The organism is Rhizobium sp. C104 (genome assembly GCF_022354505.1).
Taxonomy (GTDB): domain Bacteria; phylum Pseudomonadota; class Alphaproteobacteria; order Rhizobiales; family Rhizobiaceae; genus Rhizobium; species Rhizobium redzepovicii.
Genome location: NZ_CP092348.1, coordinates 230,605 through 288,275, shown reverse-complemented (window position 1 = coordinate 288,275; position 57,671 = coordinate 230,605). Strand labels below are relative to the sequence as shown.

45 protein-coding genes, 1 tRNA gene and 7 pseudogenes (1 of these 53 running past the window's edge) are annotated in these 57,671 nt (G+C 60.9%); 33 read left to right on the top strand and 20 right to left on the bottom strand.

Features of this window, described 5'->3' with window-relative positions:
* The 3 genes from puuE to MF410_RS02440 all read right to left on the bottom strand — a co-directional run.
* A protein-coding gene (gene puuE, locus MF410_RS02450) for an allantoinase PuuE (protein WP_097626526.1) crosses the window boundary here: on the bottom strand, nt 1–286 show its 5' end (the start). It extends 638 nt beyond the left edge of the window; the window shows 286 of its 924 coding nt (coding positions 1–286); its start codon is at nt 284–286; its stop codon lies beyond the left edge, outside the window.
* Nucleotides 287–399: 113 nt separating this feature from the next.
* The gene (locus tag MF410_RS02445; RefSeq protein ID WP_097626524.1) at nt 400–1,107 is read right to left on the bottom strand and encodes a DUF1045 domain-containing protein; all 708 of its coding nucleotides are present in this window, start codon (nt 1,105–1,107) and stop codon (nt 400–402) included.
* Nucleotides 1,108–1,221: 114 nt separating this feature from the next.
* Nucleotides 1,222–2,400, bottom strand: a complete 1,179-nt coding sequence (locus tag MF410_RS02440) for an FAD-dependent oxidoreductase (protein WP_097626522.1) — start codon at nt 2,398–2,400, stop codon at nt 1,222–1,224.
* On the opposite strand from MF410_RS02440, the gene mnmD reads away from it, so the two are divergent.
* A complete protein-coding gene (gene mnmD, locus MF410_RS02435) occupies nt 2,399–3,127 on the top strand; it encodes a tRNA (5-methylaminomethyl-2-thiouridine)(34)-methyltransferase MnmD (RefSeq protein ID WP_097626520.1) in 729 nt (242 codons plus the stop codon). The genes MF410_RS02440 and mnmD overlap by 2 nt on opposite strands.
* A 5-nt stretch (nt 3,128–3,132) precedes the next feature.
* On the opposite strand, the gene MF410_RS02430 is transcribed toward mnmD, so the two are convergent.
* On the bottom strand, nt 3,133–6,516 hold the full coding sequence (locus MF410_RS02430; protein ID WP_131711388.1) for a response regulator: 3,384 nt from the start codon (nt 6,514–6,516) through the stop codon (nt 3,133–3,135).
* Between the two features lie 309 nt (nt 6,517–6,825).
* On the opposite strand from MF410_RS02430, the gene MF410_RS02425 reads away from it, so the two are divergent.
* Complete coding sequence (locus MF410_RS02425) at nt 6,826–7,125, top strand: hypothetical protein (protein ID WP_097626516.1); 300 nt, start codon at nt 6,826–6,828, stop codon at nt 7,123–7,125.
* A gap of 64 nt (nt 7,126–7,189) precedes the next feature.
* Here the strand turns inward: MF410_RS02425 and MF410_RS02420 are convergent, their stop codons facing one another.
* The gene (locus MF410_RS02420; RefSeq protein WP_097626514.1) at nt 7,190–8,575 is read right to left on the bottom strand and encodes an MFS transporter; all 1,386 of its coding nucleotides are present in this window, start codon (nt 8,573–8,575) and stop codon (nt 7,190–7,192) included.
* A 202-nt stretch (nt 8,576–8,777) separates the two neighbouring features.
* Nucleotides 8,778–9,724: pseudogene (locus MF410_RS02415) on the bottom strand (dihydrodipicolinate synthase family protein).
* Between the two features lie 162 nt (nt 9,725–9,886).
* Here MF410_RS02415 and MF410_RS02410 point away from each other — a divergent pair.
* The 6 genes and pseudogenes from MF410_RS02410 (at nt 9,887) to MF410_RS02385 (ending at nt 16,445) form a co-directional block, all read left to right on the top strand.
* Nucleotides 9,887–10,615 carry a LacI family DNA-binding transcriptional regulator gene (locus MF410_RS02410; RefSeq protein ID WP_239620147.1) on the top strand — a complete coding sequence of 243 codons (729 nt, stop codon included), beginning with the start codon at nt 9,887–9,889 and terminating at the stop codon, nt 10,613–10,615.
* Nucleotides 10,615–10,917: a substrate-binding domain-containing protein gene (locus tag MF410_RS02405; RefSeq protein ID WP_239620145.1), complete on the top strand. Its 303-nt coding sequence runs from the start codon at nt 10,615–10,617 to the stop codon at nt 10,915–10,917. The genes MF410_RS02410 and MF410_RS02405 overlap by 1 nt, the downstream gene beginning before the upstream one ends.
* Nucleotides 10,918–10,937: 20 nt before the next feature.
* A pseudogene (locus tag MF410_RS02400) lies at nt 10,938–12,041 on the top strand (DNA alkylation repair protein).
* A 257-nt stretch (nt 12,042–12,298) separates the two neighbouring features.
* On the top strand, nt 12,299–13,987 hold the full coding sequence (locus MF410_RS02395) for a DEAD/DEAH box helicase (protein WP_097626508.1): 1,689 nt from the start codon (nt 12,299–12,301) through the stop codon (nt 13,985–13,987).
* A 200-nt stretch (nt 13,988–14,187) separates the two neighbouring features.
* A pseudogene (locus MF410_RS02390) lies at nt 14,188–15,178 on the top strand (AraC family transcriptional regulator).
* Between the two features lie 58 nt (nt 15,179–15,236).
* On the top strand, nt 15,237–16,445 hold the full coding sequence (locus MF410_RS02385) for an MFS transporter (protein ID WP_097626506.1): 1,209 nt from the start codon (nt 15,237–15,239) through the stop codon (nt 16,443–16,445).
* A 346-nt stretch (nt 16,446–16,791) separates the two neighbouring features.
* On the opposite strand, the gene MF410_RS02380 is transcribed toward MF410_RS02385, so the two are convergent.
* A complete protein-coding gene (locus tag MF410_RS02380) occupies nt 16,792–17,691 on the bottom strand; it encodes a DMT family transporter (protein WP_131711389.1) in 900 nt (299 codons plus the stop codon).
* Nucleotides 17,692–18,250: 559 nt separating this feature from the next.
* On the opposite strand from MF410_RS02380, the gene MF410_RS02375 reads away from it, so the two are divergent.
* The 4 genes from MF410_RS02375 to MF410_RS02360 all read left to right on the top strand — a co-directional run bounded on the left by MF410_RS02375 (nt 18,251) and on the right by MF410_RS02360 (nt 23,188).
* On the top strand, nt 18,251–19,660 hold the full coding sequence (locus MF410_RS02375; RefSeq protein ID WP_097626502.1) for a circularly permuted type 2 ATP-grasp protein: 1,410 nt from the start codon (nt 18,251–18,253) through the stop codon (nt 19,658–19,660).
* Nucleotides 19,660–20,601, top strand: coding sequence for an alpha-E domain-containing protein (locus MF410_RS02370; RefSeq protein WP_097626500.1), 942 nt, complete (start codon nt 19,660–19,662; stop codon nt 20,599–20,601). Before MF410_RS02375 ends, MF410_RS02370 begins: the two co-directional genes overlap by 1 nt.
* Before the next feature lie 12 nt (nt 20,602–20,613).
* Nucleotides 20,614–21,438, top strand: coding sequence for a transglutaminase family protein (locus MF410_RS02365; RefSeq protein ID WP_097626498.1), 825 nt, complete (start codon nt 20,614–20,616; stop codon nt 21,436–21,438).
* A 487-nt stretch (nt 21,439–21,925) separates the two neighbouring features.
* On the top strand, nt 21,926–23,188 hold the full coding sequence (locus MF410_RS02360; protein ID WP_097626496.1) for a DUF4010 domain-containing protein: 1,263 nt from the start codon (nt 21,926–21,928) through the stop codon (nt 23,186–23,188).
* A 124-nt stretch (nt 23,189–23,312) separates the two neighbouring features.
* Here the strand turns inward: MF410_RS02360 and MF410_RS02355 are convergent, their stop codons facing one another.
* On the bottom strand, nt 23,313–24,062 hold the full coding sequence (locus tag MF410_RS02355; RefSeq protein ID WP_097626494.1) for an SDR family oxidoreductase: 750 nt from the start codon (nt 24,060–24,062) through the stop codon (nt 23,313–23,315).
* Between the two features lie 96 nt (nt 24,063–24,158).
* Here MF410_RS02355 and MF410_RS02350 point away from each other — a divergent pair, with 96 nt between their 5' ends.
* On the top strand, nt 24,159–24,776 hold the full coding sequence (locus tag MF410_RS02350) for a TetR/AcrR family transcriptional regulator (RefSeq protein ID WP_097626492.1): 618 nt from the start codon (nt 24,159–24,161) through the stop codon (nt 24,774–24,776).
* 19 nt (nt 24,777–24,795) lie between these two features.
* On the opposite strand, the gene MF410_RS02345 is transcribed toward MF410_RS02350, so the two are convergent.
* The gene (locus tag MF410_RS02345) at nt 24,796–25,665 is read right to left on the bottom strand and encodes an AraC family transcriptional regulator (protein WP_097626490.1); all 870 of its coding nucleotides are present in this window, start codon (nt 25,663–25,665) and stop codon (nt 24,796–24,798) included.
* A 167-nt stretch (nt 25,666–25,832) separates the two neighbouring features.
* On the opposite strand from MF410_RS02345, the gene MF410_RS02340 reads away from it, so the two are divergent.
* Together MF410_RS02340 and MF410_RS02335 are read left to right on the top strand one after the other, a co-directional pair.
* A complete protein-coding gene (locus MF410_RS02340) occupies nt 25,833–26,735 on the top strand; it encodes a DMT family transporter (RefSeq protein WP_097626488.1) in 903 nt (300 codons plus the stop codon).
* Nucleotides 26,736–26,890: 155 nt separating this feature from the next.
* A pseudogene (locus MF410_RS02335) lies at nt 26,891–27,115 on the top strand (HD domain-containing phosphohydrolase); the annotation flags it as partial.
* Nucleotides 27,116–27,197: 82 nt separating this feature from the next.
* Here the strand turns inward: MF410_RS02335 and araD are convergent.
* The 6 genes and pseudogenes from araD to chvE form a co-directional block, all read right to left on the bottom strand.
* A complete protein-coding gene (gene araD, locus MF410_RS02330) occupies nt 27,198–28,937 on the bottom strand; it encodes an L-arabinonate dehydratase (RefSeq protein ID WP_097626486.1) in 1,740 nt (579 codons plus the stop codon).
* Between the two features lie 62 nt (nt 28,938–28,999).
* Entirely contained in the window at nt 29,000–30,433 is a 1,434-nt protein-coding gene (locus tag MF410_RS02325) for an aldehyde dehydrogenase family protein (RefSeq protein ID WP_097626484.1), read from the bottom strand.
* Nucleotides 30,434–30,468: 35 nt separating this feature from the next.
* Complete coding sequence (gene araD1, locus MF410_RS02320) at nt 30,469–31,464, bottom strand: AraD1 family protein (RefSeq protein ID WP_097626482.1); 996 nt, start codon at nt 31,462–31,464, stop codon at nt 30,469–30,471.
* A gap of 115 nt (nt 31,465–31,579) precedes the next feature.
* A pseudogene (gene mmsB, locus MF410_RS02315) lies at nt 31,580–32,792 on the bottom strand (multiple monosaccharide ABC transporter permease).
* Nucleotides 32,789–34,327 (bottom strand): multiple monosaccharide ABC transporter ATP-binding protein, encoded by a 1,539-nt coding sequence (gene mmsA / locus MF410_RS02310; protein ID WP_064840274.1) that lies wholly within the window; start codon nt 34,325–34,327, stop codon nt 32,789–32,791. Before mmsA ends, mmsB begins: the two are co-directional and overlap by 4 nt.
* Before the next feature lie 99 nt (nt 34,328–34,426).
* Nucleotides 34,427–35,491, bottom strand: coding sequence for a multiple monosaccharide ABC transporter substrate-binding protein (gene chvE, locus MF410_RS02305; protein WP_003565744.1), 1,065 nt, complete (start codon nt 35,489–35,491; stop codon nt 34,427–34,429).
* 271 nt (nt 35,492–35,762) lie between these two features.
* Between chvE and MF410_RS02300 the strand changes: the two are divergent.
* Together MF410_RS02300 and MF410_RS02295 are read left to right on the top strand one after the other, a co-directional pair.
* Nucleotides 35,763–36,771 (top strand): annotated as a pseudogene (locus tag MF410_RS02300) (LysR family transcriptional regulator).
* 155 nt (nt 36,772–36,926) lie between these two features.
* Nucleotides 36,927–37,397: a hypothetical protein gene (locus MF410_RS02295; protein ID WP_097626479.1), complete on the top strand. Its 471-nt coding sequence runs from the start codon at nt 36,927–36,929 to the stop codon at nt 37,395–37,397.
* 6 nt (nt 37,398–37,403) lie between these two features.
* Here MF410_RS02295 and MF410_RS02290 read toward each other — a convergent pair whose 3' ends face one another.
* Nucleotides 37,404–37,694, bottom strand: a complete 291-nt coding sequence (locus tag MF410_RS02290; RefSeq protein ID WP_097626477.1) for a hypothetical protein — start codon at nt 37,692–37,694, stop codon at nt 37,404–37,406.
* Nucleotides 37,695–37,891: 197 nt separating this feature from the next.
* Here MF410_RS02290 and iolG point away from each other — a divergent pair, with 197 nt between their 5' ends.
* Together iolG and aac(6') are read left to right on the top strand one after the other, a co-directional pair.
* Complete coding sequence (gene iolG / locus MF410_RS02285; RefSeq protein WP_097626475.1) at nt 37,892–38,884, top strand: inositol 2-dehydrogenase; 993 nt, start codon at nt 37,892–37,894, stop codon at nt 38,882–38,884.
* 900 nt (nt 38,885–39,784) lie between these two features.
* On the top strand, nt 39,785–40,237 hold the full coding sequence (gene aac(6') / locus MF410_RS02280; protein WP_097626473.1) for an aminoglycoside 6'-N-acetyltransferase: 453 nt from the start codon (nt 39,785–39,787) through the stop codon (nt 40,235–40,237).
* Nucleotides 40,238–40,253: 16 nt separating this feature from the next.
* Here the strand turns inward: aac(6') and MF410_RS02275 are convergent, their stop codons facing one another.
* Nucleotides 40,254–41,477: an ROK family protein gene (locus tag MF410_RS02275; protein ID WP_097626470.1), complete on the bottom strand. Its 1,224-nt coding sequence runs from the start codon at nt 41,475–41,477 to the stop codon at nt 40,254–40,256.
* 291 nt (nt 41,478–41,768) lie between these two features.
* Here MF410_RS02275 and xylF point away from each other — a divergent pair, with 291 nt between their 5' ends.
* The 13 genes and pseudogenes from xylF (at nt 41,769) to MF410_RS02210 (ending at nt 54,497) form a co-directional block, all read left to right on the top strand.
* Nucleotides 41,769–42,809, top strand: a complete 1,041-nt coding sequence (gene xylF, locus MF410_RS02270) for a D-xylose ABC transporter substrate-binding protein (RefSeq protein WP_097626468.1) — start codon at nt 41,769–41,771, stop codon at nt 42,807–42,809.
* Nucleotides 42,810–43,069: 260 nt separating this feature from the next.
* The gene (locus MF410_RS02265; protein ID WP_097626466.1) at nt 43,070–44,383 is read left to right on the top strand and encodes a sugar ABC transporter permease; all 1,314 of its coding nucleotides are present in this window, start codon (nt 43,070–43,072) and stop codon (nt 44,381–44,383) included.
* Nucleotides 44,384–44,397: 14 nt separating this feature from the next.
* Entirely contained in the window at nt 44,398–45,180 is a 783-nt protein-coding gene (locus MF410_RS02260) for an ATP-binding cassette domain-containing protein (RefSeq protein WP_007630865.1), read from the top strand.
* 204 nt (nt 45,181–45,384) lie between these two features.
* Nucleotides 45,385–45,458: transfer RNA gene (locus MF410_RS02255), tRNA-Arg, on the top strand.
* A gap of 229 nt (nt 45,459–45,687) precedes the next feature.
* Nucleotides 45,688–46,608 (top strand): winged helix-turn-helix domain-containing protein, encoded by a 921-nt coding sequence (locus tag MF410_RS02250; protein ID WP_097626463.1) that lies wholly within the window; start codon nt 45,688–45,690, stop codon nt 46,606–46,608.
* Between the two features lie 8 nt (nt 46,609–46,616).
* Nucleotides 46,617–47,432, top strand: coding sequence for a hypothetical protein (locus MF410_RS02245; protein WP_239620142.1), 816 nt, complete (start codon nt 46,617–46,619; stop codon nt 47,430–47,432).
* Between the two features lie 22 nt (nt 47,433–47,454).
* Nucleotides 47,455–48,294: a CHAT domain-containing protein gene (locus MF410_RS02240; protein WP_239620139.1), complete on the top strand. Its 840-nt coding sequence runs from the start codon at nt 47,455–47,457 to the stop codon at nt 48,292–48,294.
* Nucleotides 48,295–48,526: 232 nt separating this feature from the next.
* Complete coding sequence (locus MF410_RS02235; protein ID WP_239620137.1) at nt 48,527–50,320, top strand: P-loop NTPase fold protein; 1,794 nt, start codon at nt 48,527–48,529, stop codon at nt 50,318–50,320.
* Nucleotides 50,321–50,456: 136 nt separating this feature from the next.
* A complete protein-coding gene (locus MF410_RS02230) occupies nt 50,457–50,729 on the top strand; it encodes a hypothetical protein (RefSeq protein WP_239620135.1) in 273 nt (90 codons plus the stop codon).
* A 179-nt stretch (nt 50,730–50,908) separates the two neighbouring features.
* Nucleotides 50,909–51,625 (top strand): hypothetical protein, encoded by a 717-nt coding sequence (locus tag MF410_RS02225; protein WP_239620134.1) that lies wholly within the window; start codon nt 50,909–50,911, stop codon nt 51,623–51,625.
* Nucleotides 51,622–52,041, top strand: a complete 420-nt coding sequence (locus MF410_RS02220) for a hypothetical protein (RefSeq protein ID WP_097626457.1) — start codon at nt 51,622–51,624, stop codon at nt 52,039–52,041. The genes MF410_RS02225 and MF410_RS02220 overlap by 4 nt, the downstream gene beginning before the upstream one ends.
* A 127-nt stretch (nt 52,042–52,168) precedes the next feature.
* A complete protein-coding gene (locus MF410_RS02215) occupies nt 52,169–52,840 on the top strand; it encodes a hypothetical protein (protein ID WP_143541926.1) in 672 nt (223 codons plus the stop codon).
* Nucleotides 52,841–53,121: 281 nt separating this feature from the next.
* A pseudogene (locus MF410_RS02210) lies at nt 53,122–54,497 on the top strand (DUF882 domain-containing protein).
* 38 nt (nt 54,498–54,535) lie between these two features.
* Here MF410_RS02210 and MF410_RS02205 read toward each other — a convergent pair.
* On the bottom strand, nt 54,536–55,060 hold the full coding sequence (locus tag MF410_RS02205; protein WP_239620131.1) for a DUF2314 domain-containing protein: 525 nt from the start codon (nt 55,058–55,060) through the stop codon (nt 54,536–54,538).
* A gap of 229 nt (nt 55,061–55,289) precedes the next feature.
* Here MF410_RS02205 and MF410_RS02200 point away from each other — a divergent pair, with 229 nt between their 5' ends.
* Nucleotides 55,290–55,613, top strand: coding sequence for a hypothetical protein (locus MF410_RS02200; protein WP_097626449.1), 324 nt, complete (start codon nt 55,290–55,292; stop codon nt 55,611–55,613).
* Between the two features lie 66 nt (nt 55,614–55,679).
* On the opposite strand, the gene MF410_RS02195 is transcribed toward MF410_RS02200, so the two are convergent.
* Together MF410_RS02195 and MF410_RS02190 are read right to left on the bottom strand one after the other, a co-directional pair.
* A complete protein-coding gene (locus MF410_RS02195; RefSeq protein WP_097626447.1) occupies nt 55,680–56,678 on the bottom strand; it encodes an ABC transporter permease in 999 nt (332 codons plus the stop codon).
* 69 nt (nt 56,679–56,747) lie between these two features.
* Nucleotides 56,748–57,425 carry an ATP-binding cassette domain-containing protein gene (locus MF410_RS02190; RefSeq protein WP_239620129.1) on the bottom strand — a complete coding sequence of 226 codons (678 nt, stop codon included), beginning with the start codon at nt 57,423–57,425 and terminating at the stop codon, nt 56,748–56,750.
* Nucleotides 57,426–57,671: the final 246 nt, after the last annotated feature.

The window sequence follows — 57,671 nt, the reverse complement described above, 5'->3', positions numbered from 1 at the left end:
CCTTGAGATCGGTGAACATCCGCCAGAGCCGCCAGAAACCGGCGCGCGAACCATATTCGTAGATCGATTCCATGTTGAGATTGCGCTGCCCAGGCCAGGCCGCCGCGCCGACGATCTCCGACAGCAGGTTTTCGGACGCCGGATCCCCGTCGAGGATCGAGCTTTCGCCGCCCTCCTCGTAATTGATGACGAACTGCACGGCGACGTGTGCCTCTTCAGGCCATTTCGGATCGGGCGTCTGACGCCCGTAGCCGACGAGATTGCGCGGATAAGTCTCGGATACCATCAAATCACCTTCTGAAAAGACGAAGAACGGTAGCATCCGCAGCCGGAATGTCGAGACGGAAACTGCGCAGCGGATTTTTATCCTTTCTGCGCAATACGTTAGCTTATCTCTTGTCAGGCGATCTTGCGCGCGCTGACCTTGCCCATCGGGTGCAGAGAATGAACGCGGAAAGGACCGCCGGTGCCCTCTTCGATCATCAGCGCCACGTTCGAAACCAGGACTGGTTCGCTGAGCACAGGCTCGAAAATCATCCGCAGCGCTGGCTCGATGCGCGGCATGTCGATCGCGTTGACCGGGCCTGTCACCGGCATATGGAAGCGGAATTCCTCCATCACGTAAGGATTGCCCCAGCGATGCAGGTTTGAGAACTGCGCGGCCGACAAGCCATCCGGATCGCTGCGTTCGATGTCGGCCTCGCTCAGCGGCGCGCGGAAACGGTCGAATTCCTGCACGATCGCCGAAGCGAGATATTGAATCCGCTCGCAGGGAACACTCGGCAGCAGGCTGTAGAAATTGCCGAGCCGGGCGACTTCGAGGCGCGGAATCTGGAAGGGAAGGACAGTCCCGGAAAAACGCATGAGGTCGCGCAGGAGTTGCGATTCGGACAGTTCCGGACACAGGTGGAACGGCGCTTTCAAAAGGCCATGAAAACCATAGCGCCGCGGCACGGCCGTATGGAAGGCAATCTCATGAATGCCGAGGCCGCGCACCGCCGGAGGCTCCAGCATCTCACCTGAAAACACGTTTCGGCCAAGCCAATGGGCGGCCATAAGCGATAGCGGGTCGCTCGCCGGGGGCGTGAAGCAAATGGCATAGCGCATGCGATTTCCTCCATCAGGAAAAGGAGCGCCGGTGATCTCAGGCGCTGTCGATGCGCAAGCAGATAGGTGATTTGCATGACAGAATAACGAAACGAAGCGGCGCCGAATTCACGTTTAACGTGAAGCCACCGCGATATGACTTGAAATATCGAAGCTTTCCGGAAGTGCAAACCCGCAGTCTCTATCGCCTGCGATACATATCGCCGCTTCCGCCAGCCGGTGGGCCAGGCCGAAGCTGACCTTGAAACCGCCGGTCAGCGCGATGAGGCGCGAGTGCTCGGGATGGCGGCCGATCATCGGATCGCGGTCGACCGCCTTCGGGCGAAGCCCGGCCCAGCGTTCGACGACGGCAGCGTCGTGGAGTGCCGGCACAATCTCCCGCGCCGCGCCGATCAGCGCGTCGAGTTGGCCATCGGTCGAAGTGGGATCGTCGAAACGATTCTCGCTGGTACTGCCGATCGCCGCATAACCGCCCTCATGCGCTACGACATAGAGCCCGTCGAGAAAGATCGTCGGCAGCGCCGGGTCGAGATCGGCTTTCAGCAGCGCCGCCTGCCCCTTGACCGGCTGGCCGAGCGGCTGTTTCAACCCCGGCGTGAGGCCCTGCAGCAACGGAAAGGATTGATGGCCAGCGGCCAGGATGCAGTGACGGAAAGCGATAGTTTCGCCGCCTATCTCAGCCACGCCGCGATCCGGATCAAGGCCGGCAACGGCTGCATGCTCCAGAATGCGTACACGTTTGGCCTGCCGCAGCAAGGTGACGAGTGCCGCGATCAGCGAACGTGGCGCGACGCGGGCGGCGAGCGTGTCATGTATGAAGCCGCTCTCGCCGGCCGACGCCTCGATCCAGCCGCCGACCGGCGGAGTGTCGAACACATGCCAGTGGAACCGGCGCGCGTCGGCCTGCCAATGGCGTTCGGCGTCCTCGCAGTGGCGGCGCGCGATTATCTCGAGATGCGGCTTCGGCAGCGGGATCAGCCGTCCCGAACGGCGATAGCCCGCCGAAAGCCCCGTCATCGCTTCGAGCGTCGCGATCTCGGCCTCGAGCGAGACCAGCGCATCGAATTGGAACTGCTTCTTCTCAGACCACCGATCCGGCATATGCGGCATCAGCGCGCCGAGCAGGCCACCGCTTGCGCCCCCGCCCAACCTGCCGGCGTCGGCTACGATCGTATCGATGCCGCGGCGTTCGGCATGAACGGCTGCCCAGAGACCCATGATGCCGCCGCCGACGATCAGCAATTCGCAGGATGATTGACCTGAGACCGGCCGAGGATTATCGGCTTTTTCCATGACAGACGTGAACCCCGATCAGATTGGCGCGGGCGCGCCGCAGCCGCTCGAATGGCGCGACGGCGATATGCCTTATTCCACCGCCTTTGGCGATCATTTTTATTGCCAGACGGACGGTCGGCTGGAATGCGGCCATGTCTTCCTCGCCGGCAACGGGCTGCCGGAGCGCTGGAACGGGCGACGGACGTTCGTGATCGGCGAACTCGGCTTCGGCACCGGCCTGAACTTCGCCGAGACCTGGCGGCAATGGACGCAGCATCGCGCAGCCGGCCAGCATCTGCATTTCATCTCCTTCGAACTCCACCCGATGCGCGGCGAGGAGATCGGCCGGGCGCTGTCGCACTGGCCGGAGATCGATGCCGAACGCCAGGCGCTGACGGCGTCCTGGCCGGAAACGCCTGCCGATACGGTCTCGCTCGACCTCGACGAGCAGACGAGGCTCAGCGTCGTCTGCGGCGCAGCACTCGAAGGCGTCGCGGCCGCAAAGCCCGGCTTCGACGCCTGGTATCTCGACGGCTTCGCCCCGTCGCGCAACGGCGACATGTGGTCGGAGGAACTGATGCGGCTGGTCTGTGAGAAAGCGGCACCCGGCGGCACCTTCGCCACTTATGCGGCCGCCGGTTTCGTGCGCCGAAATCTCATCGCCGCAGGTTTTTCCGTCGAGCGCCGCCAAGGCTTCGCCGGCAAACGCGAAATGCTTTGTGGCATCAAGGCATCCGGCAAGTAAGCAGATCAGTAGCTGGTACGCCCCGGCTGCTCCTCGTCCTTGCCGAGCCATTGCCGGATCTTCTCTTCCAGCAGTTCGGGGCTGATCGGCTTCGACATATAGTCGTCCATGCCGGCATCGAGGCAGAGCTCGCGATCGCTTTCGAGTGCATGGGCAGTGACGCCGATGATCGGCACCCGGTGGCCCTGCCCCTTTTCCCTTTCGCGGATCGTCTGGGTCGCCTGATGGCCGTTCATGACCGGCATCGACACGTCCATCATGATGATCCGCGGCGTATGCCGCTCCCAGGCGGCGACCGCTTCCTCGCCATTGTCGACGACGAGGAAGGAAAGGCCGGTTCCCTGCAGGATCTGCGTGAAGACGATCTGGTTGACTTCGTTGTCCTCGGCGACGAGCACGTCGACGAATTCGGCGGCCCGCTGCTGCGGCACCGGCGCAGGCGGCGGGACAGGCGCGTCCGCCTGCGCCTGCAGCCGGGCGATCTCGGCCTCTGAAGCCTGCTTGACGCGGCTGGCGCGCACCACTTCGACGACGGTGTTGCGCAGCACGTTGGCGCGCGCCGGCTTCATCAGATGCGCGTGGCCGTTCAGCGCCGCGAATTCCTTTTCCGTGCCTGAAATATCCATCGATGTGAGGAAGATGATCGGCAGCTCGACGAAGCGGCGATCGGCGCGCAGCCGGCGCGCAACATCGGCGCCGTTCATATCGGGCATGTGATAGTCGAGCACAACGGCATCGACGGTGATGCCGAGATCGGCAGCCGCCTCCAGGATCGCCAGACCGGTGCCGCCGCCTTCGGCCGCCACGCCGTCGAAGCCCCAAAGCGACAGCTGCTCGGTCAGGATCCGCCGGTTGACGTCATTGTCGTCGACAACAAGGATGCGCGCACCCTGCACGTTGATCGGCAGCGGTTTCGGCTCGAGCCGGGCGGCCGCCACCGCAAACGGCAGGTTGACGGTGAAGACCGAGCCCTTGCCCCATTCGCTCTCGACATTGAGATAACCGCCGAAGAGATCGACGAGGCCGGCGGTGATCGCAAGCCCGAGACCCGTTCCCTCATGCCGCCGGGTCGAGGAAGCGTCAACCTGCGAGAATTTGTCGAAGACCGATTCGAGCTTTTCGGCCGGGATGCCGATACCCGTATCCTCGATGCGGATGCTCGCCATGATCTCGCCGCCCCCGGCCGCCTGGAACCCGACATCGACGAAGACATGGCCGCGCTCGGTGAATTTGACCGCGTTGCCGACGAGATTGGTGACGATCTGGCGGAAACGGCCGGCATCGCCGATCACGGCGGCGGGCAGATCGGGAGACGCCCGCACCAGCAGTTCGATGTTCTTCTCGGCGGCATGCGAGGAGAGGAGCGTGGCCACATCCTCCACCGCTTCGGTGATGTCGAAGGCGGCTCTGCGCAGTTTCATCTGCCCGGCGTCGATTTTCGAGAAGTCGAGGATGTCGTTGATGATCGTCAGCAGCGCATTGCCTGACTTGACGATGATGTCGACGAAGGTCTTCTGGCGTGTATCGAGATTGGTCTTGGCCAGCAGCTCCGCCATCCCCAGCACGCCGTTCATCGGCGTGCGGATCTCATGACTCATATTGGCGAGGAATTCGGATTTGGCGCGGTCGGCGGCTTCGGCGCGCGACAAGAGCTGGCGCAGTTCCTCCTCACGGCTCTTCAGATCGGTGACATCGGTGAACAGCGCTACCCAATGCTGTCCCTCGCTGACCATCGCATCCATGTTCACCCAGCGCTCGCTGCCGACATGGAAAACGGTGGAGATCGGCTGCCTCGCGGCGATATTGGCGCGCCACTCCTGCAGGATCTCGTCCGCCGCATCGTGGAAATCGCCGCGCACCGCGCAGAATTCGAACATGCCGAGCCAGCCTTGCCCGGCCTCGATGTAGGAAGCCGGAATCCGCAAGATATCGGCCATTGCCTCGTTGGACATTTTGATGATGCCGTCCTGGACGATGGCAAGCCCCTGCGACATCGCATGCGTGGCATCACGCATCATTTCGCCGACCCGCTCCAACGCAGCGCGCGTCTCGTGAATTTCCTTTTCCCGCTCGCGCACAGCCGAAATATCGGCGTAGGTTAGCAGGATCCGGTCGTTGGAGATGCGCCGGCTGTCGAAGATGACGGATTTTCCGCCCGCCCAACCGAGCTCGATCGGTTCCGGTTCATCGGTCTCGAACAGGTGCTTGCGGAAGGCGTAGATCTCTTCCGCCGTCTGCGTGCCGTCGTAGCGGCCGAGCTCGTTATTGCGGCGGATGACATCGACGAAATGACGGCCGTCGAAGGGATCGTCGAGCGGCAGCTCCCAGATGCTGTAAAATTCGTCGTTGGCGGAGAGAATCCGGTGGTCGTTATCGAGGATAAGCACGCCGATCGGCAGCGAGCGCAGGATGTTCTCGATATCCCGATGCAGCGCCTCCTCCTGCTTCTTCGCCTCGATCAGCGCCGTCTCTCGCTCCTTAAGCGGCGCGATATTGGAAAAGGAGCCGACGACATAGGTGCGCCCATCCGCCGTCACGACGCGGTTGACCCGCGAGATGAGCGGATGAATGCGGCCATCCCTACCCGGCATCTGGCTTTCGATCTCCTTCGACAGCCCATCTTCCAGCGCCAGCCGGTTTTCCTGGTAGATCGCCTCTCCACCCTCCGGCCCGAACATCTCGTGCTCGGTCATCCCCAACACCTGAGAGCGTTCGTAGCCGCTGAAGCTCTCGTAATATTGATTGGCATAGACGAGGCGATGTTTGTCGTCGCGCACGAAAACCGCGACCGGCAGGTCCTCCATGATGGTGCGCAGCAGATCGCGTTCGTTGACGCTCTCGTGCCAGCCCGTATCGCCGGCAGCAGCCGGCTTTGCGCCGTTGCGGTAGGCGGCGTTGACGACCAGCGGGCGTCCGTCCTCGGCAAAGATGCCGATCGGATGGTCGAGCTTTTCCAGCGCCTCGCACACACGGGCAAAATCCGCTGCAGCGCCGGGGTTGCCGGCAGCCCCTCTATCGTTCACCGCGCGCCGCGGCGCTTCGCGCCCTTCGAAAATGCCGAGCACATAGGCCCGCTCCGGCGACGGCGAAAAACTTTCGATCTGGACGCGCTCGTGGCCGAGACCCGCGGCATCGAAACAGATGGCGTTTTCCTCGGTGCCGAACACCAGCGCGCGGCGCTCCCTATCCTCGCGCTCCTCTTCCTCGGGACGGTCGAACAGCTCGCGGCTGCGCCTGCCGATGAAATCGGAAATTTCACGGCCGAGGAAATCGGCATAGGCCTCGTTGACGGCGACATAGCGCAGTTCGCTGTTCTTGACATAGGCCGGGGTGTCCAGATCGGCGATCCGGCGGCAAGCCAATTCCAGTATGTCCCCGGCTGATTTCAAGAAATTGTCGCTCCCGCAATGAATGAAATATCAACTACAAAGATTATAACGCCAAGGCTTTTAACAAGGTTTTAACCATAAATTTCAGCAGAGTGTTTTTACAAGTCGGCTCATCAAGCTAAGCCGCCGTACATGTGCACCCGGACTTGCAATCCTTACCGTCCGCACATTCCCTTTTCGCGCCGACTTTCGTTGAAATCATGACGAAAATTTAATGCGGGAGCCGCTTGCACGGCCATCGCGCCGCCGCGATCCGGGCGGAGTCTGAACACGGCTTTATGGAAGCCAGTCTAGATCAAGGAAAATAGCATGTCCGTTCTTCATAAGAGCATGGCGACGGGCCTGATCGCGCTGACCCTTGCCGGCGCCTCACTCGCCACCGCCACCACCGCCGATGCCCGTCCACGCGATGCCTTCTGGGGCGGCCTTGCCGCCGGCGTCGTCGGCGGCGCCCTGTTGTCCGAGGCCGCCCGCCCGGCCTATCCCGCCTACCCCTATTACCGCCCCTACCCTGTCTATCGGACCTATTACCGGCCGTCCTATTGCCACCTCGAATGGCGCTACGACCGTTGGGGCGAAGCCTACCGCGTCAAAGTCTGCCCGGAGTAAATGAAAGCTCGTTCTGGCGGGTTCTCACCCGCCAGAACGAATTGCTGACATCGCATTTGCATCGTTACGGAGAAAGCTCCTCCAGCACGCGATCCTTGGTTTCGACCGCAAACAACACCGTGATGATCGCACCGACGATCAGAATGGCTGCGAAGCTCGCAAAGACATACTGGATGCCCATGGAAGACATCACCGTGCCGACGAGGATCGGACCGGCCGATGATCCCAAGCGAAGCCAGGCGCTGCCGGTTCCTGTTCCCAGTGCCCTGAGGCGCGTTGGGTAGATCTCTGCCGAGTATAGGTACAGGGAGAATGTAACGGTCTGGACAATCGCATAAGCGAGACCGGCAAGAACCAAAACCTGAATGGGAGACGTCGCGCCGAGCCATGCGAGAGCGAGCAGCGGCACGGGAGCGAGAAGCAGTGCACCGGTGTACCAGCGCTTGCGTCCCACTTTGTCGATGAGCAGCGCGCAGATGACGGCGGCAATCACGCCGCCGACCGACGTCAGGAAACCATAGAAGATGCTGGTTTGAAGCGGCAGATTGAAGACCTGTCGATACAGGGTCGGCAACCAGGTGATCGTACCGTTGGCCACCGTATAGGCGGTAAACCACATTGCCCAGATGGAAAGCGTCCGCTTCAGGTAAATGCCCTGGAAGAGCTCGCGCCAGTCCGACTTGCGGCGGACCGGCGCCTGGATGAGCTTCGGCTCGGGCAGTTCCTTGCCGGCTGCGCGGGCACTCTCTTCCATGCGGGTGACGATAGCGTTTGCTGCGCCATAGCGGCCGTTGGCAGCCAGCCAACGCGGTGATTCCTTCAGGAACCAGCGCAGAGGAATCATGATGATTGCGGGAACGAGACCGACGATGAACATCGCCTTCCAGCCGTAAACCGGTACCATGAAGTAGCCGATCAGCCCGGCGCCGACGAGGCCCAGCAGGAACATGACCTCATATAGGAGGAAGAACTTGCCGCGCCCCTTCGACCCGATCAACTCGTTGATATAGGCGCTGGCGACCGGAACCTCGCCGCCGGTGCCGATCCCCTGGACGAAACGAAAGGCCATCATCATGCCGGCCCCGGCAGCGAACAGGCATGCGACATCCATGCTGACAAAGAGCAGGATCGTGAACAGAAGAACTTTCAGCCGGCCGACCTTCTCGGCAAGCCAGCCAAACAGGATCGCACCGATCAACTGCCCCAGATAGCCCATCGACAGGATCATGCCTGTCTGTGAGGGTGTCAGGCCCCACTCGCGGACGAGGACGGGCATGGCATAAGCGATGGCGATGACCGTGTAGCCGTCGAAGAATGTTGCCGCGCCGACGATATTGCGCGCCCAGAATACCTCGCGGGTGATGGGAAGGCGCTCCAGACGAGCGCTGATTTCGGCCTGAGGATCAGCGGCATTCGCCGTCTCAGCCGGCATAGGCTGCATGACATTCATTGGTTCCTCCTTCTCGCCCCGTGGCCTACCACTCTCCCGGCCAGGGGCGCTCCTGCTTGATGGTTATTTTTGCGTGCCGGTTTGTCCTGTTGATGCGCTGCGCTTTGAACGGCGAGCCACCTTTGGCCAAGGCTGTGCTCCCACGCTGCCTCCTGCCCATCGAAGCGACGCCCCTGCGCAATGCACAGGAGCGTCGAATGAATCACTCGGCGGCCAGGAGCTGGTCGACGCGGCCGATACCGGCGGCATCGAAGGCGGCAAAGATTTCCGCTTCGGCTTTTGCGCCAAGATTCTTCAGCGGTTCGCGGATTGTCGCATGCTCAAGGATGCCGCGATGGACGAGACCGAGTTTGAGCGCGACGGTCCCCTCCATATGGGAGCCGCGATGATAGACGGCTCGCGTCACCGGAAGAAGGCGTTCGAAAATCTTACGGGCTTCAGGGTAGTTCTGCGCCCTGCCTGATTTGATCAGCTCGATCAGCAGTTCCGGCGCGATATTGCCGTAACCGACGAGCAGGCCATCGACTCGAACATGGTCGGCAACAGCCATTCGTCGTGGCAGCTCAGAACTTGCAGATCAGGATTGGCTCTCTTCAGTTCCGGAATCTCGACATACCAGCGCTTCATGTTGCGCACGCCATTCTTGGTGGCGACGACGCCTTCCTGGGTGGCGATCGCCAGCTGCGTGTCGAGATCATAGGATGCTTTGGTGGCATCGGGATATTGGAACAGGATGCACTGCAGGCCGGATTCCTGCCAGACCGCCTTGTAGCGATCCTGGGGCGCACCCTTCTGAAAGCCGAAGCGCAGCCAACCGTGGTTCGGATAGACGAGCGCGCCGGTGGCCCCAGCCGCCTTGCACTTCCTGGCTTCTTCGGCGGCGACCTTCGTGCCTTCACCGGTAATCCCGGCAATGATCGGAACGGCGCCGTCAACCGCTTCGACATAGGTGCGGACGAGCGCCAGCCGCTCGTCTTCCGTGAGGAAAGTACCCTCGCCGGCATGGCCGAGAATGACGAGGCTTTTGACCCCTTCCATCGAAACCAGCCATTTGGCGATTTTTGCGTTGGCTTTGTGATCGACTTCGCCGTCGCGGGTGAAAGCGGTTACGGGGGCCGGGCTCAGCCCGCGCATGTCCATGGGTTGCATCTTGATCTCCTCCTCTATGCGATCGCGTACATCAGCGACCGGCAATAGGATCGTTAGCGGGAACGTTCCCAATATCGTTCTCGAAACTGCTGGAGTCAATGTCTTTTTTAGTGCATCTTCGGAAACGGGGGCGGATTGCCCGACTCTAGTGGAAAAGGCTCAATGAATTCAAAGGCAGACGAAATTCCCGGCCAGATCCGCGTCAACATTCACGACGTGGCTGCCGCAGCCGGCGTCTCCAAGTCGACCGTATCGCGCCTACTTGACGAACGGCTTCCACGCTCAGACAGCGAGACCGCGCGTCGGGTGCGCAGGGTGGCCGAAGAGCTTGGGTATGTCAGGGACGTTTCTGCAGCAAGCCTCAGGCGCGGCAACACCATGACGGTCGGGGTGATCGTGCCCAGGCTGACGGACACGGTCATGGCCATGCTTTACGAAGCCCTGGCCAAAGCCTGTAGTCGTACCGGCCGCTTCGCGATCGTCGCCACCACCGACGACAAGCCGAAGGCAGATCGGCTGGCCGCCGAGTCTCTTCTGAAACGCGGTGTCGATGGACTGATTCTTTCAACGGCCCGGGAGGACGACGACTTTCCGGACGAGTTGGCAAAACGCGGCGTCCCGTATGTCCTTGCTCTTCGAACCGATGGTCACAGCCTCTCTTCGGTTGGCGACGACAGGCTTGGCGGTTATCTCGCGGCCCGCCATCTGCTCGATCTAGGCCATCGCAGAATTGGGATCATCGCCGGCCCATCCTATGCTTCCAGCGCTCGGGGCCGAGTTCGAAGGGTTCAAGCAGGCTCTGGAAGAAGCTGGATTGAATACAGATCCCTCCTACATCGTTCCCTCGACATTCGGCATCGAATTCGGGCGCTCTCGCTGTCGAGACACTGATGACTCTCACTCCTCGCCCGACCGCTGTTTTCGCCGTCAACGACAATACCGCCATCGGAGCCTTGTCGGGACTGACGAAACTCGGCCTTTCCGTGCCCCAGGACATCTCGGTCGTCGGTTACAACGACATTCCGATCGTCTGCCACCTCCCCACGCCGCTCACGACGTTGCGGGTGCCGCTCGACCAAATTGCCTCAAACGCCCTCGATCTTCTTGCGGGTACTGACCGTCTCGCTGACGACCGTATTCGGATCTCGGCTCCAACACTCATTCCCAGGAAATCGACAGCGCCGATACGCTAGGAGTCGTGAGAGGTATAAACATGCCGGAACCACTCAAGAATCTGCTGCATCAGGCGCTGGTCGCCGACATGGCCGATCGCATCGCCGCCAATGCGCCCACCTTCGACACGAGCCGTTTCGTGGCGCTGGCGACCGATGGCCTCGGGGCGCTGGAGCTGATGGAGCGCTCGGCCCTGATCCGCGACGCGCTGTTTGCCACGCTTCCCGATGATTTTACCAAGGCCGCCGCCATCCTGAAGGCGAGCCTGCCTGTCTCAGGCAGGCCCGGGCTTTCCGGCTGGATGCTGCTGCCGGTCAACCAGTTCATCGCGGCCCGCGGCCCCGATCATTTCGATCTCGGCCTCGATCTGCTGAAGGCGCTGACGCCGCATTTCACCGCCGAATTCGGTATCCGCCAATTCATCCACCGCGACCAGCAGCGCGCGCTCGCCATCATCTCCCGCTGGGTCGGCGACCCTGATCGGCACGTGCGCCGGCTGGCGAGCGAGGGAACGCGGCCGCGCCTGCCTTGGGCCATGCGCCTGCCGCAACTTGTGAAAGACCCCGCGCCGATCCTGCCGATCCTGACCGCGCTGATCGACGATCCGGAAGATTATGTCCGCCGCTCCGTTGCCAACAGTCTGAACGACATCGCCAAGGATCACCCGGATCTGGTCGCAGCCTTCATCGCCAGCAGTATCGAGGGGGCGTCGCCCGAGCGGCGCCGAATGCTGAAACATGCTTCGCGCACGCTCCTGAAGAAGGGTCATGCGCAAGCGCTCGCCAATTTCGGCTTTGGGGCGGCTACGGCGCTGACATGCGAACTACGCCTCCTGAACGGCGAGGTCACGTTCGGCGAGGGGTTGGATTTCGAAATCCACGTCAACAATGCCGGCGAGACCGCGCAATCGCTGATGATCGACTACGCCATCCACCACGTGAAGGCCGACGGCTCGCTCTAGCCCAAGATCTTCAAATGCAAGACGATCATGCTCGCACCCGGGCAAAGCCACGCAATCGAGCGCCGCCACGCCCTGCGGCCGATCACCACCCGGCGCTATTACCCCGGCGAGCACCGCATCGCCATCCTCGTCAACGGCTGGGAAAGCGCATCTCAAAGCTTCTTGCTCGTGATGCCCGACTAAGTTCTACCGGAGGCTTTCTTGTGCACTGCACTTGACTTTCCGCGCGAACTAGCCCAAATGCAGCCCAGCTTTCACCCTTCCGGCCGCCGCGTGAGCGTGCCCCTGCTAAAAAATACGGACGCAGGAAGAAGGGACAAAAGCGCATTTCGATAGAGCGCCGCACTCCCATGAGCGGCCAGAAGCGCTGGAAAGCTTTTTCCAACTCACAAGTTCCCACTTCACGCGGGGTTCTTGACGCCAGAATGAAACCGGATCGCATGGTGCGCTCCGGCGATAGTCGTTGTGGCGCCCCGAAAGGTTATGCCTTGACTAATTTTGAATCGCTTGGTGTCTCCAAGCCGATCGTCGCCACCTTGTTCCAGCTCGGCATCGAAACGCCGACGCCGATCCAGGAACAGGCCATCCCCCTTCTCCTCCAGGGCCGAGACCTGATCGGCCTTGCCCAGACCGGCACCGGCAAGACCGCCGCCTTCGGCCTGCCGCTCATCGAAAAGCTGCTTGCCGACGAGCGCCGCCCCGACAACCGCACGACGCGGACGCTGATCCTGGCGCCGACCCGCGAACTGGTGAACCAGATCGCCGACAATCTGAAGAAGTTCATCCGCAAGTCGCACCTGCGCGTCAATGTCGTCGTCGGCGGCGTCTCGATCAACAAGCAGCAGCTGCAGCTCGAAAAGGGCACCGATGTCCTGGTCGCAACGCCGGGCCGCCTGCTCGATCTCGTCAATCGCCGCGCCATCACCCTGACCACGGTGCGTTATCTCGTGCTCGACGAAGCCGATCAGATGCTTGATCTCGGCTTCGTGCACGATCTGCGCAAAATCGCCAAGCTGGTGCCGAAAAAGCGCCAGACCATGCTGTTTTCGGCCACCATGCCGAAGACGATCGCCGATCTCGCCGGCGAATATCTCGTCGATCCGGTCAAGGTCGAAGTCACTCCGCCCGGCAAGGCTGCCGACAAGGTCGAGCAGTATGTCCATTTCGTCGCCGGCAAGAACGACAAGACGGAACTGCTGCGCAAGTCGCTGACCGAAAATCCCGATGGCCGCGCCATCGTCTTCCTGCGCACCAAGCACGGCGCCGAGAAGCTGATGAAGCATCTCGACAATATCGGCTATTCCGTCGCCTCGATCCACGGCAACAAGAGCCAGGGCCAGCGCGAGCGGGCGCTGAAAGCCTTCCGCGACGGCAGCATCAAGACGCTGATCGCCACCGACGTTGCCGCCCGCGGCATCGACATCCCGGCCGTCAGCCATGTCTATAACTACGACCTGCCCGAAGTGCCCGACGCCTATGTCCATCGCATCGGCCGCACGGCGCGCGCCGGCCGCGACGGCATCGCGATCGCCTTCTGCGCCCCCGACGAAGCCAAGCTGTTGCGCGATATCGAGCGCCTGATGGGCATCGACATCGCAGTCGCAAGCGGCGAAGCGCCGGCCAATATCGGCAGCGCCGGCCCCCGCCGCGGCAACGGCAATGGCAACAACCGCAATCGCGGTGGCGGCCAGGGTCGCGAAGGCCAGGGTCGCGGCGAAGGCCGTGGCGATCAGAACCGCTCGGAGCATCGCGGCAGCCGCCAGGAGCGCCGCCCGCGTCCCGAACGCACAAGCCGCAACGAGGATTTCCGCGGCCAGCGCCGCGGCGAAGCCACCCCCAATCTCGGCCCCGACAACGACCTGGTCTCGACCTCCGACTTCCGCCCCTCGGCAAAGCCGCAGCGTCCTGCCCATGGCGGTCCTAATAGCCATCATGCCAATGGCGAGCCGAGCGGTCATCACCGCGGCAACGGCCGCCACGCCCACGGCCGCCCGGCCCGCAAGCATGGCGAAGACCGCGGCCCGCAGCAGACCCAGGGCGGCGAACCGCGCCGCGAGGGCAATGGCGGCAACGGCCGCGGCGGCTCGGGCTCCCGCAATGGCGGTGGCCAACGTCGCGAACGCGCCTGAGCGCCGATTGATTTAAAGGAAAGGCCGAATATCTCCGGTCTTACGTTGGGAGGCCGGAGCATCTGACAGGTGCTCCGGCCTTTCTCTCTTTGTGGTGGCAACATCGCAACGGCAGTCCGGGGCCCAGCCGGTCCTTCGCCCGTACATCGAGACGGGCACATCCGCTTGAATGTCGGACGCTTGAGACCTAAATTGGCTAAATGCTTGACCATCCGTCCCGGCCGTTGTCGCCGTCAACTATCCCAATGGATGCCCTGAGCGAAGTCCTGCAAGACTTTCGCTTGAGCGGGGTCAACTATGGCCGCTGCGAGCTCAGGCATCCATGGAGCATCGCCTTTCCGCAACAACAGCTGCTTCGTTTCCACTTCGTCAGCCAAGGTCCGTGCTGGATCCATACCGAAGTCGAAGGATGGCAGGAGTTAAACGATGGCGATCTGGTTCTGCTGCCTCAAGGCATCGCACATCGGTTAGCCAGCGCGCCGGATGTTGAAGGAGATTCGCTTAAAAGCTGTCAGATAACAAGGGTGGGAAGCAATGTCTGCGATGTCGTGCGGGAGGGAATGGGGGCGAATAGCACCCTCTTCTGTGGTTCCATGGCTTTGGGCGCGCATGCGCTTCACCCCTTGATCGCTCTGATGCCGCCAATCATCAAGGGCTGCGATGTGGCCGGCAATGACCCGATCGTTGGCCCCCTTCTGGCCGCCATGTCGGCGGAAGCGACACAGCCCCAAATGGGAAGCGCGACCGTGCTATCGCGAATGGCGGACTTGCTCGCGGCGCGGCTTATCCGCTGCTGGGTCAATTGCAGCGGAGCTTCGACCACCGGCTGGCTCGCCGCCATCCGGGATCCTCATATCGGTCGTGTATTGGCGGCCATGCACCGGGACCCCGGCCATAACTGGACCCTCGAAAGCCTCGCTGGTGTGGCTGGCCAGTCGCGCTCGATCTTCGCCGAACGCTTCAGCGCTATCTTGGGTGAAGGCGCGGCACATTACCTCGTCCGTCTGCGTATGCAGCTTGCCCGCGATTTGTTGGGTCAAAGCGGCATGTCGATCGCGGAAGTTGCTTCCCGGCTGGGCTATGAGTTCCGAGGCGTCTTTCGCGCGCGCCTTCAAACGCGTCACCAACGTTTCACCCGGGATTGTGCGCCGCACAAGTTCCGGACGAATGGATATAGATTTCGGATTTTAAGACACATATCATCCTGAAAACTTCGTCTATCAAATCTCCGAACATAGGAGATAGTTCAATGACGGACTCAACATCACAGTTCGACGGGATCGCAATTGGCCTGGAGACGGATGAACCATCCGCGTGGAACACGGCGACCTGGTTTGCCGTTGTTTCGATGGCAGCCACCAGCTTTGCGCTGGTGTCCGCTGAGTTCCTGCCGGCGGGCCTGTTGACGCCGATGGCGCGCGATCTCGGCATTTCCGAGGGAACGGCCGGACAAGTCGTCACCGCCACCGCTTCTGTCGGCGCCGTGGCGGCCTTATTGAGCAACGTCCTCATCGGCCGACTGAACCGCAAAACCGTGCTGGTCAGCCTCAGCGCGCTGGCGATCGGCTCCAATGTTCTGGCATCATTGGCGACTGATTTTTGGCTGTTGTTGGTGGGCCGGGCCGGGTTGGGCATCGCGCTGAGCGGCTTTTGGGCGCTTTCAGTAGCCGTCGTGGCGAGGCTGGTCGGCGCTAATGCGACAGGTCGGGGCATGGCTATCGTCACCCTCGGCGTTTCGCTCGCCACGATAGCTGCACCATCAATGGGTGCTTTGATCAGCGATTGGCTGGGATGGCGCAGCGCCATGGCGATGACAGCCGGGCTTGCCGCGCTTGCCATGCTGCTGCAACTGATCAGCTTGCCGACGCTTCCTGCAAGCACAAGCAACAGTATCGCTGATGTTTTCCGGCTGACACGACGGGGCGGCATTCAACTGGGAATGCTTGCCATCCTTTTGCTGATGACCGGGCATTTTGCCGGGTCGGTTTATGTGCGTCCTTTCCTCGAACAGGTAACGCTCCTTGATACCCGATCAATCGCCCTGGCACTGCTCGGATTTGGCATCGCCTCCGTGATCGGCAATGTTGCCGGTGGCCGAATGGCCGATGCCAGTATCCGGCTGGCACTCGCTGTCACCGCCGCGCTGATGACGGTTGCAGCGCTCGCTCTGGTGCTTTGGGGCGCCCATACCGGCATTGCGTTCGCCCTCGTCGCACTTTGGGGCTTTGCCTTCGGAATGGCGCCGGTCGTGCTGCCGACCAATCTTTCCCGCGCAGCCCCAGACGCTCTGGAGGCGGCGGGTAGCCTGATGGTCGTCTCTTTTCAGGTGGCCATCAGTATCGGCGCGGTTTTTGGCGGCTATATCGTCGACCACTACGGCGCCGTGGGACCATTGACTGTGACGGCGATCCTGGCTGCATCGACGATTGCCTTGGCGTTGCTGCAGCCCCGCAACTGATCATTGCTTTCAACCTGCGGATCACGCACAGTCGAACTGAAGATGCTCTGGATAACAGGTCACCGGCAATCGTCGGCGACCTCCGATGCGTTCCGTCCGGGGTTCGGTGACTAGAGCATGCTGCCGAAAAGTGCGAGCGGTTTTCGGGCGACATCATGCTCTAACTCTTTAATTTAGAACAGGATTCAGATTTAAGGCCGACCCGGCCTTAACTCATCCTGTTCTAGCGGCAAGAGTGGAATGTCGTCGGGAAAGAAAACTTTCTTAGCGGCACCGGTAGCCGTCGCCGATTGCGTCTACGAAGAGACGCTCCTCGTCCGGCGGCGGCCTTGGCGCGGCCGGCGGCCTATACGCTCGCGGGCACCTGCTGAACGACCCTGCGGTTTGTCATGTAGACACCCGTGACCACGATCGCCGTGCCCACAATCAACGGCAGGGTCAGTGGCTCCCCGAAGGCGATGAAGGCCTCGAGCGCGACGGCCGGCGGCATCAGATAGATCAGCGAAGCCGCACGCGAGACCTGCCCCCGGCGGATGAGATAGAGCAGCAGCCCGACACCGCCCATCGACAGGCCGAAGACCGACCAGGCGAGCGCGGCATAGGCCCGTGCGGCACCATCGAAATGCTGGTGCTCGAAGATCAGCGACAGCGGCAGGGTGAGGATCAGCGCCCCGACATATTGCAGCGTCGCGATGGTCCTGAGGTCGCCGGATTGCAGGTGTTTCTTCTGATAGAGCGTGCCGTAGGTGACCGATCCCATGGCGATGAGGTTGATCGCCAGCGGCAGGGCGGCATGCGTGAGATCTGATGTCGCCGGATCGACGAGCTTCGGCGAAATGGCGATGGCAATGCCGATGAAGCCGAAGGCAAGGCCGAGCTTCTGCTTCTGCTGCAACCGCTCGCCGACCAGAAAGGGAGCCGCCATCGCCGTCAACAACGGCTGCAGCGCCGCGATGATCCCCGATATGCCGGCCGGCACGCCATTGGCGATCGCCCACCACAGGCCAGCGAGATAAAAACCATGCAGGAAAAAGCCGGAATAGATGGCGCGCAGCCAGGTCGTCCGGCTTGTCGGCCATTGCGCCCGCATCACCACGCAGAGCGCCAGGAATGCCAAAGCCGACAGCCCGTAGCGTATCGAAAGAAAGGTGAAGGGCTCGGAATGCAGCGCCGCATATTTCGCCACCACCCAGCCTGTGGACCAGAGCAGAACGAAAAGAGCGGGGGCAAGGCGGTCGAGGGACATGAGGCTGCTCGGGAGAAAAGAGTTCGCCGTGCTGATAGCGGCACCGGGCGGTCACAGTCAAAGGCGAAGCGTTGATGCTTATTTGAAATTTCGCTGATGGTGGGACGACGGACATGCTGAAGATGATACTTTTGGTGGACGAGCCTATCGACATCTCGACGCCATGCCATGGCCAAGAAGGATCGCCGACACATCCCCCGCCCACCCTCATCCCTGTGCTCGTCACAGGGATCCAGCGCGCCCAAGTCCTTGGGCGCAGGAGACTCACTTCACCGTAGAAGTCATTCGCCGCGCCGACGCGCGTCGGCTAAATTCCTGTGACGAGCACAGGAATGAGGGAGCAAGTGGGAAGGCCGCGCTCCCACAAACTCGCCGAACGAAAAACCATCACCTGCCCAAATTTTGCGCAGCCTTCGCGGAGCAGCCATCCGCCACCTCGCTTCCACCGCCCGGATTCCCCTGTTTCCCGCAACGCAAAATCTTTTCCTCGAACTGCGCATGGTTCTTGCATTGCAATTTGCGTTGTATTCAAATGAACAAAAAAGGGGAGCACGCACCTTTGGCATTTGATGAAATGATTACCGGGGACGAAAGTCCTCGCCCGCCTTATGAAAAATATTTTGAGTGGTACAACAGCCAAGACCGGTCGCATCTGATTGCCAAATCCCGCGATGCGGAAAACATCTTCCGGAAGACCGGCATCACTTTCGCGGTCTACGGCCATGCCGATAGCTCCGAAAAGCTCATCCCCTTCGACATCATCCCGCGCATCATCTCCGCCCGCGAATGGCGCAAGCTCGCCCAGGGCATCGAGCAGCGGGTGATCGCGCTCAACGCCTTCTTGGACGATATCTACCACAAGCAGGAGATCATCCGCGCCGGCCGCGTCCCGCGCGAGCTGATCGAGAACAACGTCACCTTCATCCCTGAGATGATCGGCTTCCGCCCGCCGGGCGGCGTCTACACCCATATCGTCGGCACCGACATCGTGCGCACCGGCGAGGACCAGTTCTACGTGCTGGAGGATAATGCCCGCACGCCTTCCGGCGTCAGCTACATGCTGGAAAACCGGGAAACCATGATGCAAATGTTCCCGGAACTCTTCCATGAGAACAAGGTGCAGCGCGTCGAAGACTATCCCTATCTCTTGCGCCAGAGCCTTGCTTCGCTCGCCCCTCCCGGCTGCAGCGGCAAGCCGCGCGTCGCGGTGCTGACCCCCGGCATCTACAATTCGGCCTATTACGAGCATTCCTTCCTCGCCGACATGATGGGCGTCGAACTGGTCGAAGGCTCGGATCTGCGCGTCATCGACGGCAAGGTGAAGATGCGGACGACCCGCGGTTACGAGGCGATCGACGTGCTCTACCGCCGCGTCGACGACGATTTCCTCGATCCGCTGACCTTCCGGGCCGATTCCGCACTCGGCATTCCCGGCATCATGGATGTCTACCGCTCCGGCAACATCACCATCGCCAACGCGCCCGGCACCGGCATTTGCGACGACAAGGCGATCTATTCCTATATGCCGGAGATCGTCGAATTCTACACCGGCAGCAAGGCGCTGCTCGAAAACGTGCCGACCTGGCGCTGTTCGGAGACATCAAGCCTGAAATACGTGCTGGAGCATCTTGAGGAATTGGTCGTCAAGGAAGTGCACGGCTCCGGCGGCTACGGCATGCTTGTGGGACCGACGGCCTCGAAGAAGGAGCGCGCCGATTTTGCCGAGAAGCTGAAGGCCAAGCCGAACAATTATATCGCCCAGCCGACGCTGTCGCTCTCCACCGTGCCAATCCTCGTCAACAAGGGCATTGCGCCGCGCCATGTCGACCTGCGTCCCTATGTGCTCGTGTCGGACAAGGTTCAGATCATTCCGGGCGGGCTCACCCGCGTGGCGTTGAAGCAGGGCTCGCTGGTGGTCAATTCCAGCCAAGGCGGCGGCACCAAAGACACCTGGGTATTGGAGGACTGATGCTCGGAAGAACCGCAAACGGCCTCTACTGGATGTTCCGGTACATCGAGCGCGCCGAAAATATCGCCCGCCTTGTCGATGCCGGGCTGCGAATGTCGCTGACCCGCAGCAGTGCCGGCGACGACAACTGGGATGGCGTGCTGCAAAGTGCCGGCGTTCGCGAAGCCTATGACGAGGGCCACACGAAGCTGACCAATGCCGATGCGATCGACTATCTCCTGCGCGATCGCGCCAACCCGTCGAGCGTCATGTCCTGCATCGAGTCCGGCCGCAACAATGCCCGTATGGTGCGCACTGCGCTGACGCGAGAGACCTGGGAAGCGACCAACGAATGCTGGATCGACCTGAAGTCGCTGCTCGAAAAGCGCGTCAAGCCGGCCGAAATGCCTGAAGTCATCGACACCATCAAGCGCCGCGCCGGTCTCATCCGCGGCGCCTTCCATGGCTCGACGCTGCGCAATGAACTCTATAATTTCGCCCGCATCGGCACCTTCATCGAGCGGGCAGACAATACCAGCCGTATTCTCGACGTGAAATATTACGTGCTGCTGCCTTCGGTCTCGGCCGTCGGCTCCTCGCTCGACAACGTCCAGTGGGAATCGATCCTGCGCTCGGTCTCCGCCCACCGTGCCTATAGCTGGGCCTATGACGGCGAATACCGGGCGATGAACATCGCCGACTTCCTGACGCTGAACGTGCAGATGCCGCGTTCGCTCGCCTATTGCTACGAGAAGATCGTCAGCAATCTCGGCTATCTCGCCCAGGATTACGAGGCGCGGCTGCCTGCCCACGATACCGCCGATGCAATCCGCACCACGCTGCAGACGCGGGCGATTCGCGACATCATGGATCAGGGCCTGCACGAGTTCCTGGAGGATTTCGTCTCGCGCAACAACCAGCTCGGCGCGGAAATTTCCGACGGCTACCGGTTCTACGTTTAAGCGGATCAGAACATGAGACTGAAAATCAGCCACCTCACCGAATACCGCTACGACGAACCGGCGCAGTTCTCGCTGCAGCGCCTCAGGCTGACGCCGCCGACAACAGCCGCCCAGAAGGTGCTCGGCTGGTCGCTGAACGTCGAGGGCGCCAAGCCCGAGGTGGAATATGACGACCAGTACGGCAATCACGTCAACCTGGTCTCGCTGGAAGGCGCACAGCACCTGACGCGCATCTTCGCCGAAGGCGAGGTCGAAACGACTGATAATAACGGCGTCACCGGCCCGCATACCGGCTTCTGCCCGCTTTGGCTCTTCCTGCGCGAAACGCCGCTCACCAAGGGCGGCAAGCTGGTCAAGGAGCTGATCAAGGGGGTCGCTGGCGATAACGAACTTGCCCGCATGCATGCGCTGATGGCAGCAATCCATGAGACGGTCGACTATAAGCCCGGCACCAGCAACACCGCGACGACGGCCGAACAGGCGCTGGAAAGGAAGAGCGGCGTCTGCCAGGACCATGCCCACATCTTCATTGCCGCCGCCCGCGCCCTGCAGGTACCGGCCCGTTATGTCTCGGGCTATCTGATGATGGAGGAAAAGGTCGAGCAGGCGGCGACCCATGCCTGGGCCGAAGCCCATATTCCCGGCCTCGGTTGGGTCGGTTTCGATCCCGCCAACGAGATCTGCCCGGATACGCGTTATGTCCGCGTTGCCTCCGGCCTCTGCTACCGCGACGCCGCCCCGATTTCGGGCATGCGTATCGGCACGCCGGGTGAAACGCTGTCGGTGACCGTGAAGGTCGAGGATGGCGGCCAGATGCAAAGCCAGAGCCAGAGCTAAGCGGCATCGGCCGCTCGGAAGAGCGAGATCCAAATCTCGGCTCCCTTGCATGCGCGCACCGGATTTCGACGGTCTTCCAGGGCTGATATCTATGTGCTCAACTGCTGGCGACATCCGGCCTTTCCCCCTCGAAGGGCCATGGCTGGGCCTATCCATCGCGCGGCGGCGATCTCCTGCAGATGGATTGGTCTCGGCCGCGCCGTTTCACCAGCACGTCACGCCGCCAGACGATGCGGAATTCGGACAGCCTATCGAGGCCCGATATCCGCCGCCAACACCTGTCGGGTATCACGCATGGACATGGCTCAACGAGAAGCATCCCGGCTCGCATCAGGCGAACGCAGCCAACGTTGATCCGTCGCAATGACCGGGCCGCATGGCCGTGGTTGGATTTCAGAAACAAGCAGAGCGGAATACACCGTCGTCGTGGCATATTGGGCAGAAGCTCCCGCGAAGACGGCCTGGCTGACAATGTCTGGATCTTCGGATGATGACTTCATTGGTGATGACGGACGCATTCCAACGTCTCAGCCTGGCGCTTGCGATCGGCATCCTCGTCGGGATCGAGCGCGGATGGCGCGAACGCGAGGCTGCGCCGGGCAAGAGAGTGGCGGGCATCCGCACCTATGGCCTGTCGAGCTTCCTCGGCGGCTTTTGCGGTTTTCTGCAGCCGATCACAGGACCGATCCTGCCGACGGCCATCTTCGTGTTCTTCTGTATCACAGTGCTCGTCTTCAGCGGCATGCAGGCAGCACGGGAGAAAGATTACAGCGCGACCGGCACCATCGCCACGATAACGGTCTTTGCGCTGGGCTTCGGTGCCGTCGTTGCGGATATGACGGCGACTGCGGCGAGTGCCGTCGCGATCACCGCGCTTCTGGCGGCGCGGGAGCCGCTGCATGGATTTCTCCGGAAACTGACCTGGCTCGAATTACGGGCCGCGCTGATTCTGCTGACGATGACGGTCGTCATTCTTCCGATTCTACCCGACGAGGCGGTCGATCCCTGGCAGACGATCAACCCTTTCGAGCTTTGGATGATGACCATCCTGATCGGTGCGGTTTCATTCGCCGGTTACGTCATGATCAGGCTCAGCGACGCCAAGGCCGGGATATTGCTGACCGGGGCCTGCGGCGGCATCGTCTCGTCGACGGCGCTGACGCTTTCCTTCGCCCGCCAGTCGACGCAGACGCCCGCCCTCTCGCCGCTGCTTTCGGCCGGAGCGATGCTGGCGGGAGCCGTATCCCTCAGCCGGGTGCTGTTGATCTGCGGCGTCATCGCGCCTGATATACTGAAGGAGCTTGCGGCATCGCTCGGCCCGGCTGCCGCGATCCTTGCCGTGGGCGGTTGCCTCGCCGGATTGTCGCGGCGCTCCGATGGCGGTTCCGATTTTTCGCCGCGAAATCCGCTGGAAGTGATGGTCGTCATCCGCTTCGCGCTTCTGCTTGCCGTCGTGACCATCGTGACGCGGGCAACTTTGGCAGTCTTTGGAACCCAGTCGCTCGTCGCGGTCGCTTTCATCACGGGGCTCGGCGATCTCGATGCCATTACCCTCTCCATCGCCAAGCTGTCGTCGCAGACCGTACCTGCGGACGCGGCCGCACATGCGATAGCGGTCGCCGCCTTTGCCAATCTTCTGGCGAAAACCGGTCTTGCGGCAACGACAGGAAGCACTGGTTATGTGGTTCGACTGGCGATCACGACCGGCATAGCGACACTTGCAGGCGCCGCCGGCTTATTTCTGGCGTGAACAGCCGTCGCGGGCGCGATATCCCTCAGCCCCGGCGCTTTTGCAAATCATGGACGAAAGCGTCGACGATATCGGCAGTGGAGCGGCATTTTTTTCGGCGGTGAATTGTCGCCGGTGTTGATGATCACACTGAGGCGCCGCCGTCGATGACGATATCCTGACCGACGATATAGGAGGCGGCTGTGGATGCGAGCCAAAGCGCTGCAGCGGCAACCTCGTCGGTCGTTGCCACCCGTTTGGAAGGATTGGTGGCGGCGACGCGAGCGTCACGCGCCGCTCGATCCTCACCGGGACGGATGGAAAGGGGTGTATCCACCGGCCCCGGGCAAAGACAGTTGATGCGGACGCCATGCGGAATGGCTTCCAGCGCCGCCGTGCGCGTCAAGCTGCTGACGGCAGCCTTTGAGGCGGCATAGGCGCCCATGGTGGGGCGCACGATCCGCGCGCCGATATTCGAGCCGATGTTGATGATCGCGCCGCCGCCCGTCGCCTTCATGACCCGGATTTCGTGCTTCATCGACAGCCAAAGCCCGGTCACGTTGACATCAAAGACATGGGCGAAGGCTTCAGCCGCCATTTCGTCGACCGCGCCGCTGAGCACGATACCGGCGGCGTTCACAGCAACATGCAACGGTCCTACCTGGTCGACCAAGGCGCCGACCGACCGCTCATAGGTCACATCGGCTGAAACGGCGAACGCTTCACCACTCCCCTCGCGGATGAGGCGCGCGGTCTCTTCCAGTTCCTCCTGCCGTCGCCCGGCCAACACCACCCTGGCCCCGGAATTGGCGAAGGCAATCGCGATGCTGCGCCCGATGCCGCTGCCGGCGCCGGTGATAAGGGCTGTCTTGCCGGAAAACTCTAAGCTGGCCATGGCTCACCTATTTATGTGTCAATCAGCACAGAAATATGCTATTGCACCGACCCTGTCTAGAGATTTATATGTCGCTCGACACAGAATGAGGCACCCATGGCTGAACGAGGGCGACCAAGGAATTTCGACCGCGCGCAGGCACTGGACCGGGCGCTGATGGCGTTCTGGCAGAACGGCTTTGCGGCGACATCGATGAACGATCTTGTCGAGGCAATGGGGATCAACTCGCCGAGCATCTACGCAGCATTCGGATCGAAGGAAGCGCTGTTCGCCGAGGCCGTGCAGCATTATCACACAGCTTATGCGGACGACCTGCCGGCAGCACTGAAAAGCGCGCCCGACGCCGCCGGCGGCATCGAAGCCATGTTGGAGGCGGCGGTGGAACTGTTCACCCGCGCGAATAGGCCGCATGGCTGCTTTGTCGTGAACTCCGTGGCGAGCAATGCGCCGAACGGGATCGAAATAGAGCAGACCCTGAAAGAGCTGCGGCAGGGACGGTCGAAGCAGATTGCCGAGCGCCTGACCGAAGATGTGCGCGGCGGCAGACTTCGGGATGATACACCCGTTCAGGAACTGTCGGACCTTTACGCTGCCATCCTTCAAGGCCTCGCTCAAGGCGCGCGCGATGGTCTTGCCAAGGAGCGCCTGCTGACAATCCCCCGCCATTCGAGGGCTCTCATTTCTCCGTGGATGGCAGACAAGAACTCTCGCTAGCGGGAGCGGGCGCCCTGTCTCACGGCAGGCTTCGCCACTCCCCTGGCGGCACGCCGGTGGTCGCTTTAAAAGCTTTGGAAAAATGGCTTTGTGACCCGAAGCCGCAGGCGGAGGCAACGGTTGCAAGGCTGTTTTCGCGGTTGCGAAGGAGCCTTTCTGCTTGCTCGATCCGCCGCGCCGCCACGTAGCGATGCGGAGGCATGCCGAAGCTGACGCGAAACATCTTGGCAAAATGAAAGGTGCTCAAGCCGGCTTCCCGTGCCAGCCGATCAAGCGTCAGCGCCTGCTCGAGGTTGGCGTCGATGTAATCAGCAGTACGGCGACGCACCGAGGGTGAAAGCCCTCCGCGCACGGCCTCCTGCCGCGCCTGCCGATTGTGCGATTTCAAGATCCGATGAATGAGAAGCCTACAAACCGCATCGAGAGCGACACGGTCGCTCTTTTCCTGCCAGTTCAAAGGCAAAACCCCTCCCCGGACAATCATCGCCATCGCCGGATCATCACAAAACGTCAGATCCATCAGATCGATATGCCTCGGGTCGATGTCGAACGACGTCAGCGCTTCATAAGCGAGGAGCTCGGGATCGACGTAAAGATGAAACATCCTCAGTGGCCCGCCAATATGCCATTGGCTTTTGTGTTCGGCCGGCAAGAGGCAAAGCTTGCCCGGTGCTCCGCCCGATAGCCGCTTATCCTCGCGAATGACCCTTTCGCCGCCGTCAAGATAGATGCTCAGCGTGTGATGATCGGGGCGCTCGTAGAACGCTTCTCCTGCGCGGTTGGTCCACTCCGCAAGCGACAGTCCCCGGTCGACCGAGCCGGAGCGCTGCAGGCATGCGCCGGATCTTGAGAGCGCTTCTTTAACTGTCAGACGGTGTTGCTGTTCCATGATCCATCGGGGCCTCGTCTCACGAGTTTGAATGGGACGGCGCAGCCGATCAATAGGGCCAAAGGCAAAAAACCCAAGAATATACAATGCCTCCACGGTCTGCGGCATAGACCTGGCTGTTCGGCTCGATATCGATCCTCCCATTGTCGTTGACGGAGTGAAAGACCATGACCGGCCTCTGCTATGCTTTAACCGTGCTGATCTGGGGCACCACCTGGATCGCCATCAAGAACCAGCTTGGCGTCGTTCCGATTGAAGCGTCGATCGCCTACCGCTTCGCCCTCGCCGGCGTGATATTATTTGTAGGCCTGACGGTTGCGAAGAGGCTTCAGCCCATTCCCTTGCGTCATCATCCCTATGTGGTCCTGCAGTCGATCTGTCTCTTTTCCTGTAATTTTCTTTGTTTCTATATCGCCGAAACCTTGGTGCCGAGCGGCATTGTTTCGGTGATCTTTTCAGCTGCGACAATCTTCAATCTTGCCAATGGCATGGTCGCATTTGGCCAGAGGCCGTCGGCGCGCATTCTCCTGGGCGCGGCCTTCGGCGTTGCCGGCATTGTCTGCCTTTTCTGGAATGAAGCTGCCGCCGCCGCATTCGACCGCAACGTGGTGATCGGCGTGATGCTCGCCCTCCTCGGGACATGGTTCTTTTCGGTCGGCAACCTGGTGTCCGTACGCAACAGGAAGCACGGATTGTCGGTGACTTCGGTAAACGCATATGGAATGCTCTACGGTGCGGGCATCGTCTCGGCATTCGCCGCCATTCGGGGTGTTGAATTTACCTTCGATCCTTCAGCGTCCTATGTCGGCTCTCTCCTTTATCTCGCAATTTTCGGCTCCGTAATCGGGTTTACCACCTATCTCACCGTCGTTAATCGGCTGGGAGCAGCCAAAGCCGCTTATATGACCGTCCTCTTTCCCATCGTTGCCCTGACGATTTCGATGTTTTTCGAAGGTTATCAGCTCGGTCCATTGGCGGCTCTCGGGCTCTGCGCCGTACTGGTTGGAAACGTGCTGGTTTTTTCACCAGTGCCTCGACTGGCCGTTTTTACCCGGCGCTTTCGTCTCTGATGTCAGAGCGAATTTCCTTTGACCCCCTCCCCGAAGCGTCTCGGCTGGCCGTTTCGTCGCGCGTCGGGTGCGGTTCACGTCGCAGGCAAAATGGTCGGTTCGGTTGGAAGCGCTGGAGGCCGGCGCCACGGATTTTTTGGCCAAGCCCTTCGACCCGCTGGACGGAAACCGGCTATCCCAAAGGCCTGTCCAGCGACGCAATCCACATCGACGCACGATCGTCGCGGTTGCCGACGTCTTCGAAGCGCTCTGCTCCGATCGGCCATGTAACAGGCCTGGCCGGTCGAGCAGGCTTACGCAAAAATAATTGCCTGCAGCGGATCGCACTTCGATCCGCCTGCATTGCCACTTTCCGGCGCACGGCAGTCTCGAGCGCCTGAGCGCGCCATTCCGCGCGAACGGCGGACAGAAAAGGCGGGGTTTTGCCCCGCCTCATCAACGATCAATTTCGGATGCACCCGGTTAGTGGCTGTCCTTGCCAACCGCGTTTCCGCGACATCCCTTGAGGAAGTCGAGGTCGGCGCCGGTATCGGCCCCTTCGACATGCTGCTGATGCAGGAAGGCATAACCTGATGTCGGCAGGTCGTGGTTCGGCTGCCATTCGGCCAGCCGGCGCGCCAGTTCCTCGTCGGAAATGTCGAGATGCAGACGACGGTTCGGCACATCGAGCTCGATCATGTCGCCATTCTTCACGACCGCAAGCGGCCCGCCGACCGCCGCTTCCGGCGAGGTGTGCAGCACGACGGTGCCGTAGGCGGTTCCGGACATGCGGGCGTCGGAAATGCGCACCATGTCGAGGATGCCCTTCTTCAGCACCTTCGGCGGCAGTCCCATGTTGCCGACTTCGGCCATCCCTGGATAACCCTTCGGCCCACAGTTCTTCATGACCATGATGCAGTTTTCGTCGATGTCGAGATTGTCGTCGTTGATCTTGGCCTTGTAATCGTCGATGTCCTCGAACACGACTGCCCTGCCCTTGTGCACCAGGAGATGCGGCGAGGCCGCCGATGGCTTCAGCACCGCGCCCTTCGGCGCCAGATTGCCGCGCAGCACAACGATGCCGCCCGAAGAGGTCAGCGCCTTTTCAGCGGGCAGGATGACATCCTCGTTCCAGTTGACGACGTCCTTGACCTCGTCCCAGACAGTTTCGCCGGAGACCGTCAGCGCATCCTTGTGCAGCAGGCCCGCTTCGCCGAGGCGCTTCAGCACCACCGGTAGACCGCCGGCATAGAAGAACTCTTCCATCAGGTACTTGCCCGACGGCATCAGGTTGACGATTGTGGGAACGTCGCGGCCGCAGCGGTCCCAGTCGTCGAGCGACAGATCGATGCCGACGCGGCCGGCAATCGCAAGCAGGTGGATGACGGCATTCGTCGATCCGCCGATCGCCGCATTGGTGCGGATGGCGTTTTCGAAAGCCTGTTTCGTCATGATCTCGGAGGGCTTCAGATCGTCCTTGACCATCTGCACGATGCGGCGGCCGGTCAGTTGCGCCATCACCTTACGGCGGGAATCGACGCCAGGGATCGCGGCATTGCCTGAGAGCGCCATGCCGAGCGCTTCGGCCATCGAGGCCATAGTCGAGGCGGTGCCCATCGTGTTGCAGGTGCCCGACGAACGGCTCATCGAGGCTTCCGCCTCGAGGAACTCGGCCTGCGTCATCTCGCCGGCCTTCACCATTTCGGAGAACTTCCACAGATGCGTACCGGAGCCGACGCGTTCGCCGCGGAAATAGCCGTTCAGCATCGGCCCGCCGGTGACGACAATCGACGGCAGGTCGCAGGAGGCGGCCCCCATCAGAAGCGACGGCGTGGTCTTGTCGCAGCCGACCAGCAAGACACAGCCATCCATCGGCTGGCCGCGGATCGCCTCTTCCACCGCCAGTGCGGCAAGGTTGCGGTACATCATCGCGGTGGGGCGGAAGGTGTTTTCGGATGCGGAAAATACCGGCACCTCGAGCGGGAAGCCGCCGGCCTCCCAGACGCCCGCCTTCACCTTCTCGGCGAGCTCTCTCAGATGACCGTTGCACGGGGTCATATCCGACCAGGTGTTGAGGATGCCGATTACCGGCCTTCCATCGAACAGGTCGTGGGGATATCCCTGGTTCTTAAGCCAGCCGCGGTGATAGATCACGTCGCGGCTCGTGCCGCCGTACCATTCCTGCGACCTCAGCCTGCGCGGCCATTCTGCTTTTTTCTTCATAGTCTCTGTCCTTCAGGATACCCCCTGATCGCCTCGTACGATCAGGGTTATCGCACTTCGTCTCAAGCCAGCGTGTAGGCGGTCTTGACGGTTGTGTAGAATTCGGCGGCGTACTTGCCCTGCTCGCGCGGGCCGTAGGACGAGCCCTTGCGGCCGCCGAAGGGGACGTGGAAATCGACGCCGGCGGTCGGCAGGTTGACCATGACCATGCCGGCTTCCGAATTGCGCTTGAAGTGCGTCGCATGTTTCAGGCTGGTCGTCGCGATGCCGGCCGAAAGCCCGAACGGCGTGTCGTTGGCGATGGCGAGCGCCTCGTCATAATCCTTCGCCCGGATCACCGAGACCACAGGTCCGAAGATCTCTTCGCGCGAAATACGCATCTGGTTGGTCGCTTCGGTAAACAGCGTCGGCTGCAGGTAGAAGCCGGGCGTGTCGCGGGAAATCACCTCGCCGCCGAAGGCGAGCTTGGCGCCTTCCGACTTGCCGATCTCGATATAGTCGGTATCGGTCTTCAGCTGCCGCTCGTCGACGACGGGGCCGATATGCGTGCCGGCTTTCAGCGCATTGTCGACGACGAGCGTCTTCAGCTTGTCGGTCAGCGCCGCGACGAACTTGTCGTGAATGCCTTCGGTGACGATCAGGCGCGACGATGCGGTGCAGCGTTGGCCGGTGGAGAAGAAGCCGGAATTGGCGGCGGCCTCGACGGCGACCGACAGATCGGCGTCGTCGAGCACGACCATCGGGTTTTTGCCGCCCATCTCCAGCTGGAACTTGCGGTTATGCTCGATCGAGGCGGCGGCGACGCGCCGGCCGGTGCCGGTGGAGCCGGTAAAGGTGATGCCGTGAACGTCGGGGCTTTCGAGCATCGCCTGTCCGACGACCGAGCCCTTGCCCATGACGAGGTTCAACACGCCCTTCGGCAGGCCGGCGCGGTTGAGGATGTCGACGATCGCCCAGGAACAGGCGGGCACCAGTTCGGCCGGCTTGAAGACGACGGTGTTGCCGTAGCAAAGCGCCGGCGCGATCTTCCAGGCCGGGATGGCGATCGGGAAGTTCCACGGCGTGATGATACCGATGACGCCGAGGCCCTCGCGGGTGATTTCGACGCCGATGTTCGGGCGTACCGACGGGATGACTTCGCCGGCCAGCCGCAGGGCCTCGCCTGCGAAAAATTCGAAGATCTGCGAAGCGCGGATGACCTCGCCGGTGGCCTCAGGCAGGGTCTTGCCTTCTTCGCGGGCAAGCAGCGCGCCGAGCTCGTCCTTGCGCGCCATGATCTCGTCGCCGGCCTTCTTCAGGATGACGTGGCGTTCCCAGATGCCGGAGCGCGACCAGGCCGGGAAAGCGGCCCTGGCGGCGGCGATGGCGTTCTTGGTGTCTTCGGCGCTGCCGTCGGCATAGAGGCCGACGACTTCGTTGGTATCGGACGGATTGATGTTCTTCGTCGCGTTGGTGCCGACCCATTCGCCGGCGATCAGGTTTTGATAAATGGTCATGGGCTGAATGAGCCTCCTTTACCGTTTATGAGAAATTAGAGCTGCCTGACGGCAATCTCTTCTTCGGCGGCCACCTTCAGCGGATTGCGCAGCGGCAGGCCGAATTCGGCGACTTCGATTTCGAAGACATCACCCTCTTCCGCCTTGATGCCGTCGGCGAAGGAGAGCGTCGCCGTGCCGAACATATGGACATGGACATCGCCCGGAACACGGAAGATGCCGTATTTGAAATGGTGATATTCGAGATTGGCGAAGGTGTGCGACATGTTCGCTTCGCCGGACAGGAAGGGCTTTTCGAAGATCACCTTGTCGCCGCGCTTGATGCGCGAGGTGCCGCGGATGTCGTCCGGGGCGGCGCCGATGCGGATTTCCGGACCATAGGCGGCGGGGCGCAGTTTCGAGTGGGCCAGATAGAGATAGTTGATCCGCTCGGTGACGTGGTCCGAAAACTCGTTCGACAAAGCGAAGCCGATGCGGAACGGCGAGCCATCGCTGGCGATCACGTAAATGCCAGCCATTTCAGGCTCTTCGCCACCATCGAGCGCGAAAGAGGGCGAGACGAGCGGCGCGCCCGGGGCGGCAGCGCCGTAGCCGTTGCCCTTGTAGAACCATTCGGGCTGCACACCCTTTTCGCCAGCCTTCGGCTTGCCGTTCTCGAGACCCATCTTGAACATCTTCATCGAGTCGGTCAGCGTTTCCTCGGCCGCCTCGCTGGTCTTCTTGTGCATGGAATCACGGGTGGCGGCGGAGCCGAGATGCGTGAGACCAGTGCCGGTCAGATGCAGGTGGGCAGCGTCCGGATGGGTGATCGGCGGCAGGAAGCGGCCTTCCGCATAGACCTTCTCAAGATCGACGGCATCACCGTAACCATGCGCCTCGATGACTGAAGCAAGCGACTTGCCGCCGTCGGCGGCTTCCATCGCCAGCGCATAGACGCTGCCGGCATTCTTCACCGATCTTGCAGCGCCGCCCTGCTTGCGCACGGCGACGACGATCTCTCCGTTGGCACCCTTGATCTGGGAAATAAGCACGACTTCGATCCTTCTCGTTCCGGCGAAGACCAGGAAAAGCTCCGCCTGTCCGGCTCCATCAGGAGCCGGAATTGATCACTCATATGACTGCGAATGCGGGGCTGCGCTTGAGCGCTCAGCCCTTGTTCTTGTTGTAGACGTCGAAGAACACGGCGGCGAGAAGCACCGCGCCCTTGACCATCTGCTGCGAGTCGGTGCCGAGGCCGTGGATCGACATGCCGTTGTTCATGATGCCCATGATCAAGGCGCCGATGACCGCACCGGTCACCTTGCCGACGCCGCCCTGGGCCGACGCGCCGCCGATGAAGCAGGCGGCAATGACGTCGAGTTCGAGGCCGAAGCCGCCCTTGGCCGTCGCCGAATTGAGGCGCAGCGCCACGATCAGGCCGGCGAGACCAGCCAGCAGGCCCATATTGGCGAAGGTCAGGAAGGTCAGCCGCTCGGTGTTGATACCGGAAAGCTTGGTCGCCTTCTCATTGCCGCCCATGGCGTAGATGCGGCGGCCGATCGTGGTGCGACGGGTAATAAAGGCGTAGGCCGCGACCAGGGCCAGCATGACGACCAGCACGTTCGGGAAGCCGCGATAGATCGACAAGCTGGTAGCCGAGCGCCAGAATGGCGATGGTGACGAGGGCGTTCTGGGCGAGGAAGAAGCCCAAGGGCTCGACATCATTGCCATGCTTCTCGTTCGACAGCCGCTTGCGCCATGCGAGATAGAAGAGCGCGACGGCGCCGATCACGGTCAGAATGATCGAGGTCGAGTTGATGCCGCCCATATCGAACAGGTTCGGCAGGAAGCCGATGCTGATCAGCTGGAACTCCGGCGGGAAAGGACCGATGCTGGTGCCGGTCCCCGATGCGGTCATCACGAACAGCGTCAGCCCGCGGAAGACCAGCATGCCGGCGAGCGTGACGATGAAGGACGGGATCTTGTGATAGGCGACGAAATAACCCTGGACGCCGCCGACGAGCGCACCCATGGCAAGGCATACGACACCCGCCAGGACATAGTTGGTGTGCCATTGCACGGTCATCACCCCGGCGATGGCGCCGATGAAACCGACGACGGAACCGACCGAAAGATCGATATGGCCGGCGACGATGACCAGCAGCATGCCGAGCGCCATGATGACGATGAACGAGTTCTGCAGGATGATGTTGGTCAGGTTGAGCGGCCTGAAGAGAACGCCGCCGGTCGAAATCTGAAAGAACACCATGATCGCGATCAGCGCGATGAACATGCCGTATTCCCGGATGTTGCCGCGAACGTAGTCTCCGATCGAGACGACGCGCCCTTGCTCAGCGATGGGTTGGTTGATCGGCGTCATTGTTTCTTCTCTCCTGAGCGCATGATGGCGCGCATGATGGTTTCCTGGCTCGCTTCTCCCTTCGGCAGTTCCGCAACGATACGCCCTTCATTCATGACGTAGATGCGGTCGCAGGTGCCCAGAAGTTCCGGCATTTCCGACGAGATCATCAGAACGGCTTTGCCGTCAGCCGCGAGCTGATTGATGATAGTATAGATTTCGTATTTTGCACCCACATCGATACCGCGCGTCGGCTCGTCGAGGATCAAAACATCGGGATTGGAGAACAGCCACTTCGACAGCACCACCTTCTGCTGGTTGCCGCCGGAAAGATTGACCGTTTCCTGGAAGATGCTGGAAGAGCGGATGCGCAGCTTCGAGCGATAGTCGGTAGCGACTCGGGATTCCTTGACGCTGTCGATGACCGATGCATTCGACACCGCCTTCAGATTGACCAGCGTCGTATTGTGCAGGATCGTGTCGTTGAGCACCAGGCCGAGCTGCTTGCGGTCTTCGGTGACATAAGCGAGACCGGAATCGATCGCCCGGCGCACGGTGCTGACATCGACCGGCTTGCCGTGCATCAGCACTTCGCCGGATACTTTGTGCCCGTAGGATTTGCCGAACAGGCTCATGGCGAATTCGGTGCGCCCCGCCCCCATCAGACCGGCGATACCGACGACCTCGCCCTTGCGGACGGTGACGTTGATATTGTGCAGGACCTGACGGTCGCGGTGATGCTGGTGATAGGCGTTCCAGTTCTTCACTTCGAGAATGGTTTCGCCGATCGGCACCGAACGCGGCGGGTAGCGGTCTTCGAGATCGCGGCCGACCATGTTGCGGATGATGATGTCTTCACTGATCTCGTCCGCGTGACAGTCGAGCGTCTTGACCGTCATGCCGTCGCGCAGCACGGTGATCTGGTCGGCGACCTTACGGATTTCGTTCAGCTTGTGGGAAATGATGATCGAGGTGATGCCCTGCTTGCGGAATTCCATCAGCAGCGTCAGCAGCGCGTCGGAATCGCTTTCGTTGAGCGAGGCGGTGGGCTCGTCGAGGATGAGCAGCTTGACGCTCTTCGACAGCGCCTTGGCGATTTCGACGAGCTGCTGCTTGCCGACGCCGATGTCGGTCACCAGCGTGTTCGGAGATTCCGACAGGCCGACCTTCTTGAGCAGCTGCTTGGTGCGATTGAACGTCTCGTCCCAGCTGATGACGCCGCTCTTGGCATTCTCGTTGCCGAGGAAGATGTTCTCGCCGATCGACAGCAACGGCACCAGCGCCAGTTCCTGGTGAATGATGACGATGCCGATTTCTTCGGAATCCTTCAGGACCTTGAAGTTGCGCGTCTCGCCTTCATAGACGATGTCGCCGTCATAACTTCCGGTGGGGTAGACGCCCGATAGGACTTTCATCAGGGTCGATTTGCCGGCCCCGTTTTCGCCGACCAATGCGTGAATTTCACCCTTGCGAACCTTGAGGTTCACGTTCTCCAGCGCCTTGACGCCCGGGAACGTCTTGGTGATGCTCCGCATTTCGAGGATGGTATTGTCCATAGTCAAAGTTCCAGCGCCGTGAGCCGCCAAGCGGCTTGGCGATCATAAAATCGAAGACCGGAACCCGCAAGCGCGGGTTCCGGCCTCCTGCTTAACGTCTTACTTCAGCTTGTCTTCAGAGTAGTAACCGCTGTCGACGAGGATCTGCTTGTAGTTGGTCTTGTCGACGGCAACCGGCTTCAGCAGGTAGGACGGAACGACCTTGACGCCGTTGTCGTAGGTCTTGGTGTCGTTGACCTCAGGCTCCTTGCCGGACATGACGGCATCGACCATGGCAACGGTGACCTTGGCGAGTTCGCGGGTGTCCTTGAAGATCGTCGAGTGCTGTTCGCCAGCGATGATCGACTTGACCGACGGGATTTCAGCGTCCTGGCCGGTGACGATCGGCAGCGGCTGAGCAGCCGTACCGTAACCAACGCCCTTCAGCGAGGAGATGATACCGATCGACAGACCGTCGTAAGGCGACAGAACGGCGTCGACCTTGGCGTCGGTGTAGTTAGCCGAGAGCAGGTTGTCCATGCGGGCCTGGGCCGTTGCCGGATCCCAACGCAGGGTGCCGACCTTGTCCATGCCGGTCTGGCCGGACTTCACGACGAGCTTGCCGGAGTCGATGTAGGGCTGCAGGACGGACATGGCGCCATCATAGAAGAAGAAGGCGTTGTTGTCGTCCGGCGAACCGCCGAAGAGTTCGATGTTGAACGGGCCCTTGCCATCCTTGAGGCCGAGGCCGTCAACGATGGAGTTTGCCTGCAGAACGCCGACCTGGAAGTTGTCGAAGGTCGCGTAGTAATCGACATTGCCCGAATCGCGGATCAGACGGTCATAAGCGATGACCTTGATGCCGGCGTCATGAGCCTTCTGAAGAACGTCGGAAAGCGTCGTACCGTCGATCGAAGCGATAACCAGAACCTTGGCGCCCTTGGTGACCATGTTTTCGATCTGCGAAAGCTGGTTCGGAATATCGTCGTCGCCATACTGCAGGTCCGTGGCATAACCGGCAGCTTCGAGCTGCTTGACGATGTTGTTGCCGTCGTCGATCCAGCGGGCCGAAGCCTTGGTCGGCATGGCAATGCCGACGGTGCCCTTGTCGGCGGCCATTGCCGGTGCAACGAACGAAGCGACGCCGAAGGCAGCCGCAGCCATCAATGAGATAATGGACTTCATTTCTCTCTCCCTTGTTAATAGAGCAGCGGACGAAAAATCGCCCGCCCCGAAACTGTGGCAGGTTCCGTATTGGATAGTTACTTCAGATGGTGAGAAACGAAGTAGGTCTCCTCCACGATCTCACACGTGTTGAGTGCCAACCAGCACACGGCGGCAAACTGGTATGGATTCCTATAACTGTCAAATAGAATAACTGGTAAAGTGCATAACAATTTTGGTATATCGTTAAAAAGTATTACTTTTGATGGAGCGCAGCGAGGAGGCTGCAACCATGACGATTGTTTCAGAGCCCATTTCGATGGACCATGTCGATATCCACAGCGATAGTTTCGGCAATGACAGCCTTTTACGTGCAGGACTTAAGCTGAATCACCTGCGGATGATCGTCGCAATCGAAGATAGCGGACAGATTTCCGCAGCTGCGGAAGTCCTGAACATTTCACAGCCCGCGGCATCGCGCATGCTGTCCGAAATGGAATCAATTACCAAGACCCAGCTCTATGAACGCGTCGCTCGCGGCGTGGTGCTGACGACCTTCGGCGCAGCACTTGCCAGACGGGCGCGGAAGATCCTCCTGGAGACTGCGCGAGGCGAGCCGCGAGATCGGCGAACTGAAGAGCGGCAAGGGCGGCTCGGTCTTCATCGGCGCGGTGACGGCGCCGGCCATGAGCCTCGTCGTGCCGGCGATCAACAGGGTGCGCAAGGCCTATCCCGGCATCGAGATCAACATCCAGGTGGAGACCAGCAACGTGCTCGCCCGCGAACTGCTCGCCGCCCACCACGACTTCATCATCAGCCGCATTCCCGACGATCTCAACCCGCGCCTGTTCGAGGTGACTGAGATCGGCATCGAGCGCGCCTGCCTGATCGTGCGCAGCCGCCATCCGCTGCTGAAAAAGAAAAAGACCAGCAGCCTTTCCGACATCAGGGATTACGACTGGGTGTTCCAGCCGCCGGGCACGCTGCTGCGCCGGACGATCGAGGATATTTTCCTGTCGCGCGGCGTGGCGCTGCCGGAAAATATCGTCAACACCTCGTCGCTGCTTTTAACCTGCGCCATCGTCTGCGAAACCGATGCGATCGCTCCTGTCGCCACCGACGTCGCCCAGTTCCTCTCCAGCCAAAGCGCCAGGGCTTCCGACGTGCGCACGCTGCCGATCGATTTCGACATCAACGTCAAGCCTTACAGCCTGATCACCGCCAGGGAACGGGCGCTGCCGCCGAGCGCCAGGCTACTCTACGACATCATTCTGGAGGAAAGCCTGAAGCAGTCAGGCTGACGCGGCCCGCAAGCCCGGCGCCATCTTGCCCATCTTAAATGCGCGCCGGAGCAATTCCAGCAAAAGGCGCCAGCGGTTTTTGCGTCCGGGAATTGCGTAAAAAATTAGAGCACGTCGGGTGTTTCGAAGAACCGGAACACTCTTGAGGATTCGGGATGCTGTTCGGACAGTCGGTATTTCAATCAGTGCTCGAACGGCTGAAGGCCGAGGACGAGACGGCTGAAGAGGCCAAAGCGCCCTCCTCCCACCGTGTGGCAGGCCTCGGCACCGGCTTGGCTTTCGATGTCATGGAGGGCGTCTCGGTCGCCTCGCAGCGGATCGGCGAAGCCTATTTCGACAATCTGGATCTCGACGCCGCCGCCAGGTTTACCGAGAAACCGGCGGCTTTGCCGGAACCAGAGCCCGCAATGCCCGACCATCTCACCCGCACGGCGCCGCAAGAGGTTGCCGCCGAACTGGCGATCTCGGCCGCCGACACGCCGCTGACGCTCAGCGAGAAGCGCCGCGCCTTCGCCCGCGCCAATCATCCCGACGGTGTCGCGCTCCCCTTCCGCGAGAATGCGACGAAACGGATGATGCTGGCCAATCTGCTGATCGACGAGGCGCTGCGGCGATTGGGCCGCTGACTGGTTTCAGTCTGCCTGCCCGTCCCTGGTGGGCTTTTCCGCGGATATCTCCGCAAGCTCTTCCTCTCCCTCGTCATTGATGTCAGGCTCGGCCATCGCCTGGGTGACTTCAGGCTGCGGATTGAAGGTCCAGAACAGCATATAGAAGGAATAGGCGCCCGCCGCGGCCGAAAGCACCGCCCAGAAGGGATCGCCGCCGACAATCTCGAACGCCGCCCAGCCGAAGCAGACGGCAACGATGGCGACACGCACCCAAAGGCGCCGGTATGCCGGATGGTTCGGATCAATCAGTTGCATCTGTGCCCCGCGGTCGCATATGTCACCGTGCCCATGGCATGTGTCACACCGGCCATGGCATTTGTCGCGCTTGTCTTTAGTTTGAATCTTGCAAATGTGAAAGAGCGGCGGGCTTGACGCGACGCAGAGAAGATGGAATGAAAATTCCAGATTTTTGGCAATTCGGTTTATTTGTTCCGAATTCAAGGGAGGTTGCTATGACAGTGAGATTTGGTCTTCTCGGCGCCGGCCGCATCGGCAAGGTTCATGCGAAAGCCGTCAGCGGCGACGCCAATGCGACGCTGGTCGCGGTGGCCGACGCCTTTCCGCAGGCGGCCGACGCCATCGCCTCCGCCTATGGCTGCGAAGTGCGCACCATCGAGGCGATCGAGGCGTCCAAGGATATCGACGCCGTCGTCATCTGCACGCCGACCGATACCCATGCCGACCTGATCGAGCGCTTCGCCCGCGCCGGTAAGGCGATCTTCTGCGAAAAGCCTGTTGATCTCGACGTCGCCCGCGTCAAGGCCTGCATCAAGGTGGTGGAAGAGACCGGCGCCAAGCTGATGGTCGGCTTCAACCGTCGCTTCGACCCGCATTTCATGGCGGTGCGCAAGGTGATCGACGACGGCAAGATCGGCGATGTCGAAATGGTGACGATCACCTCGCGCGATCCCGGCGCCCCGCCGGTTGATTACATCAAGCGCTCGGGCGGCATCTTCCGCGACATGACGATCCACGATTTCGACATGGCCCGCTTCCTGCTCGGCGAAGAGCCGGTCTCGGTGCTGGCAACCGCCGCCGTCCTCGTCGACAAGGCGATCGGCGAAGCCGGCGATTATGACAGCGTCTCGGTGATCCTGCAGACCAAATCCGGCAAGCAGGCCGTCATCTCCAACTCCCGCCGCGCCACCTATGGCTACGACCAGCGCATCGAAGTGCACGGCGCCAAGGGCATGGCCGCGGCCGAAAACCAGCGCCCGGTCTCGATCGAAGTGGCAAACGGCGATGGCTACACCCGCCCGCCACTGCATGATTTCTTCATGACCCGCTACACCGAAGCCTACGCCAACGAAATCGCCGCCTTCATCGCCGCGATTGAAAAGGGCACGAAGATTTCGCCTTCCGGCGCCGATGGCCTGGCGGCTCTGGTGCTTGCCGATGCGGCGGTGCAGTCGGTCAAGGAAGGCAAACTCGTCAAGATCGGCTGACAGCTGGCTTTTGAACGGATAGATTTGAGATGGCCGGGTGTTTTGCCCGGCCGTTTTGCGTTTGTGCATAGCCCTATTCCCCACTGTTTTGCTCCGGAAGTTCCTCATCCTCCGTCATGCGCAGCCGAGCACCCACGCCACATCCGCCGGCAGTCGTAGGTGCGTTTGCGCCAAGCGCGCACTCAGCGAAGCGGATGAGGCGTCACCGGGCGGGCGCTATAACAGGCATGGGAAAGGAACCCGCGCCATCCGAAATGTCGAGGGCCTGTTTGGCGGCAGCGTATCTCCAGCCTCTGTCATTCCAGGCCTTGAGCCTGGAATCCATGGCCGCAGCCGATCGAGCCGGCCAAAGGTTCAGAGCGTTTGAAGGACCCCTCCTCACAAGGGGGAGGGACTAAGATGCCGCACCGCTTGCGATGACCTTCACCGAAACAATTTGTAGTGCCGCGACAGCAAGCAAGACTTCGAATTCGGGCGCCGTCGGGCGCGACGGGTTAAGCCCCTCCCCCTTGTGAGGAGGGATTGGGCGGGGTCTTGGGCAGCCACATAGCACCGCGGACGCGACCTCTCCCGCCGTCATTCCTGTGCTCGTCACAGGAATCCAGCCACCGCGCGTCGGCGCGGTGAATGACTCTCATTCGACGAGAAAGTGTCTCCCGCGCCCAAAGACTTGGCGCACTGGATTCCTGTGACGGGCACAGGAATGAGGATGCATGAGGAGATGCGACCTGCTCATTGTCAGTGGTGGATCCGGCTTAACTGACGGTGGGTGGCGCTATAACGGTGCCGAACCAGCTTGTGGCATGGGTGTTTGGGCGCTTTATCTTCCTGGAAATATCTTCGTGAAGCTGCGCACTTACCACTTTAATTGGGATTTTTTCGACAGGAGGGAATCGCGATATGGGAACGACGATTGAGGTCGGGACGATAAAAGATGTCGAGCCATGGGCGCAGCTTCGCGTCGCGCTATGGCCGCATCACTCGCTTGAAGATCATCGAGGTGAGTTGAGCCGGGCGTTTCTTTCAGAAAATGCAGAAGCAGTGGCGTTCATCGCTCGAAATGCTGCGAATGAAGCTGTCGGGTTTGCCGAGGCCACGTTGCGGCATGATTATGTGAATGGATGCAGCAGCTCGCCCGTTCTGTTCCTCGAAGGGATTTATGTCCGGCCCGTTGACAGGCGAAAGGGTATCGCAGGACTGCTTTGCAATGCCGTTGCCGATTGGGGGAAGTCGCTTGGGTGTGTTGAGTTTGGCTCTGACGCGCCGCTTGAGAATTCGGCCAGCCATGCGCTCCATGCCGCTTTGGGATTTGAGGAGACACAACGCGTCGTGTTCTTCCGAAAGCTGCTGTAGGCCGGGGCTGGGGGCTTCAATCCCCGCCCTGCCCTCCCGAGATCACGATATCCTGGTCGATCACCGAGAGTGCCCGGTTAAGATGGCCTTCGAAGACGAGGATCGGTTCGTCTGGCACCACGCGGATTTCCGGCATGCCTTCCATGCGGACGATATGGGACTGGCCGAGGCCTTCTTCGATGCCTTGGCGGAGCAGGTCGTAATAACGGGTGCCCGGGCCAGTGATGGCGATGGGCATGCGTTCGGTGAGGCTGAGCATGCGGGAAAGGCCGTTGCCAAGCGCCAGGCCCGCCTGGCGGAAGGCGATGGTGGAGGTGCGGTGGCCCTGGCGGGCTTTGGCGGCGATTTTGTCGAGTTCCGTGACGGGGACGAATTTGGCCGGGATGGTATCGAGCGGCACTTCGAAGGCGCTGCGCAGGATGGCGTAGAAGCCGGCATAGGCTTCGATGCAGCCGCGGGTGCCGCAGCGGCAGAGACCGCCACCCGCCATGTGCAGCATGTGACCGAAATTCGGGGCCGAGATCTCCTGGCTGGTCTGGCCGCCGCGCCTGACAATGCCGAGGCCGATGCTGTGGCCGAGCGACAGGGCGGCGAGCGAGCGGAAATCGGCGCCCTTGACGACCTCCTCGCGGGCGCCGAGCGCGGCTGCGACCAGCAGCGTCTCGTTGTCGAGGATGACCTTGGCCTGCCAGTCCGGCCGCAGAACCGATTCGAAATCGATCTGATCGCTGCCGAAGATCGGCGACCATAGAAGCACCGGCTCGGTTGAGTTGACCAGGCCCTTGCTGCTGATCGAGATCAGCAGCACTTTCTCCTGGGAAATCCGGGAGCGCTCGAGAATGCGGGCGAGCCCGGCGCGCACTCCTTCAACGAAGCGGGCAGCCCCTGAGGGATCATGCGAGCGCTCCTCGCTGAAGCGGTCGATCAGCTTGCCGGCATAATCCACGAGCGAATATTGCACGGCATCGGACGAGATGATGACGACAATGAGATAGCCGCAATCGCGGCGCTGGCGCAGCAGCACGCGCGGCCGGCCGCGGCCGCTGGCGGCCTGCTGCTCCGATTTTTCGATGATATGGGCGCGTTCCAGATCGGCGGTGATCGCCGAGATGGTGGCCGAGGAAAGGCCGGTGAAATCGGATATTTCGGTATGGGCGAGCGCGCCGTGACGGCGCAGCACGGACAGCACGAGCACGCTGTTTCTCTGCCGGACCAGCTCCGTGCTCGACTTGGTCAGCATGAATGCCGCCCTCTCCCCTATGCCAAAATTCAATAGTTAGAGCATGATGCCGCCCGAAAACCGCTCACACTTTTCGGCATCATGCTTCTCTCCGCCCTCGCTTCCACTGCATCGCCAACCGCCGTTCCGCAAGGGAAAATAAGCTGACTGCCGAGTGTTGACAGCCGAAAAAATCTCTGACATCAAATTTCTCGACTGTCGAGAAAATAATCCGAATTTTCCTCGACAGCTTTTCGCGGTGGCCGGAGGAAGCATGGGCTGGGCCGGTCGCAACTCACTCGGGAGGATAGTATGAAGTCTATTTTGAAATTGATGGCAGGCGCGGCCATTCTCGTTTCCGTGCATACGGCTGCCATGGCTGCCGATCTCGTCGTCGGCGTTTCCTGGTCGAATTTCCAGGAAGAGCGCTGGAAGACCGATGAAGCCGCGATCAAGAAAGCTCTCGAAGCCAAGGGCGCCAAGTATATTTCCGCTGACGCGCAGTCTTCGGCCGCCAAGCAGCTGACCGACGTCGAATCGCTGATCTCGCAGGGCGCCAACGCGCTGATCATTCTCGCCCAGGATTCCGACGCCATCGGCCCGGCAATCGAAAAGGCCGCCGCCGAAGGCATCCCGGTCGTCGGCTACGACCGCCTGATCGAAAACCCGGCTGCCTTCTACATCACCTTCGACAACAAGGAAGTCGGCCGGCTGCAGGCCGAGGGCGTCTTCAAGGCCAAGCCGGAAGGCAATTACGTCTTCATCAAGGGCTCGTCCTCCGACCCGAATGCCGACTTCCTGTTCTCGGGCCAGCAGGAAGTGCTGAAGGCTGCGATCGACGCCGGCAAGATCAAGAATGTCGGCGAGGCCTATACCGACGGCTGGCTGCCGGAGAACGCCCAGCGCAACATGGAGCAGTTCCTGACCGCCAACAACAACAAGGTTGACGCCGTCGTCGCCTCCAATGACGGCACGGCCGGCGGCGCGATCGCAGCGCTCGACGCCCAGGGCCTCGCCGGCTCCGTTCCAGTTTCCGGCCAGGACGGCGACAAGGCGGCGCTGAATCGCATCGCGCTCGGCACCCAGACGGTTTCCGTCTGGAAGGACAGCCGCGAACTCGGCAAGCGCGCTGCCGAAATCGCTCTCGACCTTGCCGGCGGCAAGGACATGAGCAAGGTCGACGGTGCCCAGGCTTTCAAGGGCGGCCCGAAGGGCGTGGAAATGCAGTCGGTTTTCCTGAAGCCGCTGGCAATCACCAAGGAAAACCTGAACGTCGTCATCGACGCCGGCTGGATCTCCAAGGCTGAAGCCTGCCAGGGCGTCAAGGCCGGCACGGTCGCCGCCTGCAAGTAAGCAAGCTTCGAACGTAATTGCCGGCGCCGCAGCGGAAAGACCGTTGCGGCGCCGGATGCGGATGAGACCTCCAAGGATGAGTTTCTCCGCCTCGCCGCACCATCGCGGACCTGCATTCCCTGCCGGAAGGGTGTCGCGACGCCACGCCACGGTTTCCGGAAGCATCGTGATGGTCAGTTGAAGAACAGACGAATGACGCCGCCCACAGTTTCGGGCACGCCGGCGCAGCCGTCCAAACATAATGGGGGAACGGCAAACCCATGGCCGAAATGGTAAAATCAACAGCATCAAGCGGGCCGCGAACGGCGGAAGCCAATCCGGTGACCCGCTTCTTCCGCGCGACCGAGATCGACACACGCCTGCTCGGCATGATCGGCGCGCTCATCATCATCTGGATCGGTTTCCACATCATCACCGGCGGCCTGTTTCTGACCCCGCGCAATCTCTGGAACCTCTCGGTTCAGACGACCGATATCGCGATCATGACGACGGGCATGGTGCTGATCATCGTCACCCGCAACATCGACCTTTCCGTCGGATCCGTGCTCGGCCTCTGCGGCATGATCATGGGCGTGACCCAGGCGAAAATCCTGCCTGAGTATATCGGCTTCGACAGCCCCTTCACCTGGGCGATCACGCTGCTGGTCGGCATTGCGGCGGGCTTCCTGATCGGCGCCTTCCAGGGCATGATCATTGCCTTCCTGAACGTACCCTCCTTCATCGTCACCCTCGGCGGCCTGCTGGTCTGGCGCGGCGCGACCTGGCTCGTCACCAGCGGCCAGACGGTCGCCCCCATGGACCAGACCTTCCGCATCATGGGCGGCGGCGCTGAGGGCTCGATCGGCGCCACCTGGAGCTGGATCGTCGGCATCGCCGCCTGCCTCTTCGTCATCGCCAGCATTATCGGCTCGCGCCGGCAGCGCCGCCGCTTCGGCTTTCCGCGCCGGCCGATCTGGGCGGAATATTTCCTCGCCGTCCTCAGCTGCGTGCTGATCCTCGGCGCCGTCTCGATCGCCAACAGCTATTACTGGCCGATCAACATCGCCAAGAAATATGCCGAGACCAACAACATCCCCTGGCCCGAAACCGGCCTGGACATTCCCTACGGCATCGCCGTGCCGGTGCTGATCGCCATCGTCGTCGGCATCATCATGACCTTCATCGCCACCCGCCTGCGCTTCGGCCGCTACGTCTTCGCAATCGGCGGCAACCCCGAGGCAGCCGAACTCGCCGGCATCAAGACCCGCTGGGTGACGGTGCGCATCTTCGCGCTGATGGGCGTTCTTGCGGCCATTGCGGCGGCGATTTCCACCGCCCGCCTCAACGCCGCGACGAACTCGCAGGGCACGCTCGACGAGCTCTACACCATCGCCGCCGCCGTCATCGGCGGGACGTCGTTGGCGGGCGGCACCGGCACGATTGCCGGCGCCATGCTCGGCGCGCTCGTCATGCAATCGCTGCAATCGGGCATGGTTCTCGCCCATGTCGACACCCCGCTGCAGAGCGTCGTCGTCGGCACTGTCCTCGTCGTGGCGGTCTGGCTCGACACCGTCTATCGCGCCCGTGCCAAGTGAGAGGAGCCCTAGACATGGCTGATCAACGCACTCCCCTTGTGGAACTGAAAAACATCTCGATCTCCTTCGGCGGCATCCACGCCGTGGACAATGCCTCGGTCGATCTCTATCCCGGCGAGGTGGTCGCTCTTCTCGGCCACAACGGCGCCGGCAAATCGACGCTGATCAAGATCCTCTCCGGCGCCTATAAGCGCGACAGCGGCGACATCCTGATCAACGGCGAGCCGGCCGACATCCGCAACCCGCGCGATGCCAAGAAATACGGCATCGAGACGATCTACCAGACGCTTGCCGTTGCCGACAATGTCGACGCCGCCGCCAACCTCTATCTCGGCCGCGAGCTGAAAACCCGCTGGGGCACGCTCGACGACGTGGCGATGGAGGCTTCGGCGCGCGAGGTGATGGGGCGGCTCAACCCCAACTTCAAGCGCTTCAAGGAGCCGGTGAAGGCGCTTTCCGGCGGCCAGCGGCAATCGGTAGCAATCGCCCGCGCCATCCTCTTCAACGCCCGCATCCTGATCATGGACGAGCCGACGGCCGCCCTCGGCCCCCAGGAGACGGCGCAGGTGGGCGAGCTGATCAAGCAGCTGAAGAAGGAAGGCATCGGCATCTTCCTCATCAGCCACGACATCCACGACGTCTTTGACCTCGCCGACCGCGTCTCGGTGATGAAGAACGGCCAGCTCGTGGGCCACGCCCGCACCGAGGATGTGACCAAGGACGAAGTGCTTGGAATGATCATCCTCGGCAAGGTGCCGCCCAAGGCCATCCCCGGCCCCGGCGCCATGCAGATCTGAGCGCCGCTAAAGCGCCCTGCCCCAGACAACCCGCTCCGCCGCCCGCAAGGCCGGCGGAGTTTTTCGTTCGACCCCAAGGCTGACGAACAAAAACACCCCGTAAACCGCAAGCATCGGTATTTCTGAGAAATTCGCGATTGAAGCCGGCCGCAAGCTAGGCTAAGAACCACCCATCGGACAGGCGATTCAAACCGCCTCAGGCATGCACCCGTAGCTCAGCTGGATAGAGTGTTGGATTCCGATTCCAAAGGTCACAGGTTCGAATCCTGTCGGGTGCGTTTCCCCTCAACCAATCGAATAGGTCGTCCACCAGTGGACGGCCTTACAATGTGCGTTCCAACGATTATATTGAGAGAAAATCGGGCAGCGCGGTTAGGTCTGGCGAGCGAAGAACTTCGGTTCAGCAGCCTGCGGGCGTTGAATAATTGAGGGTGCTCTTTGACGCTGGATCTTGTTGTGCTTGCATCCATTGTATAAGAAAATGCTACCAGAGGTTTTCCGGCGAGAATGGACAGCTATCTCGAGATCGCTCACAGAGTTCTAAATGTCTCCCGTCGCCCTATGACAGCGAAGGGCATCTTGGAGGCTGCGTACAAGGCGCGTCTGGTTCCTAAACATTTGTACGGCAAGACGCAGGAAAAGACTCTTCAAGCCCGACTGAGCACAGACATACTCATCCATCGCTCCACGTCGGCGTTTTTTCGAACTGAGCCGGGTGTCTTTTTCCTGACGGAACTGATCGCAGATCCCGATATACCTGATAAATACAAGGAGCGCTTTGCTGCCCGCCGCCGCACCAGAGATCTTCAACCCGAACCGGCGTTGGTTGTAGACGAGAATTTCGTCGAGGCATGCGAACCTCGACTCTTCGCGGACTGGAAGCATTTCTTGAGAAAGGCCGAGGCAGCAAAAGCCCTTCACTATGCCTATCCGGAGGATCAACGCGGAAAGCTTCTAGTGTGGACTTTTTCTATCGTCCGCCGGGGCCGCGATGTTCTGTCGTACCGACTTGGTCGCTATCGTGACGACCACAACACCTTCGCCAACAAGCGCACGATCGGTTTCCCTGGGGTCGTCAGCTTTTTCGACTACACGTTGTTCTCAGATGGGGACTATGGCGCCAGTGAAAACGCCTTGGAAGCCATTCTGACAGACCTAGACATTTCTGCAGTCGCTGTTCACGGAGAAGGCATCGCGAGACCCGAGCCGCTGCTGGCGATGAAAGCCGAGCGCGGCGCAGACAACAGCGTTCTCATCCTGGTGATGGACTGGAACTGCCCCGACTGGTTTGAACCCACCACGCGCCGTCTTTCCATCAACGATCCCTGCTGGATGAACCTTGGCGCCAAGCCTAACAATATGGATGATTTCGAGCCTTGGACGCTGGCCGTGCTCGACGCCATCAAAGAAGTTGGTGCCCATCCCTAGTGTCACCAGTGATCTCGGCCGGGCACACGGCATTCCTGAAGTATGAGATTGAAAATGGAGATGCCCGGAGGAAGAAGACGGCACTACAGGATATCTCTCGTCTGTACCGACAAGGCTTCCATCTCAAGGCCGATAGCCGAAACGCCTTCGAGCAGCTTATCAATGGGATGGTGCTTGCGCATGCAGACGAAAAGGTTGTTCGATGGTGCCTAAACGCCCTCGCCCAGTTTGGAACTCGCGCGGGATGCACCCGCTATGTCGAACTCGCGATGCAGGCCAACGAAGGCAATCCCGAGATTGTGGCCTCAGCAGTCGCGGCACTTTCGAAGATGTACAACGGCAGACTTGAAGATATAGAGGCGTTGAAGACGGTCGATCCAATGCTCCGCGTACTCGCGGCTATGCAGAACACGGATCCACAAAAGCTTGATCTTTCGAGGATGAAGATCAATATCAACACGGCCGACCCTCAGGTATTGAAGCTCGCCCTGATCACGGTCGGCCTCAATCGCGACGTGGAAAATCTGTTCGATCCGCGCCACGCAAACGGGCAAATCGTAAAGGAACTCGGCCAGCACTCCGACGACATTGTCCGACAGTATAGCGTGTGGTGCGTGATCGAGAACCGGCGATTGAGTATCGGCGATCTCGGAATCCCCTTTTCCGACCTTGAGCGCCAACCCTCGAATGTACAAGCCAAGCTTCTTCAATTGGCCGCTGAACAGATCGAAGATCGTAAAGAATGTCACGACGTAATTTATCGCGGATCCTTCGTCTCGAGTTCCGGAAGCTCGCCGGGGACTCGCCAAGGGCCTGCTGAATAGGTACTACGACGGGCTGGAAGAGGTGACTATTGGCTGGTTCGACGTCGAGGGCGACCGCGAAGTAAAAGGCCTGCTCGCCGAACACCTAGCCCGGTTCTCCGACGATTGCCCCCCATATTCGGACAAGGCCTTGACCATCGCGGAGGCGGAGCCCGACTTAAAAGATCGGCTGCTACTCGGCGCAGAACAGACCAATCTTTACGGAATGTTGAGAGGCAACAGTTCGGGCAACGGGACGCTCGATCTGTTTCAGATCGGTGACGATTTGGAGACGATGTTCAGGGGTGTCTCCATCAAGAAGGAAAAGAAGTCAATGAAAGCTCTTATGCTCGCTGCTGCACCAACAGACCAGCAAGGTCTACGCCTTGACGAGGAGGCTCGCGATTTGCGGGAACAGCTACGGCTTGTCCAAGAGCCGAAAAGGAACGTGGAAGTCGAGCACCGTTGGGCGGTCAGGACAAACCAGCTACAGATGGAGGTCATGAACGTGAAGCCGCAAATCCTCCATTTCAGTGGCCACGGCGACCACGGACTCCTCCTGTTCGAAGACAGCACCGGCAAGTCCGCCGAGGTTTCAGCAGAGGCCATCGCAGGCTTGGTTGAGCTAAACACAAGCATAGAATGCCTTCTGTTGAACGCTTGCTATTCTGAGGCCGTCGCTCGCCTTGCGGCTCCCCACTTGAAGGCGGTAATAGGTTGCAACGACTCAATTGCCGACGATGCCGCCATCGCATTCACTCGAGCGTTTTATCGAGCTCTTGCACATGGAGAATCCTACAATAGAGCCTTCCGCCTTGCGAAAAACGATGTACATATCAACTGTGCCAACGGTGAGGCAGAAAAGTATGTAATGTTTGGATAGGAAGGAGGCCAGCTTTCCTGCTCCAGGTCAACATATCAAACATACAGTTGCAATATTAAAACGCGGTGCCGTTGTTAGCGCAGCCATACAATGACACGCCTTGCGCATAAACGGCGGCGTTGTATTGAGCCACGCACAACTGTAAGCCTTTTACACGGGAGAAGTTCCCGTCCGGAGGGTGCAGGTTGGGGTTCTATATTCGCAAGTCCATCTCGGCTGGGCAGCCGGAACGATGATCGGCCGGCTCTTTGGCGACAGACCGATATCCCGGCCCGAAGATGATGCGTTCGGACTCTCTTCGTTCGCCGACGCTCTCGCGACGTCACTCCTGCAGATGAGCCCTCGGGATGGACTGGTCGTTTCCGTCGAAGGGCCTTGGGGAGCAGGCAAGAGCAGCGCCATCGCGCTCGCGATGCGAACGGTAATGCTGCGGGTTCTGGCCGCCATCGGCGAAGGACGGGAGGAGATGGAGGGGCTTTCCGACGCCGATCTCCAGGCACGCTGGATCAAGCTGGCGAAGCGACGCCAGACCCATATCGTCAAATTCAACCCTTGGAGCTTCAGCGGCCAGGAAAATCTCGTGCGCGCGTTTTTCAGCGAGCTTTCTTCCCAGCTCCAACTCGAATCCGAGAGCTGGTGGAGCCGACAGATGAACCGGATAGCGGGCTACTTGCCGTCGTTCGGCGGAACCGTCGCGACAGGCAGTGCTCTCGCCGCAGGAGCGTCTCTCTGGGGTATCGCGGCGGCGGCTGGAGCGATCGGCCGGGCGCTCGGAGAAATAGGTCAGAAGGCGTTTAGTAAGGACGCTTCCCTTGAACTGGCGAAGAAGAAGCTGGCCGGGGCGCTCAGGACATCCGAACAACGAGTGATCGTGGTCATCGACGACCTCGACCGATTGATGCCGAGCGAGATGCGCGCAGTGTTTTCGCTTGTGAAATCGCTCGGCGATCTGCCGAACGTGCTCTATGTTCTGTCGTTCGATGACGCCATTGTTCATAAGGCGCTGCATCAGACGGCTGAGAAGATCGAACCCGATTTTCTTGAGAAAATTGTCCAGGTGTCGTTGAAGCTTCCCCCACCCTGGCGGTCGGAGCTACACCAGCTGCTCTACGAACGGCTCAACGCCATCATCGGCGATGCAAGTCCTGCGGACGAGAACCGTTGGCGTCGGATGATGACGGGCGTGATCGATCCTTATCTAGAGACTCCTCGGGACGTCACCCGGCTGGTCAACTCGATTCAAGTTATCTGGCCGAACGTGCAAGGCGATGTTGACCTGACAGATCTCATTGGGATCACGACCCTGCAGCTCTTCGACCCCAAGGTCTACGACCTCATCCGCAACGAGATCGAGACGATCACCTACGCGGACTATAACGACGAGGACGACGACGACCTCGGCAAGCGGCTGGAGCCCGCGATGGCGGAAAACCCGGAGGCGGCGAAAGTAGCGATGACGATCCTCTTTCCAAGATTGTCCAAGGCGTGGAAGACCTTCAGCGGGGACAGCACCGTGTATCTGCTTCAAAAGGAGCAGCGCAGGATCAGCACCAAGGAATATCACCGCAACTACTTTGTTTTCGGTCGTGATCCGCGGATGATGACCCGGTCCGAAATCGACGGCCTTTTGACAGCGCCGAACCCGTCCAAAACGCTCGACGCGGCTATCCGACGGTTGGAATCCGACACGTCGGGCCCGCCTTCTCGCATTGCGACCATGCTAGGCCAGTTCATTGAAGTGGTATACGCACGGCCGCTGCTGACACCGGCGTTCGTTCGAGCTCTATTCAGACAACGCGGACCATCTTATTCGCCGCGAGGACGAGGTGTGGGACATGGTGGTCACCCACAACGACGAGCGCCTTTCCAATATCATCACGCTTGGGCTCGAAAAACTCGATGCGGAAGTGCGCACCGAGATTCTGGGAATACTGGTGGAGTACGAAAGCGGCCTTCAGACTCGGACGACCGTCGTCGAAGCCGACGGGCGACGGCACGGCCTGTTCGGAAACGAGCCGGCGCATGAAACGGAACGGCTGTTTTCCGCAGAGAACATCGAAGCGGCGGCTCTGGCCATTCGCGCCCAGGTCGCCGCAGCCTGCGACAGTGATCTAATCTGGACGATGCCGAAGCCAGGAAGGCTTATCTGGGCGTGGAAGAGGATGACGGACAACGCCACGGTAAGGGCATGGACGGACGCCGTTATAGAGCACGGAGAGCATGTTGCCGATCTCGCGAACTCGCTTCCCTCCCGCTCCTATCGAACGGACAGCGACGGGTCGAAGGTCGTCTGGATCTTCCAGCGCGAACATTACGCCGACATCCTGGACACGGACGCACTATTGGACCGGTTGACCGGCCTCGCCGCCAAAAATGCCAAGGCCTCGGAGGCGCTCGATCGCCTTCGGGAGGCGGAGGCCAGGAGCCGGGATTGATCTTGTGCGGATGGGAAATGAAGCTGGGTTAGGGATATACCGAGAAACTGGGCTTCTATCCCTATTGTTTGCCCTTCCCGTTAGGCCGTTTGCTTCGGCGACGAAACCCGGCAACGATGAAACGCAACAACCAAATAAACGAACATGTTCCCTGGAGGCGTTGACACGGAATCAACTGAATGGACTATAGCGCCATGGAAACGGATAACTTAATCGGCGTCGGCCTTTATACCCCTGCGGAAGCGGGCAGGCTCTTGCGTATCTCGCCCGGCAAGCTATCGCGATGGCTGCGCGGCCACCGAATTGGAAACAAGTTCTATCCGCCCTTATGGACACCGGAAATCTCGCTCGGAGACGAGCGTATTTTCCTCGGGTTTCGCGATCTTATGGAGGCTCGCGTTGCCGGCGCTTTCATCGAAGCCGGCGTCTCGGCAATCAAGGTGCGGGCGGCGATCGAGACGGCCAAAGAAGTGATCGGACAGGCTTGGCCGCTATCGACAAACCGCTTTCGCACGGATGGCCGTGAAATCTTCCTTCAGATCGTCGAGAAGGATGAGGACGGCGAACAGCGGGAACATTTGCTGAACCTCTTTCGACGCCAGTTCGTATTCAATGGCATTCTTGATCCGATCCTGAAAACGGTCGATTTCGGTGCCGATGGAAACCCGCTCACCTGGTGGCCGGGCGGACGGCGGCTCAATGTCATCGTGGACCCGGCGCGCTCATTCGGGCAGCCGATCGACGCCGCCTCAAGTGTGCCGACTGCTGTTCTCGCAGCGGCTGCGGAGCAAGAGGGTGGCATCCGTGGTGCAGCGAAGGCATACGACGTGAGCGAAGCTTCCGTTCGGCATGCGGTGGAATTCGAAGCCATGATGGAGCAGCGGCTAGCGGCGTGAACGTCTTCTTCGACAACTGCACGTCTCCGATTTTTGCCAGCACCCTGCACGGGTTCATTCATCACGACGGCCACAGCGCAATCCACATCCGCGATGTGTCGGGCCTCCCGAATGGCCGCCATTCGAAAGATGTGGAGTGGATTGATTTCTTGCGCCGTTCCAACGACGAATGGATGTTCGTTTCAGGCGACGGGCGCGTCCTCAAGAACCCGGCCGAACGGGCGGCGTTGAGGTCAGCCGGGCTGCACGGTTTCATATTGGCGCCCGCCTATCAGAAAACGCCGCTCAACCAGGTCGCTTCGATACTCGTCTGGCGATGGCCTGAAATGTTGCAGATCACTCGTTTGCTTGCGCCACCCTCAATGCATGAGGTGCCGATCAACAAAGGCACGAGGTTGCGCGCGCTTCCCATGTAGCTGCTGCCGCGGTTTCCTGATCGACAGCCCAGCAGCTGCGCAAAAAGCTCAGGCGCACATTGACGTTGGCGGCGTCGCAACGGACTGGTAGGTCTTCTAAGGAACGTGCGAAGTGGGGCGGGTTTGCATGAAAAAATTTTTATCGCTGTGCGCGGGGATTGGGCTTCTCGCATCAGGAGCGACTGCACAAGATGCAGCGCCGGGATCAATCGAGGAGTTAATGCATGAGCTTGCACGCACCAACCCCTTGATGCACGCGATTTTCGCAGATCATATCGATGAAGCGAAGGAGGTATCCGCCACGGTCCAAGCAGGACATGAGGAGGTCGCGTCAAAAGCCGCGTACGACATGATGCGAAAATACAGCCAGGCGGCATTCTTGGCTGCGAGCGACGGTCCTGCGATCGAGGTACTCAAGAAGGCAGGCGATGTCATTGATGCTCTGGGCGATCACTATCCGCGAGGATGCATTGAGTTCGTTCACAATGACATCTCATCCGAAGCTCTGTCGATTGCCAGCGTCAATGAGGCCTATCGGCAGTATCAGGAGGCTCAGCGTGTCGCTTATGAGGACGGAAAGTCTCGCGCGCCGATTCCGAGAATGGAGATCGGAGATATGTTTGAGGTGGTTACCGAAGACCTGGGAGTAACCAGAGCCGAGATACACACATTGCTTAATCCAGAAAACGTGCGGGCCATCGAACTATGCGCAATCATAAGAAAGGATCTCAACGTATCGGCGGTGCGGGAGCCACTGCGTGGGCAATACGCGAGAGCCAATCTAACGTCGAAGAAATAGCACCTCCGGCTGCCGCCGATGACGAGATATGGCGGCCGAACCGCGTCCAGCGGAGAACGAAGTCGGTCCCAAGCGCCAATAGTGCACTGCCCTCCACAATGCGCGCGCCCCCTCCTCGCCCCAAGGGCGCAGGCCGCGATTGCGCCTCGGATAGCCCGCATCGTCAACTCGCCGCGCCTCCGCACCCACTCGTTAGCAATTTATTGACCATAAGCTGGCTTTACTAAGCCTGATGGCTGCGGAGTTCCCGCCCGCCATCGAGTGTTCGGTGTGAGACGGGTTTGTTCGTGTTGAAGTATTCACTGCAAGGTTTGTCAGGCGGTATCGCCACGCTCCTGTCGCGTGCGGAGCGCTTCGCAGCGCAGACCATTCTGCCGGCTCTGTTTGCGCTGCCGGCACTTGTCGGTTCCGCATCATTCGCCTCGGCTGAAGATCGCGCCCTGAAGCTGTTCTTTACCCATACGGGCGAGAAGGCGACGATTACCTATAAGCGCGACGGAAAGTTCGATGCCAAGGGCCTTGCGCAGATCAACCGGTTTCTGCGCGACTGGCGAAGGAACGAGCCGACCCGGATGGATCCCCGGCTGCTCGACCTGGTCTGGGAGGTGTACAAGCGCAGCGGCGGCAAGGATTACATCCATATCGTCTCCGCCTATCGCTCGCCTGCGACCAACAACATGCTCCGCAACCGCTCGCGCAGTACCGGCGTCGCCAAGAAGAGCCAGCACATGCTGGGCAAGGCGATGGATTTTTATGTTCCCGGCGTGAAGCTTTCGACGCTGCGGGCGCTTGCCATGCAGATGCAGGTCGGCGGTGTCGGATATTATCCGACCTCGGGATCGCCCTTCGTGCATCTCGACGTCGGCAATGTCAGGGCCTGGCCCCGCATGTCGCGGCAGGAACTCGCACGCATATTCCCGAATGGGCAGACGATGCATCTGCCGGCGGATGGCCGGCCGCTGCCGGGATATAATCAGGCGGTTGCGAACCACAGAAAACGCGGCGGCCCCGCCTCGATCCAGATTGCCGGCACCGCGGGAGAAGACGAAGAGGTGGCGGTGTCGACCAGGTCGAGCGGCGACTCCCCAGACGGAAAGCTCGTGACGGCGCTTCTGCCAACGCCGGAAAGCCGAGCCTTGAATGCGCTCGCGCTGCAGACCGGCGCAGCCGAGCCGGATGGCAAACGGTCCGTTCCGGATCTTTCCTCCTTGCCGATTCCGATACCGGCGATGCGGCCGGCCGCCTTTGAGCACGGCGCCGATGTGGACAAACTGGAGACTGCGTCGATCGGCCCGATTGCCGCACTTCCGGAGAGACCGGCGTCGGCAGTGCCTGTGCCCGTTTCCATCCCCGCATTGTTGCCCCGGAGGCCTCCAGGCACAGCGCTGATATGATCGCCTCGCTGCCGATGACCGCTTCCTGGGAAGAAGCAAATTTCCTCGGATCGACATCCCAAGCGGCGCTGATGCAATGGGCGCTGCATTCTCCCGGCGCGGCGATGGGATTGAGCGCGCCTCGTGTCTCCCCGCGCGCGGTTCATCATGAGGTGAATGTGGCGACGTCGGGCGAGGATGTCATCCCGGTCGCTGCCAGCGGCCCGGTTGCCGTCAGCGGCCCGTTCGATGCCGGCCGGTTTACATCGGCACCGGAGGGCTGACCGCGATCATCATGGGGAGCATGGGAGCGACCGTGCCGTCAGTCGCAGACGATGCCGTAGATTTCGCGATATTGCTCCAACTGTTCTTTCGGGCCGGATAACAGCAGCGGGCAAGCGGTGTAGTTTCCCTTCACTTTCCCATTCTCGGTATACATCCAGTCGAAGATATCCGACTTCGCGAACTCGACGCGATCATCAGGCTTGATGTTGTTGGTGTATTCCGGCGTATCGCTGAGAAGAGCGGTGAAATGGTCACCTGATACCTTGATCTGATAGACCCACATGAATTCCACATTCGGTGCCATCTGGTCAGTGGTCAGCGCCACACCATTGGCCTTGTCCGTGAAACCGAGCTTGATGCTATAATTTTCGGTTCCGGCCGGTGGATTGCGCAGTTTCTCGAGGAAGCCACCCAACTCGCTATTGGACTTCTCATGGGCTCTGGCCATGGCCGGATCGCCGGGCGCGATCAACTGAACGTTGTCGGTGGCCAGAGCGAGTTCGGTGGGAATGATCAGAACGGATAAGCCAAGCATTGAGATGACTGAAATGACGTTGCGCAAGATTCGATGGCCTTAAATTGTTGTGACTATACCGCGCAACATATCTATCTCTGGTTGATCTTCAAGGCCGGGTTGATGCACCAGCGCCGCTGTTGCTGTGCCACCGCGTTAGCACTGTGTTAGCGCGCGTGATTTACTTTCGTGACGCTAGGGGAAACCCGCTATCGGTTGCAACCGGGCAAGCAGAGCGGCGACGAGCCCCGAAACGTCGACGACTGACGGAGATTACATGAAACTGGTCCCAGGCAGCTTGATATTATCGTGTGCCATACTTCTGTCCAGCGTGCCGGGATTCGCCGCCTCTGGCGGATGGCAGTCGGATGGCCAGGGCACGAGATACTGGCACGTCACTCCGCCGCCCGGGCAATGCAATATAAGCCAGGCAAAAAACCGGGCGCTTCGGGCCGGCATCTATCGCAGCGAGATCATACAGCAGGATGACAATGTCATCGTGCTCAGAGGTCTGGATCAATCGGGCGACCGGCGGGAGATCGGCTTCGCCAACATCAGGGGATGCCCCGAGTTGGATTGCTATGAGGATGGCCGCCCCTGAGGGCATGGCCGGAGTTTGCTCAACGAACGCTGCGACCGGATATGCTGCAGGCCGCCCAGCCCACCCCTACTCGCTCTGCCGCAAATTGCGGATCCGGTCGAACAGCACCGCCAGCACGATCGCCCCGCCGATGAACGTGCCCTGCCAGAAGGCGTTGATGCCGAGCAGGCCGAGGCTGTTGCGGATCACTTCGATCAGCGCTGCGCCGACCAGGGCGCCGAAGGCGGTACCGACGCCGCCGGCGAGGTTGGCGCCGCCGATGACGGCGGCGGCGATGACCTGGAGTTCCATGCCGGCGCCGATATTGGTGGTGACGGCGCCGAGCCAGCCGGTCTGGACGATGCCGGCAATGCCGGCCGAGAGCGCCGAGATCATGTAGACGGCAACCTTGATGGTGCGCACGGGAACGCCGGTCAGCGTGGCGGCATGTTCATTGCCGCCGATTGCGAAGACATAGCGGCCGAAGCGCGTCCAGCGCAGCACGAAGCCGGTGATGAGCGCCAGGATGACCATGTAGAGAACAGGATTGGCGATGCCGAAAAACCAGGCGCCGCCGCCGAGCGCAAGCAGCTTGTCGTGGTCGGGGCCGAACTGGAAGACGACAGTGTTGTTGGAGGCGACCATCGCGAGGCTGCGCGCAATCGACAGCATGCCGAGCGTCACCACGAAGGGCGGGAAATTGAGATAGGCGATCAGCACCCCGTTGAAACCGCCGATCACCAGCGCCGTGACGATCGCGGCGGTGATACCGACCTCGATGGAATAGCCGGCGTTCATGGTGACCGCCAGCACCATGCTGCAGAGGCAGAGCACCGATCCTACCGACAGGTCGATGCCGCCGGTGATGATGACGAGCGTCATTCCGAGCGCGATGATGGCGACGAAGGTGACGTTGCGGGTGATGTTGTAGAGGTTCTTCGACGTCGCGAAGGAATCGGTGGCGAAGGACAGGAAGAGGCAGGCGAGAAGCACGGCGATCAGCACCCAGAATGTCTGACCGCCGACAAACTCCGCAAGCCGGCTGCGCTGCTTCTGTGCAATCGTCTGGTCCAGTGTCACTGCCATTTCGACCTCTCACTCCAGATAGGGCATTTCCGTCAGCGGTGTTTCTTCCGCAGGACTAAGCACTGCCGCTCAGACCTGTTCGATGGCCCCTGTTATCAGTCCCGTGACTTCCTCGGGCGAACTCGCCGCGATCGCCTTGTCGGCGACCTTCCGGCCGCGGCGCATGACGATCACCCGGTCGGCGACGGTGAAAACATCGGGCATGCGATGACTGATCAGCACGACCGCGATGCCGCGGTCGCGCAGCTCGCGGATCAGGTTGAGGACTTCGGCCACCTGGCGGACCGAAATGGCCGCCGTCGGCTCGTCCATCAGCACGATCTTTGCCTCCGACAGCATGGTGCGCCCGATCGCCACCGCCTGCCGCTGGCCGCCCGACATCTGTTTGACGAGATCGCGCGGGCGGGTTTCCGATTTCAGTTCCTTGAAAATCTCGCCGGCGCGCCGGTACATCGTCTTGTAATCGAGGATGCGAAACGGGCCGATGCCGCGGCGCAGTTCCCGCCCGAGGAAGACGTTCGCCGCCGCCGTCAGATTGTTGCAGAGCGCCAGATCCTGGTGGACGATCTCGATGCCGTGCTGGCGCGCCTCGACCGGGCGGTGCATGACGATCTCCTTGCCCTCCAGCCGCATCGTGCCTTCGCTCGGCCGGAAGTTGCCGGCGATCATCTTGACCAGCGTGCTTTTGCCGGCGCCGTTATCGCCCATCAGGCCGACGACCTGGCCGGCTTCGAGCGTAAACGACACGTCGTTGACCGCCTGGATGGCGCCGAAATGTTTTGAGATATTGGTGAGTTCGAGAACCGCGACCAGCCGACTACCCTCCCCGGAACCTGCAGGCCTGCTTTCGCCGCCGGTTACCCGGTTGCCAGTCAGTCGCCTGCGATCTCGCTCGGCCGATCTCCTCCCGGAAAAGCGATTATGAGCATTAATGCAAAAGCGCCAGGAATCGTCAATCAAATGTCCGCTAAATCAGCCCCTCATCACAAAAAT

Excerpts from the sequence above, each read along its gene's own strand:
- MF410_RS02445 (WP_097626524.1), bottom strand. The coding sequence starts at position 1,107 with ATGCGCTATGCCATTTGCTTCACGCCCCCGGCGAGCGACCCGCTATCG.
- mnmD (WP_097626520.1), top strand. The coding sequence starts at position 2,399 with ATGACAGACGTGAACCCCGATCAGATTGGCGCGGGCGCGCCGCAGCCG.
- MF410_RS02440 (WP_097626522.1), bottom strand. The coding sequence starts at position 2,400 with ATGGAAAAAGCCGATAATCCTCGGCCGGTCTCAGGTCAATCATCCTGC.
- MF410_RS02425 (WP_097626516.1), top strand. The coding sequence starts at position 6,826 with ATGTCCGTTCTTCATAAGAGCATGGCGACGGGCCTGATCGCGCTGACC.
- MF410_RS02420 (WP_097626514.1), bottom strand. The coding sequence starts at position 8,575 with ATGAATGTCATGCAGCCTATGCCGGCTGAGACGGCGAATGCCGCTGAT.
- MF410_RS02410 (WP_239620147.1), top strand. The coding sequence starts at position 9,887 with ATGAATTCAAAGGCAGACGAAATTCCCGGCCAGATCCGCGTCAACATT.
- MF410_RS02405 (WP_239620145.1), top strand. The coding sequence starts at position 10,615 with ATGACTCTCACTCCTCGCCCGACCGCTGTTTTCGCCGTCAACGACAAT.
- MF410_RS02395 (WP_097626508.1), top strand. The coding sequence starts at position 12,299 with ATGGTGCGCTCCGGCGATAGTCGTTGTGGCGCCCCGAAAGGTTATGCC.
- MF410_RS02385 (WP_097626506.1), top strand. The coding sequence starts at position 15,237 with ATGACGGACTCAACATCACAGTTCGACGGGATCGCAATTGGCCTGGAG.
- MF410_RS02380 (WP_131711389.1), bottom strand. The coding sequence starts at position 17,691 with ATGTCCCTCGACCGCCTTGCCCCCGCTCTTTTCGTTCTGCTCTGGTCC.
- MF410_RS02370 (WP_097626500.1), top strand. The coding sequence starts at position 19,660 with ATGCTCGGAAGAACCGCAAACGGCCTCTACTGGATGTTCCGGTACATC.
- MF410_RS02365 (WP_097626498.1), top strand. The coding sequence starts at position 20,614 with ATGAGACTGAAAATCAGCCACCTCACCGAATACCGCTACGACGAACCG.
- MF410_RS02360 (WP_097626496.1), top strand. The coding sequence starts at position 21,926 with ATGATGACTTCATTGGTGATGACGGACGCATTCCAACGTCTCAGCCTG.
- MF410_RS02355 (WP_097626494.1), bottom strand. The coding sequence starts at position 24,062 with ATGGCCAGCTTAGAGTTTTCCGGCAAGACAGCCCTTATCACCGGCGCC.
- MF410_RS02350 (WP_097626492.1), top strand. The coding sequence starts at position 24,159 with ATGGCTGAACGAGGGCGACCAAGGAATTTCGACCGCGCGCAGGCACTG.
- MF410_RS02345 (WP_097626490.1), bottom strand. The coding sequence starts at position 25,665 with ATGGAACAGCAACACCGTCTGACAGTTAAAGAAGCGCTCTCAAGATCC.
- MF410_RS02340 (WP_097626488.1), top strand. The coding sequence starts at position 25,833 with ATGACCGGCCTCTGCTATGCTTTAACCGTGCTGATCTGGGGCACCACC.
- araD (WP_097626486.1), bottom strand. The coding sequence starts at position 28,937 with ATGAAGAAAAAAGCAGAATGGCCGCGCAGGCTGAGGTCGCAGGAATGG.
- MF410_RS02325 (WP_097626484.1), bottom strand. The coding sequence starts at position 30,433 with ATGACCATTTATCAAAACCTGATCGCCGGCGAATGGGTCGGCACCAAC.
- mmsA (WP_064840274.1), bottom strand. The coding sequence starts at position 34,327 with ATGGACAATACCATCCTCGAAATGCGGAGCATCACCAAGACGTTCCCG.
- chvE (WP_003565744.1), bottom strand. The coding sequence starts at position 35,491 with ATGAAGTCCATTATCTCATTGATGGCTGCGGCTGCCTTCGGCGTCGCT.
- MF410_RS02295 (WP_097626479.1), top strand. The coding sequence starts at position 36,927 with ATGCTGTTCGGACAGTCGGTATTTCAATCAGTGCTCGAACGGCTGAAG.
- MF410_RS02290 (WP_097626477.1), bottom strand. The coding sequence starts at position 37,694 with ATGCAACTGATTGATCCGAACCATCCGGCATACCGGCGCCTTTGGGTG.
- iolG (WP_097626475.1), top strand. The coding sequence starts at position 37,892 with ATGACAGTGAGATTTGGTCTTCTCGGCGCCGGCCGCATCGGCAAGGTT.
- MF410_RS02275 (WP_097626470.1), bottom strand. The coding sequence starts at position 41,477 with ATGCTGACCAAGTCGAGCACGGAGCTGGTCCGGCAGAGAAACAGCGTG.
- xylF (WP_097626468.1), top strand. The coding sequence starts at position 41,769 with ATGAAGTCTATTTTGAAATTGATGGCAGGCGCGGCCATTCTCGTTTCC.
- MF410_RS02265 (WP_097626466.1), top strand. The coding sequence starts at position 43,070 with ATGGCCGAAATGGTAAAATCAACAGCATCAAGCGGGCCGCGAACGGCG.
- MF410_RS02260 (WP_007630865.1), top strand. The coding sequence starts at position 44,398 with ATGGCTGATCAACGCACTCCCCTTGTGGAACTGAAAAACATCTCGATC.
- MF410_RS02250 (WP_097626463.1), top strand. The coding sequence starts at position 45,688 with ATGGACAGCTATCTCGAGATCGCTCACAGAGTTCTAAATGTCTCCCGT.
- MF410_RS02235 (WP_239620137.1), top strand. The coding sequence starts at position 48,527 with ATGATCGGCCGGCTCTTTGGCGACAGACCGATATCCCGGCCCGAAGAT.
- MF410_RS02230 (WP_239620135.1), top strand. The coding sequence starts at position 50,457 with ATGACGGACAACGCCACGGTAAGGGCATGGACGGACGCCGTTATAGAG.
- MF410_RS02225 (WP_239620134.1), top strand. The coding sequence starts at position 50,909 with ATGGACTATAGCGCCATGGAAACGGATAACTTAATCGGCGTCGGCCTT.
- MF410_RS02215 (WP_143541926.1), top strand. The coding sequence starts at position 52,169 with ATGAAAAAATTTTTATCGCTGTGCGCGGGGATTGGGCTTCTCGCATCA.
- MF410_RS02200 (WP_097626449.1), top strand. The coding sequence starts at position 55,290 with ATGAAACTGGTCCCAGGCAGCTTGATATTATCGTGTGCCATACTTCTG.
- MF410_RS02195 (WP_097626447.1), bottom strand. The coding sequence starts at position 56,678 with ATGGCAGTGACACTGGACCAGACGATTGCACAGAAGCAGCGCAGCCGG.